The organism is Lactobacillus acidophilus (genome assembly GCF_034298135.1).
GTDB classification, from domain to species: domain Bacteria; phylum Bacillota; class Bacilli; order Lactobacillales; family Lactobacillaceae; genus Lactobacillus; species Lactobacillus acidophilus.
The window spans coordinates 1,268,772-1,326,442 of the sequence record NZ_CP139575.1 but is presented as its reverse complement, the minus strand read 5'-3'; the positions used below and the strand labels follow the sequence as shown (position 1 = coordinate 1,326,442).

Genomic DNA, 57,671 nt, shown 5'->3' with positions numbered 1-57,671 from the left:
AAGAAGAAGCTAAATATATAAAGATGCTTAAGCAAAATAAAATTGATGCGATTATCGCTATTACATATAGTGATATTGGTCAATATATTTATTCCAACATTCCTTTTGTTAGCTTAGATCGTTATTTTGAGAAAAAAGTATCGTATGTTACGTCAGACAACTACGAAGGTGGAAAATTAGCGGCAAAGGAGTTATTAGCTCATGGTGCTAAAAATATTGCATATATAGGCAGCCATAGTAAATATCCTAATGCTACTATGCTACGAAAAGATGGTTTTGATGATTATCTTAAAGAACATGACATAAACTACAAGGAAATATTCTTACATGAACCAGTGCCTGAGGCTGATTTTATTAATCATCTTTTAGAAATGTTAACTGCACATCCTGAAATTGATGGGATTTTTTGTCATACGGATTCTTTGTTATTAACGTTAAGAAAAGCTTTAATCCAACATGGTTATCGTGTGCCTGAAGATATACAATTAATTGGCTTTGATGGTATTAAAATGGATTCGGCTCATTCTTTAGGTATATCTACAATTGCACAACCTGTTGAAAAATTGGCAAATGGAGCGGTGGATTTAGTTTTAAAGAAGATAGCAGATCCTAGTGTAAAAAATGAAGCTAAAATGTATCCAGTAAAATATATAAATGGCAATACCACAAAATAACTGTTGACAAGTTGTGAAAGCGATATTATCATTTAATTGTAAATTGAAAACGTTTCCAAAGTGTTCAAATAGTTTTTTGCTAAATAATTATTTTTTTGTAGCGAAATAGAAACGTTTCAATTAATTTAAAACAATTAGATCTTAGTAGGAAACCTTTTAATTTTTGTGCAAAATTGAAACGTTTCAAAAGGAGGAAAAATGAAAAAATGGAAATTAGGAGTTGCAGCCATTGCAACTGTCGCAGCTTTGTCACTAACTGGCTGTAGTAATAATAGTCAAAGTGGCAGTAGTAACAACAAAAACGTTACTATGTGGGTTCACTTTTCTAATACTGATCCGGAAGGTAAAGCATTACAAAAGAATATCAATGACTTTAATAAAGAGAATAAGCATGGCTATAAAGCAAAAGTTCAATATATTCCTCGTTCTGGTTCAGGTGGCGGCTATGAAGATAAGATCAATGCTGCTTTAAACTCAGGAAGTTTACCAGATGTTTTAACTTTGGATGCTCCTAACACAGCAGCTTATGCACATTCAAAAATTATTCAACCAATCGATAAGTACATTACTAATAAAGACGATATTCTACCAACTATTATTAAGCAAGGTACTTATAAAGGTAAGTTATATGCTGCTGGCTATTCAGAATCAAGCATCGGCTTCTATTACAACAAGAAGATGTTCAAAGAGGCTGGGATTAAAGATTCAGAAATTGCTACTTTACAGCATCCATGGACTTGGACTCAATTTAAAGATATTTGTAAGAGACTTAAAAACCACTTCCATGAACCAGCAATTAATATGAACTTGAATGACCACTCAGAAATGGCTCTTTATTCATTAGCACCATTTGTATGGTCAGCTGGTGGTAGCATTACTAATCCTGCTGGCACAAAGGCAGTTGGCTACTTTAATTCCAAGCAAACTACTTCAGCCTTCCAATTAATTCAAGACATGGTCAAAGATGGTTACACTACTATTTCACCAAAGGATAAAGGTTTTGAAACTGGCAAATATGCCATGATGATGACTGGTACTTGGGAAGTTCAAACTTTGCAAAACCAATACAAGAATTTGCAATGGGGCGTAATGCCATATCCTGTATCTCCAGCTACTCACAAAGAGGTTTCACCAACAGGCTCATGGCAATACGCAATGTCTTCTGCAGCTAAGAACAAGAAGGCAGCTGGTGCTTTGATTAACTTCTTAATGAGTAAGAAGTGTATGTACCGCAGCGATATGGCTAACACTGTTTTGCCAGCACGTAAGAGTGTATCTAAGATGATGATGCCTAAAGTTAATGAACAAATGAGATTCTTCATTAAGCAAAACCAAACTACGGGTCATGCTCGTCCAGTTTTAGTTAACTACCCACAAGTAACTAGAACATTTGCTGATACTGTTCAAAATGTAACTTTGTACAAGAAGAATCCTAATGTACAAAAGGTAATGAACGAACAAGCTAAAGTTATTCAAAAGTACCTTGAGAAATAGAGAAGTAAAGGGGAATCTTTATGCAAGTTAAAGGTATAAAGAGACAAATTGGGTGGCTGTATGTTTTTCCAGCTATTCTAATTTTACTAACATTTTTAATCATCCCATTTTTGATGTCATTTAGTTATTCTTTTACGAACTATAATATTTTGACACCATGGGCTAAGCAATATGTAGGTTTTACAAATTACATTAATACTTTTAAAGATCCTGTCTTTTTACAAAGTTTAAAAAATATTGCACAATTCGTTATCTTTATTATGCCGATTCAGGTTGGTGCGGCTTTAGGTTTAGCTTTAATTGTTAATAAAAAGCGTCCTGGAAATACATTCTTTAAGATTTCATTCTTTGCACCACAAGTTGTATCTTTGACTGTTGTCTCAATTCTTTGGATGTATATTCTTAATCCTGACCAAGGCTTGTTAAATGGTATTTTGGGTATTTTTCACATTAAACCACAGCCATTTTTAACTTCACCTAAGCAAGCGATGTTTGCTATTATCGGTGTATCTGCTTGGCAGGGTGCTGGTTATCAGATGTTAATCTTTTTAGCAGGATTACAAAATATTCCTGATTCATTGTATGAAGCAGCTGAATTGGATGGAGCAAATAGTTGGCAAAGATTTTTACATATTACTTTGCCAATGCTTAAACCTACTTCAATTATGATCTTAACGACGACTTTCATTAGTGCTTTCAACTTGATGATTCAACCAATGATCATGACCCAAGGTGGCCCACAAAATGCTACTATGACGCCAATATACTACATTTATCGTACAGGTTTTACTGATCGTCAATTAGGATATGCAAGTGCAATGAGTGTAATCTACGGCATTATCATTATCATCTTTACCATTATTCAAAGAAAGATCACAAACGCTGGAGGCGACGAGAATGCATAAGTTTATGACACATAGAAGATTCCATACGATATGGACAACAGTGTTAATTACTATATTAGCCTTATTCTTCTTGTTCCCATTAGTTTGGATGATTGTTTCTTCGATGAAGCCAGAATCCCAAATTTATGCTAACATCAGTAATTTAAAAGCTTTCCTACCATCAAAAAATATCGGTGATTGGGGAAGCGCATATGCAAGTATTTTTCATAGATTCCCTGTAATGAGATACATTTTTAACAGTGTATTTTATGCAGCAAGTGTAACTATTGGATCTATTGTAGTAAATGCTTTAGCTGGATATGGTTTTGCAAAATTTAATTTTACAGGACGTAAATTATTATTTGGTTTATTAATTGCATTATTAGTTATTCCTGGTACTACGCTTTTAATTCAGCAATTCCAAATTGCTAAAAGTATTGGTATCTTGAACACTTCATTAGCAGTTATTTTGCCTGGTATTTCAAGTCCTTTCTATATTTACATGTTTAGAAACGCTTTTGCCGCGATTCCAGATAGTATTACAGAGGCGGCAGAACTAGATGGTGCAAGTAATTTTAGGACCTTTTGGAATATTTTGTTACCGATGACTTTACCAACTGTAGCCACTGTTGGAACACTATCATTCATTGGCAGTTGGAATGACTATGTATGGCCATTAATGGTTTTGACTAATTCTGATCAATTCCCACTTCAAGTAGCTGTTACTAATATTAACAGCACAAACCCAGTCTACATGAACCAAGTTATGGCTATTTTGACCATCTCTACAGTACCTTTGATTTTGGTTTACATCTTCTTCCAAAAGTATCTTACTCAAGGAATGGGATCTGCAGGTAACGGTGATAAATAATGAAGGCAAATACTTACTTATATAAAAAAATAAGAAAAATTGATCATGATGTTTTAAGACCAACTTTTCACTTCAATGCTCCAGTTGGTTGGATCAATGATCCTAATGGATTGATTTATTATAAAAATTATTATCAATTGTATTATCAATACAATCCATATGCTCCACACTGGGATAGCATGCATTGGGGTCACGCTCGAAGCAAAGACGGAATCCATTGGCAAGATATGCCAGTAGCAATGAAACCGGATCATGAATATGATAAATCAGGCGTATTCTCAGGATCTGCCATTGAAAAAGGTGGCAAATTATATGTCATCTATACGGGACATGTTGATGAAAATGGTAAGGCAGTTGAAACCCAATGTGTAGCTGTTTCTGATGATGGTGTAGATTTTAAAAAGTATAAAAACAACCCAGTAATGACGATAGCCGATTTACCTGGTGAAGTAGATGAAAGTAACTTTCGTGATCCTAAAGTTTTTGAACATGATGGTAAATACTATTGTGTAATAGCAGCAGCTATTAATGGTCACGGCAGTCTGATCTTGTTTGAATCAGAAGATTTACTTCATTGGTCATTTAAATCTATTTTGCTACAAGGTGAAAAATATGGATTAATGACGGAATGTCCAGATTATTTCAATATCGATGGAAAAGATTATCTTGCCTTTAGTGTGATTTTAGGTGATGACAAACATAGTATTGTTTATATCGCTGAAGGACACATGGATTGGCAAACTTTCAAATTTGAGTTGGAAAAATGTGATCGTTTAGACGATGGAGATGATTTCTACGCTTCTCAAAGTTTTATGAATGAAAAAGGCGAAAGAATTGTCATTCCATGGTTAAGAAGTGCTGATCATGTTAATTATCTAGAAGAATCTGGTCATCTTTGGAATGGAATGATGGGAATTCCAAGAAAATTAACTATTGATAATAATGAGTTGATTCAAAGTCCATTAGGTAAATTTAAACAAATTTCATTGTCAGATAGTGAGATTACTTTAGGAATTAATCAATTAGCCGAAGATATTCCGGTTAGCTATAGCTTAATCTTAAAAGGCGACAATGGAGAAATTTATATTACTCGTACAAATGAGTCACAGTACACTATAGACATTCATTCACCAGCATTTACTGAAGAACTTGTATGGCATTCAAATAAGCATAAATTGACGTTAGTAATTGATAATTCTAGTTTAGAAATTTTTAGTCAAACTAAAACGTTAAGTGTCGTTACCTTTATCGCTGGAATTAATCGAATGGAACTTAAAAAAGTGGATTTGTAAGGAGATAAATAATGACAGAAGTAGATTTGAACCATGTATACAAAAAGTATGATGGAAATGATAAATATTCAGTAAATGACTTTGATTTACACATCAAAGACAAGGAATTTATAGTTTTTGTTGGTCCATCAGGTTGTGGTAAATCAACGACCTTAAGAATGATTGCAGGTTTGGAAGATATCACAGAAGGTACGCTTGAAATCGACCACATGGTTATGAATGATGTGGCTCCGAAGAATAGAGATATAGCAATGGTCTTCCAGAACTATGCCTTGTATCCACATATGACTATTTATGACAATATGGCATTTGGATTGAAGCTAAGACATTATCCTAAAGAAAAAATTGATACAAAAGTAAAGCATGCGGCTGAGATTCTTGGTTTAACTGATTATTTAAAGAAAAAGCCTGCCGCTCTTTCAGGTGGTCAACGTCAGCGTGTTGCATTAGGTCGTTCAATTGTTAGGGATGCACCTATCTTCCTAATGGATGAGCCTTTGTCAAACTTGGATGCTAAATTGCGTGTATCCATGCGTGCGGAAATTGCTAAACTTCATCAAAGATTAGGTACTACTACAATTTATGTTACTCACGATCAAACTGAAGCTATGACTTTGGCAGATAGAGTTGTAGTTATGTCAGTAGGTAAGGTACAACAAATTGGTACACCTTTGGAAGTTTATAACAAGCCTAAAAACATATTTGTAGCTGGTTTTATTGGTTCACCACAAATGAACTTCTTTAATGTTCATTATAAGAATGGCCGTATTTCTGATGGAAAAGGCTTGAATATGGCAATTCCTAAAGGTAAAGCCGATATGTTGGATAAGAAAGGCTATGACGATAAGGATATTGTATTTGGTATCAGACCAGAAGATATTCACGCCGAAGAAGCATTCTTAGAAACTTGGCCGGATGCAGTAATTACCTCTACTGTTGTGGTTTCAGAATTACTTGGTGCAACTATTCAACTTTATCAAAAAGTTGATGGTACTGAATTCGTCGCAGATGTAAATTCACGTGATTATCACAAGCCAGGTGATCAGGTGAAAATGGGCTTTGATATTAATAAGGCTCACTTCTTCGATAAAGATACGACAATGGCAATCTACAATTAAACTTAATTTTCTCTCCCCCCTCGATTTTAAAAGAAAGATTAATAATATAATCCTCGAAGATCAAAACAATTATGGGTTCAATCTTTTAAATAAAGATTGAACCTTTTTTATAAGGAAGGTTTAAAAATGAAATTACAAAATAAGGCAATATTGATAACTTATCCAGATAGTTTAGGTCATAATTTGAAGGACTTGGATCATGTAATGGATCGCTATTTTAATAAAACGATAGGTGGTATTCATTTATTACCATTTTTCCCTTCAAACGGTGATCGCGGTTTTTCTCCTACAAGATATGATGTAGTTGAGCCTAAGTTTGGTTCATGGGAAGATGTAGAAAAGTTAAGTCAAAAGTATTATTTGATGTTTGACTTTATGATTAATCATCTTTCTAAAAAATCCTCATATTTTGAAGATTTTGAAGCCAAGCACGATAAAAGCAAATATAGCGATCTTTTCTTAAGTTGGGATAAATTTTGGCCAAAGGGCAGACCAACTAAAGAAGATATAGATTTAATTTATAAACGAAAAGATAAGGCCCCATATCAAAATATTAAATTTGAAGATGGTACTCATGAAAAGATGTGGAATACTTTCGGCCCAGATCAAATGGATTTGGATGTTAGAACCAAGACAACACAAGATTTTATAAAGCATAATTTACAAAATCTTTCTAAACATGGTGCTAGTTTGATTCGTTTAGATGCATTTGCTTATGCAATTAAAAAGTTAGATACAAATGACTTCTTTGTAGAACCGGAAATTTGGAATTTACTCGAAAAGGTAAATGATTATCTTAAAGATACTCCAACTACTATTCTGCCTGAAATTCATGAGCATTATACGATGCCATTTAAGGTGGCAGAACATGGATACTTTATTTATGATTTTGCTTTACCAATGGTATTGTTGTATTCACTTTATAGCGGTAATAGTACTCAACTTGCTGCTTGGCTAAAGAAATGTCCGATGAAGCAATTTACTACTTTAGATACCCACGATGGATTAGGCGTAGTTGACGCAAAGGATATTCTTACGGACGATCAAATTAGCTACACAACAAACGAACTTTATAAAATTGGTGCTAACGTCAAGAAGAAATATTCTAGTGCTGAATATCATAATTTGGATATTTATCAAATTAATACTACTTATTATTCTGCATTGGGTAATGATGATAAAAAATATTTTATTGCACGGTTATTACAAATCTTTGCCCCTGGTATTCCACAAATTTATTATGTTGGATTGTTAGCAGGAGAAAATGATATTCAATTATTAGAGAAGACAAAAGAAGGACGCGATATTAATCGCCACTATTATGATTTGGATGAGATTGCGGAACAAGTTCAAAGACCTGTAGTAAAATCTTTGATTAAGTTATTGGAATTTCGTAATTCTGTACCTGCATTTGATTTGGAAGGTTCAATCAAAGTTGAAACTCCAAGTGAACATGAAATTATTGTCACTAGATCAAATAAGGCAGGAACAGAAGTAGCTAGTACGTACGTAGACTTTAAGAACTTAGACTATCAAGTTAAATACAATGATCAGGTCTTTAATTTTTAGAAATTAAGATATAGTAAATAAAACCATGAAGTATATTTGTTGAATACTTCGTGGTTTTTTATTTGGTAGTTAAAAATATTAAAGTCGATAAAATAGCATGATTATAGTTATTCTAATTACGATTATTTATGATTTTTCGATTAAATTAACTTAAACGTTGTGTTTAAGGGGAAAAATATGACAGAAAAAAATTAGTAAGCATCGATTGCATATTTTGACGGCGATGTTCGTGCTGATTGCGTTCATGTTGGGATGCAATGAGTTTATGGTAGTCGGAAATTTGTCACTGATTGCGCAAACTTATCATGAATCGCTGAGTCAGATTTCTTGGTTGGTATCGGCGTTTGCATGGACTTATGCGATCGTGACACCGCTCCTGGCTTTATTTACCAATAAGATTCACAAATACTATTTGTTGATTTTTTTGACGGGAACAATTTTGAGCTCGTGTGCACCAAGTATTGGTTGGCTGCTTTTTTCAAGAATTATTACAGCATCAGTGGCAGGAATGATTGAATCACTGCTATCGGTAATCGTTTACCAGATATTGCATAATCAAAAATAGCGCTCGGTGACGATTGTCTGGATTTATACAGGCTTTAGCATCGGTTGTGGGTGTGCCGCTGGGAACGGTCATTGCTGATCACTGGCGATGGCAGGATGCTTTCACCATGTGTGTGGTAATTACAGCGGTGGCTACAATTATTGCGTTGCTAGTTTTGCCTAAAAACTTGAATGCAGGTGAGGGTAATTATAGCGATCGGATTCAGATTTTCAAGGATAAAACAATCTGGTATGGGATCGGCTTCGTTATCTGTGCGGCAGCTACCTTGTATGGCTATTACACGTATATTAGACCGCTGGTTCATGTGCAACTTAAGTTCGATTTGAATGCATTGAGTTTGATTTGGCTACTCCTTGGTGTGGTAGCTATTTTTGGCTCGACAACACAAGTATTATTTTTGAATGAAGCATCGAAAAAATATCCGGCAGCGATTAGTTTGGCATCAACGTTAAGTGCAATTTTTTATAATGTCGGTATCTTCAATGACAGCAGGACAAGTTTTGAAATACGGTGGTTTAACTAGTTTGGGCTGGAATTCATTTGTTTATTGCTTTGTTTTGGCTAGAAAACTAGATAATAGAAATTTGGGGGATAAGTAGAATTGACAATGAAGAGACATTAATATGAACAAAACTATAACTGGAAAAATGTCACAAAAGGGACAGGTTTGAAGTGGGCCGTAAAAGTTAGACACTTTTACGGCTTTTACTATGTCCAAATTAAACAAAAAACAAATTGAAAAAAATCAAATTTTCACTTGCATTTTGTCGTTCATTCCCCTATACTAATATTCGTTGAGTGATCGAGAGGTCATTCAAATAGAACCAATTCAAGTAAAAGGTTTGAAGATTGGGTTATAGCCAAGTGGTAAGGCAATGGTTTTTGGTACCATCATGCGCTGGTTCGAATCCAGCTAACCCAATAAGTGAGATCAGGCAGTGAGCTTGATCTTTTTTTGGTTTTTAATAATTCATGGAAGAGATCCACTCATATATCTAGTCTTGAATTTATGAGTAAATTTTAATGAATATTTTCTTTTAAATTAAGTATACATAGTGGGAAAATGAATAGTTATGGACACTTTTACAGATATGTAGCGAAGTTTTAATAAAATGATAGATTTTTCTTACATGGATATTAGTTCGATGCTTTCTTTAGATAATCTTAACTAGGCTATAAAATAAAAAGATAGTATACTATTTCACATGGGGAAACTAGGATGAGAAAAATATGATGGAATTATTTCCTATTATTTATTGTCCGGTTTCCAAAGCATAATTAATAAGCTTCAGTGGTGGAAATCGCTGAAGCTTTTTTGTTTTTAAAAAAATATATAGAAAAGAGTGGGTCTGAAGAAAGATGAAAGGTAACTTTAAGGAAAATATTTTAAATATTTTGAGTGGAGTAAGCTTTGGAGTAGTTATTGCACTTGTTCCTGGTGCTTTAGTTAATGAAATAATGAAGAGTATCAGTGATGTGTGGCCAGCTGCACAAAGCGTACTTGCGATGACAACATTAATGCAAGATTTATTGGCAGTTTTTGCAGGTTTATGTGTGTCATATCTATTAAAGTTTAATCTGATTCAATCAGGATCGGTCACTGCAGCTGCAATGATTGCTAGTGGAGCTTTTCAAATGAAAAACAATCAGATTATTTTGTCTGGTTCAGGGGATGTAATCAATATTGCGTTAACAATCTTTATTGCAGCTATTATGGTGAAGTATTTAACGCCAAGGCTAGGTAGTTATACAATCTTGATTTTACCGTTAGCTGTTGCTGTGTTAGCAGGTGGTATAGGTCAGCTGATGTTGCCATACACTAAGCTGATTACAGGAATGATTGGTAATGTCGTTGCAGGTATGACTGATTTCCAACCATTAATTATGGGAATGTTCATGGGGGTTGCCTTTGCGACACTTGTTATTACGCCAGTTTCATCGGTAGGCATTGCGATGGCAATTGGAGTTGAAGGAATTGCTTCAGGCAGCGCTAACTTAGGGATTACTGCTGGTGCGTTTACCTTGGCTATTATGAGTAGTAAAGTAAATGGCTTTGGTACTACAATTGCCCATTTTTTAGGAACGCCTAAGATCCAGATGGCGAATGTACTAAAAAATCCTAAATTGTTTATTCCAGTTAGTGCATCTGCGGCTATTGCAGGATTAGTTGGAGCAATTTTTCAAATTAGTGGTACACCAAATTCTGCTGGTTTTGGTTCTACTGGATTGATTGGTCCACTTACTGCATATCAAAATATGACTACAGGTGGGCCCATTACGATTATTTTCTTGATTTTACTCTTTATGGGGATGCCATTAATGCTTGGGCTTATAATGCGTTATATCTTCATCCAAAAATTATGCTTTGTTAAAGAAGAAGATTTATTGATTGAAGACCGGTAGAGTAAAAGTGACAAAAAGTCAACGGATTGTTTAATACTTCACAAAAATGTAATGATTTGAATAGAATCTGTAAAAGTGCAGTAACTACAGTTTAATATGCCTGAGTTACAGTATTTTATGCAGTTTTAGGGAGGCAATTCTTAAGATTGTATACCAAGTGTAGGTTGATGTTTTATTATAAGTTCGTCTGCATGGTATAATAGATTCACAAGCAAATAGAGTATATCGACTATTTGCTCATCAAGTTTTGATCCAAAAAGGAGATAACTATAAATGAAGAAAAATAGAAAAATGTTAGGTTTAGCCGCTGCTACCTTGTTAGCAGTCGCACCTGTTGCAACTTCAGTTGTACCAGTTCAAGCTGATACTGCCGTAAATGTTGGCTCAGCAGCAGGCACTGGCGCTAATACTACTAATACGACCACACAGGCACCTCAAAATAAACCATATTTCACTTATAACAATGAAATTATTGGTGAAGCTACTCAAAGTAATCCTTTAGGTAATGTGGTACGTACTACTATTAGCTTTAAGAGTGATGATAAGGTTTCAGATTTGATTAGTACAATTTCAAAGGCTGTACAATTCCATAAAAACAATAGTGCAAGTGGTGAAAATGTTACTATTAATGAAAATGATTTTATCAACCAATTAAAGGCTAATGGCGTAACAGTTAAGACCGTTCAGCCTTCTAATAAAAACGAAAAAGCATATGAAGCAATTGATAAAGTACCAAGTACTTCATTCAACATTACTTTAAGCGCAACTGGTGATAATAATCAAACTGCAACCATTCAAATTCCTATGGTTCCTCAAGGTGCTTCAACACCAACAGATACTACACAAAATCCACAAATTAATTGGACTAAGGGTGGTCAAGCACAAAGTTCAAGTTTGAATGGACAAGTATTCCAAGTTGCTGTTGGTTCAAACTTCAATCCATTGAACTTTACTAACAGTAACGGTGAAAACATCATTGTTTCTGCTCAACAAAGTAAGAACAACACTACTTTTGCAAGCATTGAAGCAACTTCAAACCCAGTTAATACTTCAGAAGCAGGCCGTTACTACAATGTAACTTTAACTGCAACTGGTAACACTGGCAAGAAGACTACAGCTACTTATACTGTTTTAATTACTTCAAGCCAAAAGCAAACTTTATACGGTAATGGTGAAAGTACGATTTCTACTTACAGTATTTACGGTAACAACGTTTTAAGTAACTCAACCACTTTTAAAGATGGTGATCAAGTTTATGTTTCAGATCAAACTAAGACTGTTGGTGGAGTTTCATACTCACAAGTTTCACCTAAATCAAAGAATGATGCTAACTCAAGTAACATTTGGGTAAAGACCTCAGCACTTGTGAAGCCAGCAGGTGACACCAATGTTAAGACTTACCCAGTAATGGTTGACTCAAGAGCTTACGACAAGAACGGTAACTACTTAGGTCACATGTACTATGCATATGACAACATTGACATCGTTCCAACTGTTGTAACCATCAACGGCAAGACTTACTACAAGGTTGCTAACAAGGATGAATACGTTCGTGTAACTAACATTACTGGTAACCAACGTACCTTGAAGCACAACGCTTACATTTACTGGTCATCATACCGTCGTACTCCAGGTACTGGTAAGATGTATAGAGGTCAAACTGTAACTACTTACGGTCCACAAATGAAATTCAAGAACGGTAAGAAGTACTACAGAATTGAAGGCTGCAGAAATAACAACAAGCGTTACATCAAGGCTGTAAACTTCTATTAAAAAGAAGTTCTAAATTTACGAAATCCAGAAAAGAAGATGCATTTGCGTCTTCTTTTTTGTGTTTAAAATTTTATCTTTGTTTGCGGGAATATCATATTAACAAAGATAATTAAAAAAATAGAAATTTTTTTGAATTTTCCCTTGCATTTATCCTAGATATTAGTTATTATAATTAAGTCAGCTAACGGAGGAGTAGCGAAGTGGCTAAACGCGGCGGTCTGTAAAACCGCTCTCTCTGAGTTCGGCGGTTCGAATCCACCCTCCTCCATTGTTGAGCAACAAGTAAAAAGCTCAGCTGGTACTGGGTTATAGCCAAGTGGTAAGGCAATGGTTTTTGGTACCATCATGCGCTGGTTCGAATCCAGCTAACCCAATAGTTCTAAAAGAACACCCAACCCGATTAAAGAAACGTCATTAGGCGTTTCTTTTTTTGCATTCAAAGCAAAATTGGCGCATAAGTGTGGGAAAAACAGTAAAATAGTATCTGGCTTTTTAAAATAAGTGAGGGGATTTTGAATGCCTAGAATAATTAGAGTTGGCGGTTCAAGTAGTGAGACCAGTTGGCATGAAGCTTTAAAAGATTTGCGTGCTGATGATGTTTTAATGCTGGGACCCGGATTTTATCATTTACCACAAGGACTGACTCTAACTGATATTACAATCAAGGGAACAGGGTCTGTACCAGAGGATACAACTATTGATGGCTATCTAAGCGTATCAAGAGATAGCCGCTATGTAACACTTGAGAATTTGTGCATTAATACAAGAACCGATAATAATAGTTTATTTGTTCCAGTTGAAACAGACGGTTACCTAACTTTGAGAAATTGTTACATCAAAGGAACAGGTACTGATACTGCAGCAATTGCCGTTAACGGCAAAGTGACGGTCGAGCTATATTCAACTAAAATTATTAATGGTTCAGTTTCAATGTATGAAAATGCAGACTTCAGATTAGAGATGAATGATGCAGAAATTGATTATTCATCAGACAAATATTGTGCATTAGCCCTAGAGGGACATGGTACAGCAATTATTAATAATTCGCGCATTCACGGCAGTATTAATACTTTTGCTAAGACGAATGCCGAGCTTGATCTTAATAATTCCACAGCAGACTATGTTCTACTTCATGGGCAAACTTGGATGAATATGCTTAACAGCACAATTAATTCTACAAATGATTCTTGTCTATATTTAAGTGATGATTGCTGGAGTAATATCGTAAACAGTAAGTTTAACGGTGGAATTTATATTGATAAACAGACACGGACTATTATTCAGAATTCTACAATTAATCGTATGGTTGTAGTCGATGAGGCAAAAGTAACGATGAATAATTCTGTGGTGCTTGCTCATAGTGATTTTCAAGATAAGTCAGATTGTGAAGCAACGCGAGTAACCTTTATGGGTAATATGAATTATGAGTACTTTTTAGCATTAAGCGGCACAGCTCAACTTAACGGTCACGATTTAGTATTTCATCCTAATGATGCAAATTTAGCTGTTCAAGGTGAAGCAAAACTTAAGACAAATGTTTTAGCTGATAAAAATACTAAGTTAAACGTTGAATGTGATAAGCGTCCTAATGTGTATATTCTAGGATTACAATGGACCGCTAAAGGTAAATAATGCGAAAAAATTAATTCTGTCGTATTAAATGAAATCTAGACCAATTTAGCTTATAATTATTAATAGTTGATACTAGACTTTGGGGGTGTATATATGGAAGAACCAATGTATATCAAGATCCACAATCAAATTAAACGAGATATTGAAAATCACGTTTATAAGGTGGGGGATCGAATTCCAGCAGAACGACAATTATCTGTAAAGTTTGGCGTTTCAAGAATGACTTTACGTCAAGCTATTAAGACGCTGGAAGAAGAAGGGATTCTTGAACGACGCCTTGGTAGCGGAACCTACGTTGCTAGTCAGAAGGTACAGGAAAAAATGTCAGGTATTATGTCGTTTACTGATATCACCAAAGCCAATGGTCAAGTTCCTTCAAGTAAGCTGATTTCTTATCAAATTGGTAATCCATCTTTATCTGAAAAAGAGCGTTTATCACTTAAAATCGATGAAAAAGTATTGCGGATGGAAAGAATTCGTTACGCTGATGATATACCAATTTGTTATGAAGTGGTTACTGTACCTTATTCTTTGGTTAATAATTTTTCTAAAGAAGATATATCAAGTCACTTATATGAAACGCTTGAAAAAAGTGGTGGCTTCGCAATTGGTCGTGTTACGGAACACATTTCCGCTGCAATTGCGAATGAACAAGATGCACGTTTGTTAAATGCAAAAAAAGGTGAGGCTTTGATCACTAGACGTCAGGTAACTGAACTAGCTAGTGGGCAACCATTTGAATATACGCGTGCACGTTACGTGGCTGAAAGATTTGAATTCACTTTTTCTAAGTAAATGAAAAGAGCTCCAAATTTGGGGCTCTTTTTGTCTTATTTTAGATCTTCTTTGATTTTAGTAGTTGAAATGCCAGGTGTTCTTGGTAAATAGACCACATCGCAATAAGGCTTTAAAAAATCAAACTTACCGCGCCAATCATCACCCATTACAAAAGTGTCGACATCATATTTTTTGACATCAGCGATTTTTTGATCCCAATCCTTTTCAGGGATGACCTGATCAACATAACGAATAGCTTCTAAAATATATTTTCTTTCAGGGTAAGTATTGTAGGCTTCTTTATGCTTTTTGAACTCATTGAATTCATCAGTAGAAAGCCCCACGATTAAATAGTCGCCAAGTTCTTTTGCCCTTTTAAGAAGGCGCACGTGACCATAATGAAGTAGGTCAAAAGTGCCATAAGTTATTACTTTTTTCATAATTTCTCCTTTTGTCAAAAATAATCTTATCATGTTTGAAGAAAAGTTAAAACTTGAACATCAAACGTATCCTTGCTTATTCGAATGGTAAAATAGAAACTAGATAAAAAGACGCACGAGGTGTTGGAAATGAACAAAGTTAATGTGTTAGGCGTTGATTTTGACAATAAAACTTTTAATCAATTTCAAAATGAATTTATTAATCGACTAAATAATCACGTATCTACATTTGTTGTGACTGCTAATCCAGAAATTGTGATGGCAGCTAATGAGAATCCAGAATTTATGAAAATTTTGCAAAATGATACGGATTACATTACTGCAGATGGAATTGGAATTGTAAAAGCAGCCCAAATGCTAAAAACACCACTTCCTGAAAGAGTAACCGGTTATGATCTATTCACTTGGCTCATGAGTGTCGCAAATGAGCGTGGCAGTCGAGTTTACTTGATTGGTGCTAAGCCTCAAGTGATTCATGCAGTCCAAGCTAAGATTGCCAAGGAATATTCAAATATTAACTTGGTGGGAGCAGAAGATGGCTACTTTAGAGAAGATCTGGAGTTGGTTGCCCGTAGAATTCAACGAGCACAACCGGATATGGTTTTTGCGGCATTAGGCTTTCCTAAACAGGAAAAACTCTTGTCTATTTTACGTAAAAACGAAACTCCAGCATTAATGATGGGAGTGGGCGGTAGTTTCGATGTATTCTCTGGAATAGTCAAAAGAGCACCGGAAGTGTTTCAAAAAACACATCTTGAATGGTTTTACCGCTTGGTTACCAATCCATCGCGTTTTAAGCGAATGTTAGTTTTACCACAGTTTGTTGTTAGAGTAAAACAATCGAAGAAAGGAAAATAATTAAGTAATATGAAGGTTTTGCATGTAAATGCTGGTCTTGAAAATGGTGGCGGGTTATCGCATATTGTAAATTTGCTTACTGAGGCTAAAAGAGAAAATAAAGATTTTGATTTATTAACTTTGGCTGATGGTCCAGTGGCTGCTGCAGCAAGAGAACATGGAATTAATACTTATGTACTTGGAGCAAAGAGTCGCTACAATTTGGCAAGTTTAAAAAAGTTGATCAAATTTATTAATGATGGACATTATGACATAGTGCATACACATGGTGCCCGAGCTAATCTTTTTCTTTCTTTAATTCATAAGAGAATCTCAGCTGTATGGTGCGTTACTGTGCACTCTAACCCATATCTTGATTTTGAAGGACGCGGCTTTTTAGGCAAAGTTTTCACTAAGTTTAATTTACGTGCATTAAAAAAAGCGGACTGTATATTTGCAGTCACTAAGCGTTTTGCCAATCTGTTAGTTAATCAAACACAACTAGATAAAAATAAAGTACATGTGATTTATAATGGGATCTTTTTCCACAATGATAGTGAAATCCCTGCTAAATATGAGCATACTTACTTTAATGTAATTAACGTAGCTCGTACAGAAAAAGTGAAAGGGCAAGAATTGTTACTTAAAGCAGTTAAAAAGCTCAACGATCAACATATCCGTTTACATATTGCAGGAGACGGCAGTCAACTTGAACCACTTAAAGCTCTTACTCGCCAGCTAAATATGGCACCCCAAGTAACTTTTCATGGCTTTATGACTCATCATCAGTTAAGTGGACTTTATAAAAGAATTGATCTGGCTGTTTTAACATCATATTCAGAAAGTTTTCCCCTTGTTTTATTAGAAGCAACCGATAATTTAATTCCTATCTTATCTACTGATGTTGGTGACATCCATAAGATGATTCCAGGACCTAAATATGGTTTTATTGCTAAAACTGGTGATATTGATTCAATTGCCAAGCAGCTTGAATTAGCTGTCAATAAGACTACAAAGCAGCTACGTGAAATGGCCTATACAGAAAAACGCTATGCTGAAGAACACTTTTCTGTGAAGAATCAACTAGCAGATATTGAAAAAGTTTATAGTACTTTAATCTAACTTGAGCTAATTGGTTGTAAAAATAGCAATGAGTAGTTAATGGCTGTATAATTAAAAACAAAATTATAATTTTATTACAGAAAGGGAAACAATGTTTTACCCAGAGTTAGACAAAGAAGATTCGCTAGCTTTACATACTGATTTATATGAAATCAATATGATGTATACCTACTTCAAGAAGGGGATTGCAGATCGTAATGCCGTTTTTGAAACTTTTTATAGAAAAGAACCATTTGGAAACGGTTATGCTGTTTACGCTGGTTTGGAACATATCATTCAATATTTAAAGAATTTAAAATTTAGTGAAAGTGATCTTCAATATTTAAAAGAAGAATGTAATTACGATGCTGATTTTATTGATTATTTGCGTAATTTAGAGCTTAAACTCAATATTCGTTCTATGAGAGAAGGGGAATTGGTTTTTGCGAATGAACCAATTTTACAAGTCGAAGGTCCTCTTGCACAGTGTCAATTAGTTGAAACTGCTATTTTGAACATTATTAACTTCCAAACTTTACTTGCAACTAAGGCTGCAAGAATTAAATTAGCAGTTAAAGATGATGGCTTAATGGAGTTCGGCTCTCGTCGTGCTCAAGAAACTGATGCAGCTATTTGGGGTGCTCGTGCCGCTTATATTGGTGGTTTTGACTCTACAAGTAATGTACGTGCTGGAAAATTATTTGGTATTCCAATTTCTGGTACTCATGCTCATGCATTGGTTGAAGCTTTTGGTAGTGAATATGATGCCTTCAAGGCTTATGCTGAAACTCATAGAGATTGTGTATTTTTAGTAGATACTTATGACACTGTAAGAAGTGGCGTACCTAATGCAATTAAGGTTGCTAATGAAATGGGCGACAAGATCAACTTCTTGGGTGTGAGAATTGATTCAGGTGACATGGCATATATTTCTAAGCAAGTTCGTAAGGAACTGGATGACGCAGGTTACCCGGATGCTAAAATCTTTGCATCTAATGATCTTGATGAAAATACCATCACCAACTTGAAGATGCAGGGTGCTAAGATCGACGTTTGGGGGATCGGTACTAAGTATATTACTGCTTATGATCAACCCGCCCTTGGCGCAGTATATAAGCTAGTTGCTATGGAAGATGAAGTTCATGCGATGCGTGATACTTTGAAAATTTCATCCAATGCAATTAAGGTATCTACGCCAGGTAAAAAACAAGTATGGCGAATCAGTGCTAATACCGCTAAGAAAAATGAAGGTGATTGGGTTTCACGTGATAATGAAGACCCACGTAAGTTTGATGCATTATTTATGTTCCACCCTCAATACAATTACATCAATAAAGTGGTTACTGATTACACTGCTATTCCGCTTTTACATGATATCTTTAAAGACGGCAAGCTGGTTTATAAGCAACCTAGTCTAGATGAAATTAAGCAATTTTGTGCTAATAATTTAGATGGTTTATGGGATGAATACAAGCGTAGCTTGAACCCACAAGAATATCCTGTGGACTTGTCACAAAACTTGTATGAAAGTAAAATGGACCTTATTCAGGATATTCGTCGTAAAATTAGAGAAAGAAGTATTGGTCGATGAGAGAATTACAAAAAGAAATTATTGCCTATGAGCATGTTTTACCTGAAATTGATCCTAAAAAGGAAATTAGACGTTCAATTGACTTTTTAAAGGATTACTTGAAGGCTAATCCATTTCTTAAATCCTATGTTTTAGGTATTTCTGGAGGTCAAGACTCAACTTTAACTGGTAAGTTATGTCAAATGGCCATTGAAGAAATGCGTGAAGAAACTGGCGATGATTCATATCAATTTATCGCAGTTCGTTTACCATATGGTGTTCAAGCTGATGCAGCTGATGCAGCCGATGCTGTTAAATTCCAAAATCCTGACCAAGATTTAATTGTTAATATTAAGGAACCAGTTGATGCAATGGTTAAGGTAGTAGAAGCAACTGGTCAAAAAATTACTGATTTTAACAAGGGTAATATTAAAGCTCGTCAAAGAATGGTTGTTCAATACGCTATTGCTGGTGCTAATAATGGTGCAGTTGTGGGTACTGATCATGCTGCCGAAAACTTTAGTGGCTTTTACACTAAGTATGGTGATGGTGCAGCAGACCTTACTCCGTTATTCCGTTTGGATAAACGACAAGGTAAGATGCTTTTGAAGGAGTTAGGTTGCCCTAAGCACCTTTACGAAAAGGCCCCAACAGCTGATCTTGAAGAAGAAAAGCCAGACTTACCAGATGAAGTAGCTCTGGGTGTAACTTATGAAGAAGTTGATGACTACTTAGAAGGTAAAGAAGTTTCTGAAAAAGCAGCTGACCAAATTGAAAAACTTTGGAACAAGAGTAAACACAAACGTCATTTACCCGTTACTGTTTTTGATGATTTCTACAAAAAATAAAAACTATTCGCTTTAACTTGTTAAAGCGTGAAAACTTTCTTATAATGAACTTGTCATAAGGGAGTAACGGCAATTGCTTGCGATAAATCCAACAGCCGAAGCAAAGATACTTCTGGATTTATCTTAATTTGTGAGACTTATGTGCTACAAGCATGTAAGTCTCTTTTTCTTTAGTAAGGAGGAATTGAAAAGTGGCCGAGAAATATTACACTGAGTCAGTACCCGATGTGGAAAAGGCTCTCAATACTTCTCTAGCAGATGGCTTAAGCGATAGCGAAGCCAAAGCTAGATTAGAAAAATATGGTCCTAATGCTTTAGCTTCTAAAAAGAAGCGGAGTATGTTTATGCGGTTTATTGATCAATTCAAAGATTTTATGATCATCGTTTTGATCATTGCTGCTATTTTATCTGGTGTTTTAGCACATGAATGGACTGATGCCGCAATTATTATGATCGTTGTTATTTTGAATGCGATTTTGGGTGTGTTTCAAGAAGCAAGATCAGAAGCTGCAATCGAAGCATTAAAAGAAATGGCAACGCCAGATGCTCATGTACGTAGAAATGGTGCAATTATTACTATTCCAAGTACAGAGCTGGTTCCAGGAGATATTGTCTTACTGGAAGCCGGTGACGTTGTTCCAGCTGATTTACGATTAAACTTAGCTAGAAGTTTAAAAATAGAAGAATCAGCTTTAACGGGTGAGTCTGTTCCAGTTGAAAAAGATGCTGTAACTTTATCAGGAGATAAGGATATTGCCTTAGGTGACCGAGTTAATATGGCTTATTCCAATACCAATGTTACTTATGGTCGAGGCGAGGGGATCGTTGTAGGAACTGGTATGACTACTGAAGTTGGTAAAATTGCCACGATGCTTAACGATGCCGATGAAACTGATACTCCTTTAAAGCACAACTTAAATCAGTTAGGTAAGACTTTAACAATTATGATTTTGGCAATCTGTGTAATTGTCTTTATTGTAGGTGTGCTAAAGGCTAACCCAGCTGACCGAAATTCTACTTTGATGATTAATATGTTCTTGGTTGCTATTTCACTTGCTGTAGCTGCTATTCCTGAAGGTTTACCAGCTATTGTAACGATTATTTTGGCACTGGGAACACAAGCGATGGCTAAGCATAAAGCAATTGTTAGAAAATTGCCTGCTGTTGAAACTTTGGGTGCAACAGACATTATCTGTTCAGATAAAACTGGTACTTTGACTCAAAATAGAATGACTGTTGAAAAAGTCTTTTATGATGGTGAAGTACACGATGATGCACAAAAAATTGCAGAAACAAATCCTGCATTGTTATCAATGGTTTTAGCTAATGATACTAAGATCGAAAATGGTGGGGACTTGTTAGGTGATCCTACTGAAACTGCTTTGATTCAATATGCTTTTGATCATGATATTGATGTACAAGCTATGCTTGATAAGTATAAGCGTGTGCAAGAAGTGCCATTTGATTCAGATCGTAAGTTGATGAGTACCGTTAATAAAGATGGCGATAAATTCTATGTTGCTGTTAAAGGTGCTCCAGATATGCTTTTGAAGCGAATTACTAAGATTGAACGTAATGGTAAAATCGAACCGGTTACGGATCAAGAAAAGCAAGCTATTCTTGAAACAAACAAAAATATGGCCAAGCAAGCTTTACGTGTTTTAGGTTTAGCATATAAAGAAGTAGATCATGTTTATAATGATCCAACTACGGACAATGTAGAGCAAGATTTGATCTTTGCAGGGCTTGTTGGCATGATCGACCCAGAACGAGGTGAAGCTAAGGCTGCGGTCGCTGAAGCTAAGAGCGCTGGTATTAGAACAGTGATGATTACTGGTGACCACCAAACAACCGCTCAAGCGATTGCTGAAAGATTGGGTATTATTCAAAAAGGTCAAGATAATCGCGTTTTAACTGGTGCAGAACTTGATAAGTTGAGTGATGAATACTTTATCAAGCACGTTCAAGATTACAGTGTTTATGCTCGTGTATCACCTGAACACAAGGTTAGAATTGTTAAAGCATGGCAAGCAAATGATAAGATTGTTGCCATGACTGGTGACGGTGTTAACGATGCACCAAGTTTGAAACAAGCTGATATTGGTATTGGTATGGGAATTACCGGTACTGAGGTTTCAAAAGGTGCAAGCGATATGGTCTTGGCTGATGATAACTTTGCCACAATTGTGGAAGCTGTTAAGCAAGGGCGTAAAGTATTTAGCAACATTCAGAAAGCTATCTTATACTTAATGAGTTGTAACGTCGGAGAAGTTTTAACTGTCTTTATGATGACAATGCTTGGCTGGGATATTTTAGCTCCAGTCCAACTTCTTTGGATTAACTTAGTAACTGATACTTTGCCAGCAATTGCCCTAGGTGTTGAACCAGTTGAAGAAGGAATTATGAAACGTAAACCACGTGGTAAGAAGTCTAACTTCTTTAGTGGTGGAGTTGCTAGCTCAATTATTTATCAAGGTATCTTAGAAGGCATCCTTGTATTAGGTGCTTATCAAATCGGTCTTCATGTTGGACCACACGTTGATAATCCAACTATGCAACATGGGGATGCATTGACCATGGCCTTTCTTACTTTAGGTTTAATTCAGTTATTCCATGCAATTAACTCCAAGTACATCCACCAATCAATTTTCAGTAAACATACATTTGCTAATAAATGGTTTAATGGCGCGATTATCATTGCTGCTTTAATTATGTCAGCTGTTGAATTACCATTTATGACAAAGTTCTTTGACGTTACCGAACTTGATGGTGCACAATGGCTTGTAGTTTTAATTGCTGGTATCTGCATGATCTTAATTGTAGAAATTGTTAAATTCTTCCAGAGAAAAGCCGGTAAAGAATAAAGTTTGACAAAAAATAGAGAAAAAAGCTTGAGGTTTCTCAAGCTTTTTTTGTATTCTTAAAAGTAAGATTATTTTGAGGAAGTTACTACAATGAAGAGTTTTTTATTTCGTCTTTATTTAGCCTGGATGAAATTTTTAAGTAGATTTACCACTATGGAGGACAATAACGTAGTTGTCTTAAATGGATCAGGTCGTTCAGGCTCTAATGGTTATGCTTTTTATAAATGGCTACTAATCAACCATCCAGAATTTAATGTGACCTTAGTCGAACCGTGGCCGTCATCACATCTTAAATGGGAAACTTGGCAAAAGATTGGCGCAGCGCGTTACGTGATTACAACGCACCAGCCATTTAAAGTACGTAAACATCAAATAAATGTGCAACTATGGCATGGCGTTCCATTGAAGAGAATGGGAATCATGGCTAACAATACGCGGTATAAAGACAATAAACGTAATGAAAAATTATGGCATAAGAATGCTGATATTGTTGCTTCAAGTTCAGATTTATATGAAACATTGATGAGCGCCTGCATGGCAATTGAGTCAAAGAAATATCAAAAATTAGGCTTTCCTAGATTGGATCTCTTGTCCAAACCAGTTATTTCTAAAAAAGAATTGTTAAAAGACTTATTTGATCAAGAAGATGAACAAGCAGCAATTGGTATTTATATGCCAACTTTTAGATATGAGCTTGAAGATAAATCAATTATGCAAAAGATTAAAGAGGGGAACTTTTTTGCTTTTGCTGATTTTGACGGTGAAAAGCTAAATAAAGAACTAAAAAAACGCCATCAGTATTTAATTGTTAAGTTGCATCCCTATGAAATGCGCTTGTTCGATAACTTCAAGAGTCAGTATTCCAATATTTCCTTTTTAAACAATGATTACTTGTTTGACCACAATTATGATTTATATGAATTATTAGGCGATACTGATTTCTTAATGACTGATTTTTCATCAATTTATTTCGATTACTTGCATTTAAATAAACCAATTGTATTTGTAACTAACTTTTTGAAACAATATGAAAAAACGCGTGGTCTTTTAATGGGGCCATATAGTGAAATTACGCCGGGCATTAGTGTAAATTCTGAGCAAGAATTAATTAATAATCTTGATCATTTAGATAATCAACAGATCGTTAACCGTCGTATATACTGGTTAAATTTAACTAATCAGGTTCATGGCGATTCATATTGTGAAAATGTCTTTAAATACATGACACAGGAATATAGGGGATAAAATATTGCGCAAAACATTTTTAAATATTTTGTATAATGCGGTTTATCAGATCTTTATTGTATTAGTTCCTCTGATTACCGTTCCATATCTATCCAGAGTTTTGGGACCTAAGACATATGGTATTTATAGTAGCGTTAATAACACTGTACAGTTTTTGATGATTTTTTGTATCCTTTCTGTGTCTTATGTGGGGATGCGGACGATTTCAAGAACGCGTACATACGGAACACAGGAAGAATTAACTAGAGCATTTTGGGGCTTGTGGTATTTTCAAGGTATTGCTGGCGCAATTACGATTGTAATTACTATTTTAGTAACTACTATTTTTCATATTCAATACTGGTTTTACCTTTTACTTATGGTGCCATACTTAATTTCTGCTCAGGTAGATATTTCTTGGTTTTTCCAAGGATTAGCCGACTTTGGTAGAGTTGTTTTAAAAAATACTGCTGTAAAGCTGGTTAGTGTTGTTTTAATTTTGCTATGGGTAAAATCACCAGCAGATTTGTGGAAATATTTACTGATTATGTCTGTTTCTACAATGCTAGGTTCTTTTGTCTTTTGGTTTGATATTCACCGTTATGTGGGTCGACCAGTAGCGCATTTTTATAAATTTAAGAAGAATGCTATTGCGATTGGAACTTTAATGATTCCGCAAATCGCTACCCAAATTTATACATCATTAGATAAGCCAATTTTGGGTCTTTTTTCAAGTTCTACCCAAGTTTCTTTTTATGATAATTCACAGCGAATTTCTAATATGATTTTAGGAGTAATTACTAGCATTTCCTTGGTAATCATGCCTAAAATGGCCAGTGAAGATGAAGAATCACAAAAGGTTGTGATGAAAAAGTCGCTAGAAGCTACAGTGATGCTAGGAACTTTATTTGCTGTAATTATTATGGCAAATACTAAACAATTCGTACCATTCTTTTTTGGCACTAAATATATTCCGATGACACCGTTGATGTTTTGGTTCACTTTGACTATTATCATGATTCCAACCGGTGGTGTTTTTGCCAATCAATTTGCCCTAGCCAATAGACGTGATAAGGATTATGCTTTTCCTGTAGTTATTGGTGCAATTTTAGAAATTATTTTAAGTTATGTTCTAGATCGGCCGTATGGTGCAGCAGGTGCGATGATTGCAATTTTAATTACAGAAGCCGTAGTATTAGTTCTACGTTTATGGGTTGTGCGTGACGGCTATAGTTTTACATATGTTTTTCACGATGTTCCTAAATATATTTTAATTGCATTAATCACTCTTACCATTGGGATGTTTATGCCTAACTTTATTTCATCGGCCTTTTTCAATATGGCATTTAAATCAATTGTGATGTTGCTAGTTTATATGCTTTTGATGTTTGCATTAAAGCTCGACTTTAACGAAGACATTATTAAATTATTCAAGAATTTCTTTAAAAGAGGTTAAAAATGATTCCAAAAATCATCCATTACGTTTGGGTAGGTCATAATCCAAAGTCTAAGTTGATCCAAGAGTGTATTGCCACTTGGAAGGAAAAATTACCTGATTATCAATTTATTGAGTGGAATGAAGATAATTTTGATATGCACGAAAATAAGTACATTGAGCAAGCTTATAAGGCAAAAAAGTGGGCTTTTGTTTCAGATTATATTCGTGCTAAAGCTATCTATGAACAAGGTGGGATTTATTTAGATACAGATGTGCGTGTAATTGCTAGTCTGACGCCTTTGCTTGATAACAAGGCCTTTATTGGCTTTGAAAACAACAATTATCTTTCGGCTGCAATTTTTGGCGCAGAAAAAGGGCATCCATTTATGCAGGATATCCTTGATTATTATAAAGATCGTAATTTTGAATATGATGTAAATAATCAAATGGCAGGCGTAAATAGTGTTTCCGTTACTGATATGCTGATTGATCGGTATGGTTTAAAGATTGGTAACAAGGAACAGGAATTAAAGGAAGGTATTCATGTTTATCCAGATGGCGTTTTATGTAATCCGTCTGTTAACTCACTTTCGATTCACTTATTTACGGGAACTTGGATGAACGGAAAACATTCATTTAAACATAAACTTGTCACTTTCCTTAAGCGTCATATTAATACACCTAAAGAGGCAGGGTTATATGCCAAGTGGATTCGATGAATCAAGAAGAATTACAAAGATTAACAGAGCAAATTTCTAGGGACTATTTTAAGCGTCCCTTTTTGCATGAAGTAAAAATTAATCGTCGTATGACAACGACCGGCGGACGATATCATTTAGATGATCATCATATTGAGATTAACGCCCATTTTTTAGAAGAAAAATATTATCAAGATTTGATTGGTATAATTAAACACGAATTAACGCATTATCATTTACATTTATTAGGCCGAGGTTTTAGGCATAAAGACTATGACTTTAAAATTTTACTTAAACGAGTTGGTGGTAGTCGTTATGCTCCAGATATTGGATTAAAGCGTAGAAAAAAATATCGGTATTTATATGTTTGTGAAAGCTGCAGACTAAAATATTTCCGCATTCGTCGCATTAATATCCAAAGATATCGGTGTGGAAAATGCAAGGGACGCCTACATTTAGAGCAAAGCTTTCAAAAATAAAGCAAAAAAATTAAAAATATTTCAATTTTTTCTTGCATATCTCCTTTTTTTAGTCTATTATAGTTGATGTGCCGCGGGCGTGGCGGAATGGCAGACGCGCAAGACTAAGGATCTTGTGATCGCTTTAGATCGTGGAAGTTCGAGTCTTCTCGCCCGCACCAATTAGAAGTCGCAGTAAGCGACTTCTTTTTTTTACCTAAAAATCGGTTATACTTTAATTAATGAAATTAAAGGAATAGAAATTATGGCAAAAAAGCATAAATCAAGAATACCCAAAAGTGTAAAAATTGTTGTTCGCGCATTTATTATTTTGTTTGTCTTGCTTGTAGCCTTTATTGGCTTTCGTTATTATAGAAGATATGCGATTCAATCAGAGCAGATTAGACAAGCACAGCTGCAGCGAGAACAAGAAGCAGCAAAATTATTAAAGCAGAAAAAAGATTTTATCAAAAAAGTTGGCCCGATTGCACAAGCAGTAGATAAGTCATACGATTTATTGCCGAGTATCACGATTGCTCAAGCTTGCCTTGAAAGTAATTATGGTCAAAGTGATTTGTCGCAAAAATATAACAATTTGTTTGGCGTTAAGGGGACCAATCCAAATACTTCGGCTGTGATGACGACCAAAGAATATGTTAAAGGAAAGTGGATCACTGTTAAGGCTCGTTTTCAAATATATGACTCATATGAGGCTTCAATCAGAGCCCATGCTAGATTATTCCAGAATGGGACAACGTGGAATCACGACCAATATAAGCACGTTTTAGCGTCTAAAGATTATAAGACACAGGCTAAAGCATTAGTAACAGATGGCTATGCGACGGATCCAGATTATGCAGATAAGTTGATCAATTTAATTGAACAATTTGATCTAGAAAAATATGATAAGTAATGATTAAAGCAACGAAATGATCGTTGCTTTTTTGGTATAATATTTCAGTTACTATTAAAAGAATTATTTTTTGTGAAGGGGACAATAATGAGCGAAAAATCTATCTTAGCTAACTTAAATCCGCAACAGAAAAAAGCCGTTGAAACTACTGAAGGACCGCTTTTAGTAGTTGCTGGGGCGGGTTCGGGTAAAACTTCAGTTTTAACAAGACGAATTGCTTACTTAGTTGAAGAGAATAATGTTGCACCATGGAATATTTTGGCCATTACCTTCACCAATAAAGCAGCTAGTGAAATGCGTGAGCGTGAACAAGATTTGCTAGGACCTGCTGCTGAAAATATTTGGATGTCAACTTTCCATGCTCTTTGTGTAAGAATTTTACGTAGAGACGCTGATAAGATTAATTACGATCATAACTTTTCAATTGCCGATTCAGCTGAACAATTGACGTTAGTTAAGCATATTGAAAAGGATTTAAATATTAATCCTAAGATGTATGATCCACGAGGCGTTTTGTCTGCAATTTCTAATGGTAAGAATGATTTGCTTGATCCGGATGCTTTTGAAGCAAGTGCATCTTCACCTTTTGAAAAGATGACGGCTAAAATTTATAAAGAATATCAAAGAAGACTCCGTAGAGACCAAATCATGGACTTTGACGATTTAATCATGCAAACTTTGGTTTTATTTAAAAAGAGCCCAGAAACTTTACAATACTATCAAGATAAATTCCGCTATATTTTAGTCGATGAATATCAGGATACTAACCAAGCACAATATGAATTGTGTCATTCATTAGCAGCTAAGCATAAGAATATTTGTGTGGTTGGGGATGCTGACCAGTCTATCTATGGTTGGCGTGGTGCAAATATGGAAAACATCATGAATTTTGAACAAGACTACAAAAAAGATGGTGTTAAAACTGTTAAGCTTGAACAAAATTACCGTTCAACTGGGCACATCTTGTCAGCTGCTAACTCAGTTATTAAAAATAATCAAAATCGTAAAGCTAAGAATTTGTGGACTGATCAAGGTGATGGCCAAAAGATCACATATTATCAAGCTCAAAGCGGCGATGATGAAGCACACTACATTATTTCTAAAATTAAAAAAGAAGTAGAAGATAAGAAACGTTCATATAAGGACTTCGCAATCCTTTACCGGACTAACGCTCAATCACGTACAGTCGAAGAAGCTTTTGTAAAATCCAATATTCCTTATCAAATTGTCGGTGGACATAAATTCTACGATCGAAAAGAAATTAAAGATATTATGGCCTACTTAAAGCTAGTGGCCAATCCAGCAGATACGATGAGTATGAACCGTATTATCAACACTCCTAAGCGGGGGATCGGTGCTGCAACAGTAGATAAATTGTTAACTTTTGCTGATGAAAATAACTATACTGCACTAGACGCAATGGAGCATGTGGCTGAAAGTACAATTAGTACTCGTGCTGCTAAAAAATTAAATGATTTTGGTATTAAGTTAAGAGATGCAATTGCTTATGCTCAAATTCATGGCGTAACTGGTTTAACAGAAAAAATTTTAGAAGACTTTGATTATACTGAGGCTTTAAGAAGAGAAAATACTATTGAAGCTGAAACTCGTCTTGAAAACTTGGACGAATTCTTAACAGTAACTAAACGTTTTGATGATCATTATGAACCAGAAGATGATGATTCCAATCCATTGAGTGATTTCTTAGCTGAAGTATCATTACTAAGCGATCAAGATGATATTGACGATGATGGCAATCAAGTGGCTTTGATGACTCTGCACGCAGCTAAGGGTCTAGAATTTCCAGTCGTCTTTTTAATTGGAATGGAAGATGGTTTATTCCCGCTTCAACGCGCTATGATGGATGACAATGAACTGGAAGAAGAACGGCGTTTAGCTTATGTAGGCATTACCCGTGCTAAGCAAGAGCTATTCTTAACTAATGCATATTCACGAATGATGTATGGTAGAACGCAAAATAACCCAGCTTCACGCTTTTTAGATGAAATTGAACCTAAAGATATTCAAAAAGAAGCAAATGAAAAATTACAAAATAGCTTTATTCAATCTCATTATCAAACTGCACCATTTGCCAATAGAGCGGAAAGAGCTCGCGCAGAAGTTTATACTGCTAAAAAGGCAACTGGAGCAGTTGGAGCTGAAAAGAAGGGCTGGAATGTCGGCGATCAAGTAGAGCATAAAGCTTGGGGTCACGGCGTTGTTACTAAAGTTAGCGGAAGCGGAGAAGATATGGAATTAGATATTGCTTTTAATGGCAAGGGAATCAAGAGACTTCTTGCTGCTTTTGCACCAATTAAAAAGGTATAATAAATAAGAGATATTTAAATCAGGAGGTAAAAATGGCAGATATTACTCTTGATGAGGCTAAAAAAGAAGCTAGTTTACTTAGAAATCAGCTAGATAAGTGGGCTGATGCATATTATTCAAAAGATGCACCTGAAGTTGAAGATAATGTTTATGATCAAAAATATAGCCGCTTGCTTGAATTAGAAAAACAATTCCCAGAGATTGTCACGCCTGATTCAATTACTCAACGAGTAGGTGGCGAAATCGACAGTGACTTTACTAAAGTTGAACATGCTATCCCGATGCTTTCTATGGGGGATGTTTTCTCAAAAGATGAGTTGAAAGATTTTGATCAACGCATGCAGAAATTAGTGGGTCATCCAGTCGAGTATAATGTTGAATTGAAGATTGATGGTTTATCACTGTCACTTGAATATGAAAATGGTAAATTAATGCGTGCATCAACTCGTGGTAATGGTTATGTTGGTGAAGACGTAACCGCCAATGCGCGTTATATTGCAGATATTCCGCAGACTTTACCTGAACCTTTGACTATTGAAGTTCGCGGAGAATGTTACATGGGTAAAGAAGCTTTTGCCAAGTTAAATGAAGAACGTGAAAATGAAGGATTAAGTGTTTTTGCCAATCCGCGTAATGCTGCTGCAGGTTCACTTCGTCAGCTTGATCCCAAAGTAACTAAAAAAAGACAATTAAGTACTTTTATCTATACTTGGGTAAATCCACCAGAAGATATAACTAGTCAGCACGAAGCAATTAAACGGATGCAAGAATTGGGTTTTCACACTAATGAAACTGGGCAAAAATTAGCAAGCCTTGAGGAAATTTTTGCTTTTATCGATGAATATACTGCAAGGCGTGATAGCCTAGCTTATGGTATTGATGGAATTGTTTTAAAAATTGACGATCTAAATATTGAACGAAGCTTAGGCAATACTGTTAAAGTGCCACGTTGGGAGATTGCTTATAAGTTTCCACCAGAAGAGCAGGAAACTATTGTCCGCGATATTGTCTGGACAGTCGGCAGAACTGGTGTAGTTACACCAACTGCCGTAATGGATCCGGTTCAGCTTGCGGGAACCACGGTAGCACGTGCCTCACTTCATAATCCTGATTATTTGAATGAAAAAGACGTTCGTCTTGGTGACACAGTTAAGCTCCATAAAGCTGGGGATATTATTCCAGAAATTTCTGAAGTTGTGTTATCAAAAAGACCAGTTGATTCAGTGCCTTATGTAATTCCTGAAAATTGTCCTTCATGTGGACATAAGCTAGTTCATTTACAAGATGAAGTAGCACTTCGCTGTATCAATCCGTCTTGTCCAGCTCAAGTAGAAGAAGGAATTACGCACTTTGCTTCACGACCTGCTATGAATATTGCGGGTTTGGGACCAAAAATTGTGAAGCAATTAATTGCTAATGATTTGGTTCATAATGTTGCCGATCTTTATCACTTATCTGCAGAAGATTTAGCACAGCTTGATCACTTTAAAGAAAAATCAATTAACAATTTATTAACTGCAATCGATAATTCGAAGAAAAATTCTGTAGAATTATTGATTACTGGTCTTGGAATTGACCATGTCGGTGCTAAAGCTGCTCGATTAATTGCCCAAAAGTTTAAAAATCTGGCAAAGATTATGTCTCTAGGGGTGCAAGATCTTGCGTCTATAGATACAATAGGCATGACAATTGCAGAATCAATGACAACTTATTTTGCTCAACCAGAAGCACAAGAAATGATCGCTGACTTAGAAAAGAGTGGATTAAATATGGAATATCTTGGTGAAGATGAACCTGAAGATATTCCAGATAATCCATTTAAGGACAAGACAGTTGTATTAACTGGAAAACTAGAGCATTATACTAGAAGTGAATTTACTAAGAGATTGCAAGCCTTAGGAGCTAAAGTTACAGGATCCGTTTCTAAAAAGACTAATTATGTGATTTATGGTCAAGATGCTGGCTCTAAATATAATAAGGCTGAGCAATTGGGGATTCCGCTTTTAACAGAAGAAGAAGCAATTGCACAAATCAAATAAAAGGGACAATTATTGTGAAAAAATATTTGCAAATTATGGCTTTAGCAGGGATAGCCATTACTTTAACTGGTTGTGGGAGATTGAAAGACTCTAGTTTAGCGAATAATGCAACTACTACTTCAACAACTAAGAAAAAGAGTTATCAAACAACTAATACCGGTAATAGTGGCTATTCTGTTTTATTGAAAAATGGACGCTATGTAGTTAGTCCAATTGCTGGTTTAACAGCAACCGATAATGATAATTCAGTTGATACAAGAGAATTAGAACGTGGCTTGATTCAAATTTCTAAGAATCAATTCTCAACTAATCAGTATGTTTTCCAAGAAGGACAACAACTGGATACTTCAACTGTAACTGATTGGTTAACCAGAAAATCAAAGACTAATCCTCAAGGATTAAATCCAGTCAATAATGGTAAGACTGGAACTGATACTAGAAATCCAATTTATTTAGAAGAAATTGTTGAGCAAGATTATTTAACTGGTTCAGGTTCTAAGTATCAATTAGGTGGTATGAGTCTTGGCTTAGCAATGAATTCCGTTGACTATTACCAAAAAAAGCGTGATGGTGCAGAATTTCAAACTGATATTTCCAAAGCTACCCAGCGTGCTCAAGGTGAGAAAATAGCTAATGAAATTGTGGCTCGTTTGCGTAAGCGTAAGAGCTTGAAGAATATTCCAATTACCATTGGATTATTCTCTAAAACAGGAAAAGATTCATTAGTTGGCGGAACTTACTTTGCTTACGGGACAGCGGCCGCTAATAGTAGTAAAATAACTAAATGGAAATCCATGTCGGAAAAAATGCAAGTTTTACCGACAACTGGTAATGAAAAAGCAATTAATAGCGACGACGCATCTCATTTCAATGATTTTAAGACGGCAATTCAAAATTACTTCCCTAATATTAGTGGAGTAACGGCAACTTTGCGTTATGATAATGGCAAGCTGGCTCAAGAAAATATTTCAATTACGACCCAGTTTTATGGTTATGAGCAAATTCAAAGTTTTACTCGTTTAACCTTATCAACAGCGAAGAAATATTTGCCGAACAATATTCCAATTGAAATCAAGATTGGATCAGTTGATGACGTACAAGCATTAATTGCAAAAGAAACCGGCGATAGTGATTATCAAGTCCATGTTTATGGCGGCGAATAGGAGGTATTTGCGTGGAAATCACCAAAGATACTATTAAACACGTTGCGACTCTTTCGCGACTTGCGTTTAATGAGGAAGAATTAGATAAATTTACTGATCAAATGGGATCAATCATTAATATGGCTGATCAACTTAGTGAAGTTGATACTGAAGGCGTTGAGGAAACCGTTCAAGTTGTTGATCGTGACACTGTCTTCAGAGAAGACATTCCTGAACACTGGCAAGGACAAACTAGAGAAACATTAATGGAAAACGTTCCTGAAAAGGCTAACGGTTACATTAAGGTTCCTGTAATTATTAATAAGGATGAGGATGAGTAATGAATTACTTAAACGAAAATATTGATTCATTAAACAAAAAGCTTGCCAGCGGTGAATTATCAGCAGATAAATTAGCTAAAGACACTGTGGCAAACATTAAGGAAACTGATAAGAAGTTAAATGCTTGGATCACTGTTTTGGATGATGCAAAGCCTGCAGAAAACCTTGACTACTCAAAGAGCAAGTTAGCAGGTATTCCAATTGCTATTAAGGATAACATCATCACTAATGGTGTTAAGACTACTGCTGCAAGTCATATGTTGTACAACTACATGCCAATGTACGATGCAACAGTTATTTCTAAGCTTAAGAAGGCTGGAGCAACTTTTGTAGGTAAGACCAACATGGATGAGTTTGCTATGGGTTCATCAACTGAACACTCATATTATGGTGCTACTCACAATCCATGGAACTTAGATAAGGTTCCAGGTGGTTCATCTGGTGGTTCAGCAGCAGCTGTTGCTGGTGGTCAAGTTGTTGCAGCACTTGGATCAGATACTGGTGGTTCAATTCGTCAACCTGCAGCATTTAACGGTATTTTTGGTATTAAGCCAACATATGGCCGTGTATCTCGTTGGGGTCTTATCGCATTTGGTTCTTCACTTGATCAAATCGGTGTAATGACTAAGCGCGTTAAGGATTCAGCAGAAGTATTAAACGTTATTGCTGGTGGCGATGAACATGATTCAACTGTATCAGTTCGTGAAGTTCCTGACTTTACTAAGTTCATTGGTCAAGATGTTAAGGGCCTTCGCGTAGCTGTTCCTAAAGAATACATGGATGCAGTTAGTGGTGAAATGCGTGAAGTTATTCAAAAGCAAATTGATACTTTAAAGGATGCTGGTGCAATTATCAACGAAGTATCATTACCACATACTAAGTACGCTGTTCCGGACTATTACATCATCGCTTCAAGTGAAGCTTCATCAAACTTACAAAGATACGATGGTATCCGTTATGGTTATCGTGCTAAGGACACTAAGAACTTGCTTGAGGTTTATGTTAAGTCACGTTCTGAAGGTTTTGGTACAGAAATTAAGCGTCGTATTATGCTTGGTTCATTTGCCCTTTCAGCTGGTTCATACGACAGATTCTTTAGACAAGCTGCTAAGGTTAGAACTTTAATTTGCGATGACTTTGACAAGATCTTTGCTGAAAATGATGTAATCGTTGGACCAACTACTACTGAACCTGCATTTGGTATTGGTGAAGAAGTTTCTGACCCAATCAAGATGTACAACAACGATATTTTAACTATTTCTGCTAACTTAGCAGGTATTCCTGCAGCTAGTGTTCCAGCTGGTTTAGTTGATGGTATGCCTGTCGGCTTACAAATTATGGCTAAGCGTTTTGATGAAGGTAGTATCTTCAAGACTGCTGACTTTATTGAACGTACTAACAAGTTTTATGAAAAAACACCAACTGGAATGGAGGACTAATTGAATGAATTTTAAATCGACTATCGGACTTGAAGTCCACTTCGAATTAAAGACAAAGAGCAAGATTTTCTCTCCTTCACCAGTAACCTACGGTGCTGAGCAAAACACGGAGACTAATGTTATTGACTGGGCCATGCCTGGTACCTTGCCAATGGTTAACAAGAATGTTTACCGCTTAGGTATTATGGTTGCTTTAGCAACACATTCACATATTTTGCCAACTACTCACTTTGACCGTAAGAACTACTTCTATCCTGATAACCCAAAGGCTTACCAGATTACTCAGTTCTTCCAACCACTTGCTCGTGATGGTTATATTGAAGTTGAAGTTCGTGGCAAGAAGAAGAGAATCGGTATTCATGAAATGCACATCGAAGAAGATGCCGGTAAGAACACTCACGGAACTAATGGTTACTCATACGTTGACTTAAACCGTCAGGGTGTTCCACTTCTTGAAGTTGTTTCTGAACCTGACATGGAAGATCCAGAAGAAGCTTACGCATACCTTGAAAAGTTGCGTAAGATTGTTCAATTTACTGGTGCTTCTGACGTTAAGATGGAAGAAGGTTCAATGCGTGTTGATACCAACATTTCTATCCGTCCTGCAGGTCAAAAGGAACTTGGTACTAAGGTTGAAATGAAGAACTTGAACTCATTTGACCACGTAAGACGTTCACTTGCGTACGAAGAAAAGCGTCAAGAACAAGTTCTTTTAGCTGGTGGTCATATTCAACTTTCAACTCGTCGTTTTGACGAGGCTACTGGTAAGACTGTTTTGGAACGTGTTAAGGAAGGTGCTTCCGACTACCGTTACTTCCCAGAACCAGATATTGCACCTGATCATATTAGTCAAGAATGGATTGACCAAATTGCTAAGGAACTTCCAAAGAGTCCATTCGATCGTTACGATGACTATGTAAACAAATTTGGTTTGAAGCCATATGATGCTAATGTTTTGCTTCAAACTAAGGAAAGTTCAGACTTCTTCGATGCAGCTGTAGCAGCTGGTGCAGATCCAACTCTTGCGGCTAACTGGATGAATACTCAAGTAAATGGTTATTTGAATGATAACCGTGTAAGCTTAGAAGATATCAAGCTTACGCCAGAAAACTTAGCTAAGATGATTAAGTTGATCCAAGATGGTACTATTTCATCTAAGATCGCTAAGAAGGTCTTTGCTGAAACTGTTGCTAACGGTACTGATCCTAAGAAGTACGTTGAAGACAATGGCATGGTTCAATTGTCAGATACTTCTGTCTTGGAACCAATGGTTAAGAAGGTTGTTGATGATAACCCTCAATCAGTTGAAGACTTCAAGAATGGTAAGGATCGTGCAATTGGTTTCTTAGTTGGTCAAATCATGAAGCAAACTCGTGGTAAGGCTAACCCTAAGATGGTTAATAAGTTACTTAACCAAGAATTGCAAAGTCGTTAATTTTTAGAACGTTAAGGTAGTAATTATGACTAGTAAAGCAAGATTAATTTATAATCCTGTATCCGGTCACGAGCAAATGCCCAAAAATGTGGCCGATATTTTAGATGTATTAGAGCAAGCTGGTTATGAAGCTAGTGCTTTTAGAACTACACCTGAACAAAATAGTGCTCGTAATGAAGCTACACGTGCTGCAAAAGAAGGTTTTGATCTGATTGTTGCAGCTGGTGGTGATGGTACAATCAATGAAGTAGTTAATGGAATCGCCTTTTTAGAAAACAGACCTAAGATGGCAATTATTCCAGCTGGTACGACTAATGATTATGCCCGTGCATTGGCTATCCCACGTGATAATATTCCTGATGCTGCTAAGGTTATCTTAAAGAATAAGACACGGAAAATGGATATCGGTAAAGCAATCTTTGGTAATCAAACTCAATATTTTGTAAATATTGCTGCCAGCGGTTCTTTAACAGAATTAACATATGGCGTGCCATCAGAAGTGAAGTCAGCTTTAGGTTATGCAGCATATCTTATTAAGGGAGCAGAAATGTTGCCACACTTAACTGAAAATGAGATGCGCTTAACCTATGATGATGGTGTTTATGAAGGTAAACTCTCAATGTTCTTATTGGGAATGACTAATTCAATTGGTGGTTTTGAACAAGTTATGCCTGATGCACAACTTAGTGATGGACTTTTCCAATTAATTGTAGTTAAACCTTCTGACCCTGTCAGCATGATGAAATTAATGGCATTAGCATTAAATGGTAAGCACGTTGATGATCCTAACATCATTTATACCAAGACTAGAAGCTTAAAGGCGGAACTTATTGGTAAGAGTGCAGGACAAGATTTACCAGTAAACCTTGATGGTGAAATCGGTGGATATTGTCCAGTTGATTTTCATAATTTACAGCAACATATTGAATTTTATGTTGGTGGATAAAAATTAGCTAAAATAAAAGAGCTCAGCAATTGCTGAGCTCTTTTTATATACACATATAAAAATATAGCTATTAGCTACGATCATTACCCATACCAAAGATTTGGAGTAAGAATAAGAAAATGTTTATAAAGTCAAGGTAGAGTTGCAAAGCACCAAGAACGGCAAGACCGTTAGTTGAAACTTGATCACCATAACTGTTATAAATATTTCTCATCTTTTGGGCATCATAAGCAGTTAAACCGGTAAAAATTACAACACCGATGATTGAGAAAATGAATGTTGCAACGGAGTTACGTAAAAACATATTAACAATCATAGCCACGAATAAACCGATTAAAGCTGCTCTCATGTATGAACCTAAGTTGTTTAAGTTCTTCTTAGTAAATGTACCAAAGATAGCCATGGAACCGAATACTGCGGCTGACGAAAGGAATGCCGTACCAATTTGTGCTTGGGTGTAGTAACCAGCAAGCAAAGCAAATTCAAAACCATAAATTACAGCTAAAATCATCAACATGATAAAACCAGCAACGGGATTTCTTGTAGCCTTAAAACTGATCCCCAATGATAAACCAATAGGAACAAACAAAATAACCCACATAAGTGCAGTTGGCATTTGCATAACAGCTGATCTAAATACTGTCATGGTTAAAAATGCAGCAATAGCTGAAACTAAAACAGCTAAGCCCATGTAACCATACATCTTTGATAGAAAACCGTTAACTTCTGAAACGTCATGTACTTGACGACGCTCAGGACTTGAAAAGTTGTCCATATTATTGTCACTCTTTCTATTTATATGCTCTATATATTTTACCGTATTTATTACGAAAATATAAATTTTTAAATTCAATAAGTCAATATTTAACACTTTAATTGGTTATCTTGTTATTGTATAAGTAAGGAAGTGATTTCTATGGATAAACAATATTCTGATGATGATGTTCGAGGTCAGCGTAGTATTCTGACAGACAATGATAAAAATGCAGTAAAAGAACTAATTTTTACGGAAAATGCTAAGAAGCATTATGAAGTTTTGACAGGCTCACAAAAAACATTTATTAATCGGGAATTAGATGATTTAAAATTAGGAAAAGATAGTTTTAAAAGTCGAGAAGTAAATTCTGAATTAAATCAAAGAATTATCTATAAAGAAGAAGGAAATCAAATAATTATTACTGATTTTTTATTTGATGCCTATCGAGATACCGAGCAATATAAAAAAGCTCAAATTAGGATGAATAATATGAATAATTAAAAATGACCGTCGTGTAATGAGACGGTCATTTTTAATTATTTTTCTTTTTTAGCCCATTTTAATCCGATGCCTGTAACACCACTCAAGATAGAGAAAATAGGTGAGAGCAAGCTGAAGAAGACAAAAGGTAAGAATTGGAGGACGGGCACACCCAATGCAGAAGCGGCAAATGAACCTGCAACACCCCAAGGAATCAAGTAGTTAATTACACTACCACCATCTTCAAGTACACGGCTAAGTGCTAAAGGTGAAAGCTTGATTTTATCAAAAGCTGGTTTGAATGCACGGCCAGGTAAAATTACTGATAAGTATTGTTCACCAACAAAAAGATTAATACAGATACCTGAAAGAATGGTAATAGTAATTAAGCGTCCTGGCTTTTTAAGATGTTTAACAAGAGGCTCCATTGCACTTTGCATCACGTTGAACTTCATAAGCATCCCGCCTAATGACAGGGTGGAAATAATTAATGCAACCGTAGACATCATACTAGAAATACCACCACGAGTAAGTAATGCATTAACTGAGGCGTCACTAGTCTTAGCTACAAAGCCATTCATGATCAAAGTGTCTAGTGCTTGAATAGATTCGTGAGGACTTTGAATAAAAATCATAATTACAGTAACTGCAATATTGATAAACAGGGTAGGAATGGCAGGAATCTTACGCCAAGCACAAATTAACATTAAAATAATTGGTACAATAGCCCACCAAGTAATTGAAAAGTTATTTTGTAAAATTCTGGAAGTGTGTTCAATCTTGGTTGGATCCATATGGCCACTGTTACCAAGAATCCAGAATAAAATAAGTGATACTACAAATGAAGGAATAGTTGACCACATCATATTTTTAATATGAGCAAAAAGTTCACTTTCGGCAACGGCAGCGGATAAGTTAGTTGAATCAGATAAAGGAGACATTTTATCGCCGAAAACAGCACCAGATATGATTGCACCGGCAACTAAAGCTGGGTTAGCGCCCATACTGGAACCAATACCGAATAAGGCAATTCCGACAGTTGAAATGGTAGTAAACCCACTACCAATTGCAACACCAATGATGGAACAGACAATGAATACAGATGGTACAAAGAAACTACCACTGATTAAGTGGAAACCAAGTACCATAATGGAAGGGATAATCCCTGCTTTGATCCAAATACCAATTAAGGCACCAATCAACATGAAAATAAAAATAGGAATAATCGCAACGCTGATTCCTTCTTTAATCCCATTTTGGATATCTTGCCAGCTAAAGCCGCGTAATTTTGCCCAAAAGGTTAGTAAAAGTACAGTGAATAAAACTGGTACTTCTGGTGATAAACCAAATTTAATTACTGATAATCCTAAAATGACTAATAAAACTATTAGGATAATTATTGATTCTGAAAAGGGGACTTTCTTTTTTTCCATTTTTATTCCTCCAAATAAAAAAATCCCGTTGACTTAAGTCAACGGGACGACGATTGCCGTGGTACCACCCACTATTTCAAGCATCATAGCTTGAATCTCTATCAGATGGTAACGGATCTGAACATTTCCGAGCAATAATAATTACGAAGTAATTCGTCTAACTCCGCCTGTCTGGTTTGCACCTACCACCAGTTCTCTGAACGCTGAGCGAAGCAGCTACTGTTTCGTTAATTGTTGAAAAATATGATAGCAATATTAAAAAAAACTGTCAACACTTTTCATGAAAAATAATTTGCAAGACACAAATCTAGTCAAGGATTATAATAATAAAGAATTGTTTTATTAAATAAAAAAGGCTGGTATTTATGAAGAAAAACCAAATTGTTGACTTAGAGATTACTGACCTTTCATATGAGGCAATGGGGGTTGCTCATTATGAAGGATTAACAATCTTTGTTACTAACGCTCTTCCGGGAGAAGTGGTTAGTGCTAAAATTTTAAAAGTTAAAAAGAATTTTGCCTTTGCCAAAATTGAAAAAATTAAAAAAGAAAGTCCGGATCGAGTAAAAATCAAGCTCAATCAATGGGTTCAAACTGGTTTGGCATCTCTGGCTCATATTAAGTATGATAAGCAACTTGAGTTCAAGCGAAATCAAGTAGTTAACCTGCTTAAAAAGGCACACATGGATAACATTGAAGTGGGCGAAACTATGGCTAGTCCTGAACAAACAGGTTATCGTAATAAAGCCCAAGTTCCCGTACGTGAAGTTAATGGGCAACTTGAAATCGGCTTTTTTAGACGTCACTCACATGACTTAGTGCCACTTACTAACTTTTTTACCACTGATCCGGAAATTGATCGTGTGCTTATAGCTGTGCGTGATATTTTACGTAAAAATAATGTACCCGCCTATGATGAAATTAATCATAAGGGGGAAGTACGTTATCTTGACGTGCGCAGAAGTAAAGCAACGGGAGAGATCATGGTAATTTTGATCTGCCTTCACAAAGATTTTGCCCAATTACCACGTATTGCTGCTGAAGTTAGTCAAATTCCTGGTGTTACCGGTTTGATTTTGAATCATAATCCTAAAAAGACTAATGTGATTTTGGGTAAAAAAGATTACCTTGTCTTTGGTAATGATCAAATAACTGATAAGATTGGTGATTTGAAGTTTAGAATCTCACCGCAAAGTTTCTTCCAAATTAACTCACTGCAAACGCCGCGTTTGTATGACTTGGCTATCAAAAAGGCAGCTTTAAAGCCAAGTGATGTAGTAATTGATGCCTATTCAGGAATTGGAACAATTGGACTGAGTGTAGCTAAGCATGTAAAAGCAGTTCGCGGAATTGAAGTTGTTCGCGATGCTATTAAAGACGCTAAGGACAATGCTGAATTAAATGGTATTGATAATGCTGAATATTATTTGGGCAAGGCTGAAGAAATTATGCCTCGTTGGGCTAAGCAAGGCCTTAAGACCGATGTAGTATTTGTTGATCCACCACGAAAAGGATTAACTCCTGAATTTATTGATGCCACTGTTAAGACAGGACCTAAGAAGATTGTTTATATTTCATGCAATCCAGCTACAATGATTCGTGATTTGCAATTATTCCAAGAGCAAGGTTATGAATTTGATCGCATTGATCCTGTCGATATGTTTCCACAGACTCCACATGTTGAGAGCGTTACGGTCCTTGAACGTACAGAAAAATAGGCGATAATCACCGGTATGACGGTATTCTTGATAGATGAAAAGTGTACTAATTCCTGTTTTGATGATTGGGATTAGTACACTTTTTGTTTGTTGAGCTAGAGGGTCGAGTGAATAGCGTGCTGGATTTTCGGGTTGTGTATGCAAGTGTTCGTTTTAGAGAGTTGCGTTGGTTAAGGTGATGGAAAGAACTGTAATGGTTGACATGACGATAAGATAATGGATGTTAATTATTAAAGATATTTATAATCAAAGATTTAATTTATTGATTCTAATCAATTTTTGTAAAATGCTTTTATGCTAGATCTATATCGCAATAATCAAATGGAAGGATGAGAAATATGGTTAACTATATTGCAAAAATTAAACCAATAAATGCGGATAAAATTGAAACACAGGCGCATGGAATAGCAACATTCAGTGAAAATGGTAATAGCCTTCATATTCATGTGGAAATGTTTGATACGCCTGCCAATATTGAACATTGGGAACATTTCCAGATGGGAAACAAGCTCATGTTCCGACGCTAATGCAGGACGTGAATCATGATGGCTTTATTGATTTACCTGAAACAGAGGCAGTATCTGGGACAACGATGGTTCCTTTTGATGATGCACCACAAGAAATGAGCATTCCCCATGATAGCTACCCGGTTGCAGATAAATACGGTCATTATGAATATGATAAGGATGTCTCATTAAAAGATTTACAAATAAAATTTAAGCAAGCATTTGGTAGTGACGATCTTCAATTAGACAAACGAGTAGTTTATATTCACGGCGTACCAGCGGATCTTAAATTGCCATCTAGCGTTGCCGGTAATGTTATGAGTTATGATGCACATACAACTTTGCCAATTGCTGCTGGAGAGATTAAATTGGCACATTAATTTTTATAGAACTGAAATTTGAAAGCCAGAGTCTATGCTTTTTGCATGGTTTCTAGTCTTTTTTGTATATTCTCTCTTTTATTAAACGAAATTTACACGATAAAACTGTGATTTTTTGCTTAAAAGATAAATATAAAAAGACACTAGTATCTTGATAACAGTCAAGTCACCTAAATTGTTTTTTACCTATAATGTGTAGTGTCAAGAAAGGGAGAGGTGAAAAATGATTAAGTTACAACAATTTTTTATGAGGTACAAAAAGCAGCTTTTGCTTGTTAATACTATTTTGCTGTTGCTTGCTGAAGGATCTAAATGGCTATTACACATGAATTTACCATACCAGGCTTTAATGCTTATCGTGGGGATTGTCGGAGTGCTTCCAATTGCTTTGACGGCTATTTCATCTTTAAGGGTTAAATTAATTTCTATTGATGTTTTAGTATCGCTGGCGGTAATCGGTGCCTTCATTATTGGTAAATTTAATGAAGCAGCCATTGTTACTTGGCTATTCATGTTAGGAGATGTACTGGAAGAATTAACCCTAAAGAAAACGCGGTCAGCCGTTGCTGATTTAACCAAAATGGCACCACAGACTGCGTTAGTTGTTCAAGATGATGGCTCAACTGAGAAAGAAGATGTCGATTTCATTGATCCTGGTGAGAAGATTCTAGTTAAAACTGGTGATCAAGTTCCAGTCGATGGCAAGGTTATTTCAGGTTCTGGTTATCTTAATGAAGCCAGTGTTAACGGTGAATCTAAATTAGTTAATAAAAAAGCCGGTAATGAAGTATATGCAGGAACTATCCTTGAAAACGGTATATTGACTGTCGAAACTACCGCAGTCGGTGAAGATACGACTTTCGGTAAAATTATTGAAATGGTTGAAGAAGCACAAGATACAAAGTCATATACAGAAAAGTTAATTAACCGGTTTTCCAAATATTACACTCCTGCCGTACTTGTAATTGCGATTGCTGTGGGTCTAATTACTAAAGATCTTAAGTTAGCCATTACGGTCATGGTGCTGGGCTGCCCAGGTGCTCTAGTTATTGGTGTACCAGTATCTACAGTTGCTGGTATCGGTAATGGTGCTAAAAGCGGCATTATGTTTAAAGGGTCGCAAGTAATGGATCAAACTCACCGGATTGATGAAATTGCTTTTGATAAAACCGGCACTTTGACTGTTGGATATCCAGAAGTTAGTGCAATTGAGGTATTAAATGGGCCCAAAGATGAAATTATTAAATTAGCTGCTCAAATTGAGCGTCAAAGTAACCACCCCTTAGCTCAGGCAATTGCCAAATTAAATAAACAAAAGCCAGCTTCAATTAAAGTGGAAACTGTTAAGGGTAAGGGAATCATCGCCACCTTAAATAATCAAAAATATTATTTAGGTAACCAAGACTTAATCGTTGAAAATACCCGTACCAATGCAAAATTGGATAAGACAATTAATCATTTGAGTCAATTAGGTAATTCAATTGTCGCTTTTGCTAATGAAGACCAAAGTCAATTAGCTGTTTTTGGCATTAAAGATCAATTGCGCCCAGAAGCTAATGATGCTTTAACCCGCTTAAAAGAATTAGGGGTTAAAAAGTTAGTTATGCTTTCTAGAGACAATCAAGAAACTGCTGAACGAATTGCGGCGAAGTTATCAATCGATGAAGTTCATGGTCAAATGTTGCCACAAGACAAGGCTGCTTTTGTTAAAAAAGAAAGAGCTAAGGGACACCATATTGCTTTTATTGGTGATGGGATCAATGATAGTCCGGCCCTAGCTAATGCTAATGTTGCAATTGCCGTTGGTAGTGGAACGGATGTTGCCATTGAAGTTTCAGATATAGTTTTAGTTAAAAATGACTTGCGGAAGATCGCTTATGCCCTTGGCTTATCCAAGAAGACAATTTTGAACATGAATGAAAATATCGTGATGGCTTTACTGACAGTCTTATTGTTGTTCATCGGTTTGTTTGCGGGTTATGTTGAAATGGCAAGTGGGATGTTTATTCATGAATTTAGTATCTTAATTGTTATCTTGAACGGGATGAGATTAATCAAATTTCAACAAAAAATTGACGATCATCAAGTTTATAATCAACAAAACAAAGTAGCATTAGATATGTAAATTAATAAGGAAGGGGAATTTAATCATGGAAAAAGTAATGATGAAATTATCTGGCATGACCTGTCCTTCATGCTTAAGCAAAATTGAAAAGGCGGTTGGTAGTTTGGATGGAACCGACCAAATAAAAGTTTTATTCAATGCAGGAAAGCTAAAATTTACGCTGGATCCTGATAAGACTAAAACTGTTGACGTCAAGACAGCTATTGAAAAAATGGGTTATGAAGTACAAGAAATTAAGGAAAAGGAGCTTAACTGATGAATGCAGAAGAAAAATACCAGGCGGAATTGAAGCAAAGCGACCTTGATCACCATCAGCCAACTGCAGCTGCCATGACTGGTCACATTATTTCTAACTTGTTAATCCATTCTTTAAAGATTAACCAAGCTAACTTATTTGCTAAAGGATCTGCTAGTCTTTTTTTAGCCGAAAAAGCTGCTGGTTGGATTGCTTATGAACGTCAGGAATTTGACCAATTGAATCACTTATTGGTTAATAATGGTGAAAGTATTCCAACAATTACAGCTCAATTTAAGGAATATACTATGCTAGAAGAAGATGGCAGTAGTAAATATTTAGCAGGTGATAAGCAATTGTTTGCCTTGGTAAAAGATTTTGATACGCAAACGCTCTTCATTACTAAGGCAATTGCTTTAGCTAACAATGAAAGTTGGCTAGAATTATCTGCTAATTTAACTAATTTAATGGCTTGGATTAAGGAGCAAATTCGGGTAACTCAAGACTTCTTAGGTCATGAACTAAAAGAAGGATTGTATGTCGAAGACGATGATGACTTTTAATTAAAGGACGATGAATTTAATGGCTGATTTATGTGTTAACTTAGTACCACTATTTGATGCTTTACCTCAGGATGAGAAGATGCAAATCGAAAAATTAGTTCAGCATAAAAACTATCAAAAGGGTGAAGTGATAATTGATCCAACGATAAATGATAATTTAGTAATTGTAGCTGATGGTAACGCTAAGCAGTACACCTTAGATGAAGACGGCTATGAGAATGTTTTGCAAATCTTGCATACAGGTGATTATATTGGTGAGGATTGGCTTTTTGGTCAAAAAAATATCAATAATTACGTCGAGGCTACGGAACACAGTGAAATTTGTTTATTAAAGCGGCAGGATCTACTGAAGCTGATGCATAAACAGCCAGAATTAAGTATTCGATTATTGGAACTAAGTATTGTTAAAGTTTCGGAAATGCAAAAACAAATTCACTTGATGGCTTTGCCGAAGGTTGAAGACCGGTTATTAAAGTATTTACAAACATATGCAGATGAAATTGGTAAAAATAATTTTACCTTACCCTTAAAAATGAAGGACTTAGCCTTATACCTTGGAACAACACCTGAGACCCTGTCTCGTAAATTTGCTTTATTAGAAAAGCAAGGTCAACTGAAACGTCAATTACGTCGAATTGAATTATTCGAAAATTAGTTTAATTAGGCAATTATTGCTTAGTTGATAATATACACGTTATATCAGTTTAGAAAATAAGAGAAAGGCGGGTCATATTATATGCAAAGTGAATTTCAAAAAATTTTTCAAGAAATTCAAGCAGATCCTGATAATGAATCTTTTACAAAGCAAGGGATCAAGCCACTTTACTATGCTTCTTCATCTGCCAGAATAAATATCATTGGTCAAGCACCAGGACGAATTGCCCAAGAAAAAATGAAATTCTGGGATGATCCTAGTGGTGATCGTCTTCGGACCTGGTTAGGGGTTTCGAGAGACGTTTTCTATAATTCTGGAATGATTGCAATTTTACCAATGGATTTTTATTATCCCGGGAAAGGCAAGTCTGGTGATCTCCCACCGCGTAAAGGATTTGCTCAAAATTGGCATCCACAGCTATTGAAATTAATGCCTGATATTCAGTTAACCATTTTAGTGGGCGCTTATGCGACGAGAAGCTACCTTCACCTAGGATATAAAGATCGGTTGACTGATATTGTCAGGAATTATCAGCAATACCTGCCAGACTATTTTCCAATCGTCCATCCGTCACCACGAAATAAAATTTGGGAGGCAAAAAATCCATGGTTCGAGGAGCAGGTAATTCCAGACCTGCAAAGAAGAATTCAAATAATTCTAAATAATTAGCGGATGATCCAGATGCAGAAACTAGGCATTATCGGTGGTATAGGCCCAGAAGCAACAATGAATTATTATTCGGCAATCATTAAGCGGTATCAGGAGCGGATCGGGACTGATAAAGAGCTGCCTCGTATCACTATCGAATCCATTAATATGTATCACATGTTCCGTCTGCTTGATGCTCAACAGTATGATAAAGTCGCCGGTTATGTAGGAGCTACGGCCAATAATTTATTGAAAGCCGGGTGCGATTTTGGATTGATGTATGGCAATACGCCCTATCTATTATTTGATCAGATTCAAGCGTGCACTGATTTGCCATTGTTAAACATTGGCGAGACAGCGCTAGCGGCTGCTCAGCAGTTGCACCTTCAACAATGGCTTTACTAGGCACCAAATTTACAATGCAAAATAACTTTTTCATCAAGCCATTTCGAGAGGCCGGAATTGAAGTTTGCCGTCCCAGTGAAAATAATCAATCCATAATTCATCAAAAAATTGTAGACGAACTCGAAAACGGGATTGTTAAGAAAGAGACTAAGCAGCAGTTAATGACAATTATCAATAAGATGGTTCAAAAAGATCACCTTGATGGTGCAGTCTTGGGATGTACCGAATTGTCGTTAATCTTAGGACAGGAAGATTTCAAGAACATTCAAGTGTTTGATATTGCTCAGGTTCAAATCAAGGCTGCTGTTGATCAACTTCTAAAAAAGCTAAAATAACTGAGTGCCGCAGATCCTGAATATTTACATCTTAACTTTAACCACTTCACTATCTTTGAACGTGAACTCCATGTAACGTTGAAAGATGGTGATTTTTTCGATTAGGCGGCGGACAAGTTGCGGATCGAATTCTTGGATGCCGTGCTGGTGCTCATCTACGAAATCGCTGACCTGGTTGATATTGTGTAGTTTAACTTGATTTTCTGTTTCTATGCTCTGCACTTTTTCCTTTTGTTTCCGTAGAGCCATGACCTCTTGAGTGAGATCGTCACAGTTTTGGTGCTGGTTAGCAGCTTGAATTAGTTTTAACTGTGCATCTTTCAGTTGCTTATCAAGTTCTTCAATTGTTGGCCCTTTGGAATTCTTCACGATCTTCATGATGTTAGCCTTAATTTGTTTATCGGCTAGCTCATGGCTTTCGATTAGCTGATTGATGGCATCAAGGGTTGCCACTTTTAATAATGGTTCCTTAATATTACGGATCATACAACGTCGACCTTTCTTGCTGCGTCTAATTCGGCTGGCACAACGCCAAACAGCAACTTTGGTTGGCCGATACCACATGTTTCTCTGGAAGATGTCACCGCATTTTCCGCAAAAAACCCGTTGCAAAAAGCAGTATTTGCCGTTAACTCTACGGTGACGACCATTTTTGGTAGTAATGCCGTTACGCCATTGACGGATTAGATTCTGTACTTGCATGAAGACCGATTTAGGAATAATCGCTGGATGGTCATTTTCAACGTAGTATTGGGGCATGATCCCTTTATTCTTAACTCGTTTCTTGGTTAAAAAGTCAACGGTATAAGTTTTCTGGAGGGGTGCATCACCCATACATTTCTCATTTTTGAGGATCCGATTAACGCCACTAGATCCCCACTTGGTTCCCTTGCTACCGGTTAAGACACCATCTACCTTGAGTGATTCGGCAATTTGTTTCATCTTCATGCCTTGCAGGTAGCTATAGAAGATTCGTTTAACCGTTTTAGCTTCTTCTGGTTCAATCACTAAATTGCCATCTTTATCCTTGGTATAGCCCAAAAAGTGATTATGGTTAATCAGAACCTGCCTTGCTGGTAACGATATTGCAAACCAAGTTTAACATTTTGCGATAAAGATTCACTTTCTTGCTGGGTGAGGGAAGCCATGATAGTAATCAACACTTCTCCTTTGGCATCCATCGTGTTGATGTTTTCTTTTTCAAAGAAAATTGCCACGTTGATAGCTTTTAGGTCACGAATGTATTTTAGGCAATCAATTGTATTTCGGGCAAAACGACTAATTGATTTAGTAACGATTAAGTCAATTTTACCGGCTTTACAAGCGGCAATCATTTTATTGAACTGTTCTCGCTTCTTGGTGCTGGTTCCAGAGATTCCATCATCGGCGAATATGCCAGCCATTTCCCAGCTGGGATCTTTTTGAATCAGCTCTTTATAGTGACTAACTTGTGTTTCATATGAGTTAGCTAGTTCAGTTGAAACCCGACAGTAGGCCGCAATTCGTAGTTTTTCTGATTGTGGTTCATTTGGTAAACGGTGGACACTATTACCACGTTGCTGATGAGTAGGAATGATATGTACTTTACCCAATTAGGTCCACCTCACTTTTAATGGTACTGTATAGATATTCAGCCTGTTTAATAGGTTCATTGAACCGTTGATGAATAACATCTCGATAGAAGCGCTCACTGACAGGCTGTTTATTGACAAGATGTTCGATCAAACTCGACCTGCATTTAAGCTGGAAACTAATTTCGTGCTGATTAAGGATCTTAATTGATTGGACATAGGTTTGAAACAGTGCCAGATCAAATGTATTTAGAAATTGATCTTGCTGGCACCAGCGGAGAAGTTCGCGAAAGTTCTCCAGATTATTGGCATCGTCAGTGTGATTACTGTTAATTTGTTTAATTCGCTGTTGAATCTGATAGTTGCTTTGTTCCAGTTCAGCGGTTTGATTGATATACAATGACTGATCAATTAAACCTGTCTGTAACAGCTTATTTAATGTTTCCGCCTTGTCATCATTTTCTTTAATCTGCTTGACAAATTGACTTAGCTTCCCGGCAGGATCATTGATAAAGTTGTCCCTTAATTGTTGCGCTAAAGTCAACATTAAGAACTTTTTACTGAAGGTCAGTTTATTCATCATGTTGCAAAAGGCGTTTTGAATCCATTCCTCGGGAATTGCTCTCACTGGGCATAGTTTTGCCGAATGCAAATGCTTCTGACAAGCCCAGCAGATTTTATTTGGCCGCGTCTGTCGTTTGAACGCAGAACCGCAATAATCACAAATGAGTTTCCCGGTGAATAGGTAGTGTTGCTGGTATTTGTGATTTCCGGACTCAATGTGCCGTTCTTGTGCGACTTGTTTCAATCGATCTAGGACTTGATTAAAGTCATGATGGTTGATTATTCCTTTATGATGGTCCTCAATTAAATGCTGTGCTAGTTCGCCTTGATTAAAATGCCGGTGGTATTGATCATCGCGGTAGGTTTTCTGGCATAGCATATCACGGGTATAGTTAATATTACGCAGGATATCAATGATGGTACTGCTCCACCAATGATGACCACGCTGGGTTTGAATTTGCTGAGTATTTAACTGCTTGGCAATATGTCCAGTTGATTGACCTTGTAAGAAGCTGGTGAAAAGTCATGCCTTCTTCTAGAACCGCAATACTATGGTTGTTAGAACCCGAGAACTGGGCTTGCCAGCTTTTACGTAGGCGTTCCGGATCCTTGACCACGTTAGGGTGTTCAAGTACGCCACCGGGTGTGGCATCGTTTTTAAAGAAAGTTGACCCATATTGTTCAGCGGCCATTGATAAGCCAATTGCATTTTTAGCCATCGCAATCGGACTATAGCCAATCAAACCATCAAAACCTAGTCCGGCAATATGAAGAACTTCATCAGATAAGAGAATGACTTGCTTGGGTTTATTCTTGGCTTGGTAATCATCATAGTTTTGGGTATAAGTGTAGTAGAGGTCACCGTTGGCAGTTATAAATAATAAATTTTCCTTCGTTTTCTGTAATTTGTTAAAAATAAATCAAGGCGGTATTTTGATTCTTGGGTAATGTGTTAGAATAACTAAGTAAAAATTGGATTGTTTTCATTAGTAATATTTGTAAAAAAGAAGTAGATAGAAGTAAATAAATGATAATTAAACCGTTAATTTCTGAAGACGAAGCAAAACAAACTAGTAAACTTTTTCAAAAATCTTGGCAAGATGCATATAAGGGACTTTTGCCTAATGTGTTTTTAGATAATATTCCTCAAGATGCTTGGGTGAAGCAACTTAACGAAAGTGGTCGCCATAATTTAATCTTTGAAGATGATAATAATGTTGTTCAAGCTGCTGTTAGCTATGGCCGTCCGCGAGACACCAGAATGCTTGGCTGTGGTGAATTGATGGCATTATACGTCAGTCCAGAGTATAAAGGCTACAATGTTGGCAAGACTTTATTGAATGCCGCCGAAAATGAATTGAAAAAGATGGGCTATGGTAAGATCTATTTATGGTGCATTGATGGTGATGAAAATGCTCAAAAATTCTTTGAGCATTTTGGCTGGCGTAATATTGCTACCGAAAGATTTGTTGAAATTGCAGATAAAGAATATAAATATTTACTGTACCAAAAGAATTTACATGATTAAACAAACAGATATTGCCATGATTTTGCAATATCTGTATTTTTTTACAAAAAGTACTTGCTTATTTATCTCACTCTAGTATAATAGTATCTGTTCGGCTATGGAGGATTACCCAAGTGGCTTAAGGGGACGGTTTTGAAAACCGTTAGGCGGTTCTGTCGCGCGTGGGTTCAAATCCCACATCCTCCTTTGTTTGGTCCATTGGAGCAGTGGTTTATCTCGCCTCCCTGTCACGGAGGAGATCGTGGGTTCAAATCCCACATGGACCGTATATGGCGGAATTGGTGAAGGGGTTAACACACTGGTTTGTGGATCCAGCATGCATGGGTTCGAATCCCATATTCCGCCCCATAATGGAGGATTAGCTCAGCTGGGAGAGCATCTGCCTTACAAGCAGGAGGTCACAGGTTCGAGCCCTGTATCCTCCATATTTTTTTGTTTAAAAGTCTGAGATGAATTTCTCAGACTTTTTATGTTGAAACAGGGGATAAGAATGAATAAAAAGCAAATTATGATGGTTACGATTGCGCTAATGCTAGGAAATGTTATGTCGGGTCTTGATGGAACGATTATTAATACAGCTATTCCAGCGATTGTTGCTGCATTACATGGAATTCAATTTATGGGCTGGATTGTAGCGATCTTTTTGTTAGGAATGTCAATTTCTATCCCCATTTGGACTAAAGTAGGAGAAAAGATTACTAACAAGCGTGCATTTGAAATTTCGTTGGTCTTATTTGTAGTTGGATCAACTTTGCAAGGTATAGCTCCTAACATTATTTTCTTCTTATGTTCTCGATTTATCATGGGTATTGGTGCCGGCGGTATGGGGTCTCTACCTTACATAATTGCTGGTTATGTTTTTAAAAATATTAAGACTAGAACTAAGGTGTTAGGATATTTAACTGCTAGTTGGAATGGGGCTGCTATTTTAGGACCACTTATTGGTGGGTGGTTAATTGATGCTTTTTCATGGCACTGGGTATTTTATATTAATATTCCAATTGGATTATTAGCAATTATTATCTGCTTGGTTTACTACAAACCTGTTACACCAGAAAAGACACCAGTTTTCGATATCCCTGGTGCAAGCTTGTTAGTTGTCAGTTTGTTACTTTTCTTAATGGGTGTCCAACTCGTTGGGTTAACCGCTAACTGGATTGTGATTAGTCTAATCATTGTCAGCGTGGTATTTATTATTTTATTCTTTATTCGGGAAACTCATGCTGAAAATCCGATTATTCCGATATCTTTGTTTAAAAACAAAAATCTTGATGGTGATTTTCTTTTATTTGCCTTTACTTGGGGAGCATTTATTGCTGTTAACACTTACTTACCTATGTGGGCACAGGCCCTTCTTGGCTTATCAGCCCTTCTTGGCGGAATGACTTTAATTCCTAATTCAATTGTGGAGATTATTGCTTCTCAAAGTGTAGCGGCTATTCAAGAGAAAATGACAACTTTTATGTTGGCTCTTATTGGTATTATTGCTATGCTTATTTCTTCCGGCGGCTTATACTTAGCAGATTTGCATACACCAATTCAATTTTTAACTTTTATTGGTGCTTTTTCAGGAATCGGAGTTGGCTTTATCTTCGTTGCTTTGCAATTAAAGGTGCAGCTTGATGCTGGTCTTAAGAATATGGCAACGGCTACTTCAACTTCATATTTGATTAGAATTTTAGCTCAAACGGTAATGGCCGCAGTATATGGCGTAATTATGAACTTGAATTTAGCAAGCGGCGTTCATACTCATCCTGGCATTACAATGGCAATGATGAATAAGTTGAGTGATGCCAAAAGTGCTAGATTGTTGCCACAGAGTTTGGTGCCAACAATGAGAAGTATTTTCCATTCTGGGATTAAAGAAATTATGCTAGTTTCTGTGGTCTTGTTGGTGATTGCTTTGGTGTTGAACTGCTACTTTAACTTCGGTAAGAAACAAAAGAAATTACAGTAAATAAAAAGTTGATTTCCAATCTAGGAATCAACTTTTTTTATTAGGCTTTAGTTTCATTGTACAATCTGTTGAAGCTCCAAATGAACAATAAATAGATAACGGTAAGAATACCAAAAATTATGTAAACTAGTGATAATCCTTGAGCGTTGATTGCAAATACCGCATTTTTAGGTACGATTGTAAAATCAAAGGCAGCATGAGCCAAGATAGCTGGCCAAAGATGGTTAGACATTAAACGCAGGTATGCAAACATTAATCCGCTGGCAAAAGCGTAAAAAACTTGTGTACCTACAGAGGGTAGTGGCTCACTGGAAAGCAAATTGACTGAGTGCATTAGTCCAAAAAGAATTGAAGTAACTAAAGCTGTTTCAAGCCAAATATACCGATGTTTTTTCAAATAATTAGCGCAGATATTAAACAACATTCCTCTAAACAAGGCTTCTTCACAAAATCCTGCACAAACTGCAATCAGTAAAGAATTGATTAATCCGCTTCTTTGAGTAGTAAATAATTCAATCCAAATTGGCAGGCGAAAAAATAAATAGAAGATAGCAACAATAATAATAAAAATAGTGTTATAAATTTTAATGTGTCGCAAATTAAGCTCGTTAGAATAAAGCTTGCTGCCATGCATAAAATAAAAACAGAATCCTGTAATAACTAGAGCAATAAAACAACGGATCGCTAAGCGTAAGGTTAAATTATTGATTGGTCGCAGTACTAGACCAGCCAATGTATACACTAATAATAAACAGATCCAGATAGCAATTGATTTCTTGAAATTTCGTTTTTCAATCATCTTATTTCTCCTATAACATAATGTGTTTTTGCGCATAATCGATTAACACAGCTAAGTCCGTCTGATAATCCTGCTTAAACCACCAGACTAAGAGCATATAAATGCCACCGGATTGATAGGCGATAGCATAATCTTCCAAATGCAAGTCTGGATGATAAATCTTTAATAATTTATTTAAGTAGCGAGTTTGGAAATTAAGTAGGATTCCCTCGAGACCGGCCGCAAGAAGTGATTTCATCAATTGCGGATTTTTCTTAAAAAAATCTAGGTAGGTTTTCAGTTGATCTTTTAAAGTCTTAATTTGATGACTATTAATATCATCAATAAATTTTTGGTATTGCTTAGCTAAAAATTGTACCAAAACGGCATCTTTATTTTCATAATTACGGTAAAAAGAGGTTCGTGAAACTTCTGCCTTACGGGTTATCTCTGTAATAGAGATATCTATGTAAGGCTTTTTTTGTAGTAATGAAAATAAAGTTTTTTCGATTTGTTGCTGAGTTCGCATGCTTTTCATGTTCATAGTGTATTATCCCTTATATTTGTATTAGTTGACATATGAAAGCACTTACACTATCATTATAGTTGTAAATAGTTGCAGATGTGACGATTTTTGAAAGAAGTGTAAATTATGCATTATAGTAGTGGTAATTATGAAGCTTTTGTAAACGCAAGTAAACCTAAGGATGTCGATCAGAAGTCCGCATATCTTGTTGGTTCAGGTTTGGCATCGCTTGCTAGTGCTGTATTTTTAATTCGTGATGGTCACATGAAGGGTGATAGAATTCATATCCTTGAAGAATTGAGCCTTCCAGGTGGTTCAATGGATGGGATCTATAATAAGCAAAAAGAAAGCTACATCATTCGTGGTGGTCGTGAAATGGAAGCCCATTTTGAATGCTTGTGGGACTTGTTTAGATCGATTCCATCAGCTGAAAATAAAGATGAATCGGTCCTGGATGAATTTTACCGTTTAAATAGAAAAGATCCAAGTTTCGCAAAGACTCGTGTCATTGTTAACCGCGGACATGAACTTCCAACTGACGGTCAATTACTTCTTACTCCCAAGGCTGTTAAAGAAATTATTGATCTTTGCTTAACTCCTGAAAAAGATTTACAAAATAAAAAAATTAATGAAGTCTTTAGTAAAGAATTTTTTGAATCAAACTTCTGGCTTTACTGGTCAACGATGTTTGCCTTTGAGCCATGGGCAAGTGCGATGGAAATGCGTCGTTACTTAATGCGTTTTGTTCAACACGTTTCTACACTTAAGAATTTATCATCACTACGCTTTACTAAGTATAACCAATATGAATCATTAATTTTACCAATGGTTAAATACTTGAAAGATCGCGGCGTGCAATTCCATTACAACACCGTTGTTGATAATATCTTTGTTAACCGTTCAAATGGTGAAAAGATTGCTAAGCAAATTCTTTTAACTGAAAACGGTGAAAAAAAGAGCATCGATTTAACAGAAAATGACCTCGTCTTCGTTACTAACGGTTCAATTACTGAAAGTACAACTTATGGTGATAACTTGCACCCAGCTTCTGAGGAACATAAATTAGGTGCTACTTGGAAATTATGGCAAAACTTGGCAGCGCAAGATGATGACTTCGGTCACCCAGATGTCTTCTGCAAGGATATTCCAAAGGCTAACTGGGTAATGTCTGCTACAATTACTTTTAAGAATAATGATATTGTGCCATTCATTGAAGCAGTTAATAAGAAGGATCCACACAGCGGCTCAATTGTAACTAGTGGGCCTACTACGATTAAGGATTCTAACTGGCTACTTGGTTATTCAATCAGTCGTCAGCCTCACTTTGAAGCACAAAAGCCTAACGAATTGATTGTATGGCTTTATGGTTTGTTCTCAGACACCAAAGGTAACTATGTTGAAAAGACTATGCCTGACTGTAACGGTATTGAATTATGTGAAGAATGGCTTTACCACATGGGTGTTCCTGAAGAAAGAATCCCAGAAATGGCTTCAGCTGCTACGACTATTCCAGCACACATGCCATATATTACTTCATACTTCATGCCAAGAGCATTAGGCGACAGACCCAAGGTTGTGCCAGACCACTCAAAGAACTTGGCCTTCATTGGTAACTTTGCTGAAACGCCAAGAGACACTGTCTTTACCACTGAATACTCTGTCAGAACTGCGATGGAAGCTGTATACACCTTGCTTAACATTGATCGTGGTGTGCCAGAAGTATTTGCATCTGCCTTCGATGTCAGAATGCTCATGAACGCAATGTACTACTTGAATGATCAAAAGAAGCTTGAAGATCTTGATTTGCCTATTGCTGAAAAGTTGGCAATTAAGGGGATGCTCAAGAAAGTTAAGGGCACTTATATAGAGGAATTGCTTAAGAAGTATAAGTTGGTTTAGCCTTTATAATTGATCAAATGATGTAAATAGGTTAGAATACATTATGTAAGTAAGTATTATACACGACGTATTCACCGAACTAAATAAGCATATGAAAAAACGTCACCCTAAATTGGACAATGGGTGACGTTTTTATTTTAAAGCCAAGTTAACTAACTTGACAGGCTAACGGCGTCTGTGTCGTCGCTTGGATTTTGCCAATCTTTTTCGACTGTGGATACGATTTTTTAGCCAATTATCGTAAGCTTTGTTAAGCATATGTGATACAAAGCTAGCCAAGATCGTTCCAACGAATGTAAGTAAAACATTAAACACGACAATTCACCTCCTTCCTAGATATTTAGGAAGTACAGGCGCCGTTAATCATTATATTAAAGGTTAAATGATAATTTTACGAAAATATAAGTTAAAAGATTGAGTTGAAAAGAACAGATCATTAGACCTGTTCTTTTTGCTTGCTATTACATTTTTCTGATAAAATATGTGTGTAAAAATATTATATTTTTAGTCAAATAGAAAAGAAGGATACTATTTTAGATTCTAAGCCCGCCCGATGGGGCACAAAAGCATATGGTGACGCTAAGCAACTGTACATGAAGGCATTTCCTGCATGGGAAAGATTCTCAATGTTTTCACTCTTAGCAATGTCACTTCACCGTAATGTTAAGTTTCACGCAATCTATGATGATGATCAATTTTGCGGCATTACCTATTATGCCGAAAATGACAACACTGTCTACCTGACTTATTTAGCAGTCAGCGAGAAGTTGCGTGGACAAGGATATGGCTCGAAGATTTTAACTATGCTGGAAGATAATTTTCCAGATAAGCAAATCGTGATTGATATTGAACCTGTGACTAAGAAGGCGAAAAATTACAAACAACGTGTTAGTCGGTTGAAATTCTATGAAAGAAATGGCTTCCATAGAACTGATCAGAAGTTGAAAGATCCAGATGGAGAATTTGAAGCTTTGACGACTGGTGAAAGATTAGATAAAAATAGTTTCATTAAAACTTTACGTCAAATGAGTTTTGGCTTTTATCAAGCTAAGGTCGAAAAATAAAAAGGAAAGCACTGCTGTCGCTTATGCAAGCAGTGTTTTCTTGTTAGATTCATATTGTTTTGTAAAAATTAACTTGTGAGGTGAAAGAGATGGAATTTAGTGATCAACTTAAACAACTGAGAAGGGAAAATAATTTATCGCAAACACAGTTTGCAGAGAAATTGCATATCACAAGGCAGGCAGTATCAAAGAGGAAAACAATATGGAGAAATTCGTCACACTAAACAATGGAATCAAAATGCCACGCCTTGGCTTCGGTGTTTACCAAATCGATGATCTAGCACAAGCTCAACAAGTTGTCGAAGATGGTCTGGAGGTCGGCTATCGTTTAGTCGATACCGCACAAATCTACGGCAATGAACAAGCCGTTGGGGATGCAATCAAACATAGCAATGTCCCACGTGAAGATATCTTCATCACTTCAAAAATCT

The 57,671-nt window shown here is 36.1% G+C and carries 53 protein-coding genes, 8 tRNA genes and 2 pseudogenes (2 of these 63 cut by a window edge); 54 read left to right on the top strand and 9 right to left on the bottom strand.

Annotation, left to right across the window (positions count from 1 at the left end; genetic code table 11):
- The 16 genes from SO785_RS06140 to SO785_RS06065 all read left to right on the top strand — a co-directional run.
- On the top strand, positions 1–674 hold the 3' portion of the coding sequence (locus SO785_RS06140) for a LacI family DNA-binding transcriptional regulator (RefSeq protein WP_015613318.1). 304 nt of this gene lie to the left of the window's left edge; 674 of the gene's 978 nt are visible here — the last part of the coding sequence; its start codon lies beyond the left edge, outside the window; it ends in the stop codon at positions 672–674.
- A 198-nt stretch (positions 675–872) separates the two neighbouring features.
- A complete protein-coding gene (locus SO785_RS06135) occupies positions 873–2,168 on the top strand; it encodes an ABC transporter substrate-binding protein (protein ID WP_011254171.1) in 1,296 nt (431 codons plus the stop codon).
- A gap of 20 nt (positions 2,169–2,188) precedes the next feature.
- Positions 2,189–3,073, top strand: coding sequence for a carbohydrate ABC transporter permease (locus tag SO785_RS06130; protein WP_003546228.1), 885 nt, complete (start codon positions 2,189–2,191; stop codon positions 3,071–3,073).
- Positions 3,066–3,923: a carbohydrate ABC transporter permease gene (locus SO785_RS06125; protein ID WP_003546230.1), complete on the top strand. Its 858-nt coding sequence runs from the start codon at positions 3,066–3,068 to the stop codon at positions 3,921–3,923. The genes SO785_RS06130 and SO785_RS06125 overlap by 8 nt, the downstream gene beginning before the upstream one ends.
- Positions 3,923–5,215 (top strand): glycoside hydrolase family 32 protein, encoded by a 1,293-nt coding sequence (locus tag SO785_RS06120; RefSeq protein ID WP_003546232.1) that lies wholly within the window; start codon positions 3,923–3,925, stop codon positions 5,213–5,215. The genes SO785_RS06125 and SO785_RS06120 overlap by 1 nt, the downstream gene beginning before the upstream one ends.
- 11 nt (positions 5,216–5,226) lie before the next feature.
- The gene (locus SO785_RS06115; RefSeq protein WP_003546234.1) at positions 5,227–6,333 is read left to right on the top strand and encodes an ABC transporter ATP-binding protein; all 1,107 of its coding nucleotides are present in this window, start codon (positions 5,227–5,229) and stop codon (positions 6,331–6,333) included.
- Positions 6,334–6,459: 126 nt separating this feature from the next.
- Complete coding sequence (gene gtfA / locus SO785_RS06110) at positions 6,460–7,902, top strand: sucrose phosphorylase (protein ID WP_003546237.1); 1,443 nt, start codon at positions 6,460–6,462, stop codon at positions 7,900–7,902.
- 223 nt (positions 7,903–8,125) lie between these two features.
- A complete protein-coding gene (locus tag SO785_RS06105; protein ID WP_003546239.1) occupies positions 8,126–8,467 on the top strand; it encodes an MFS transporter in 342 nt (113 codons plus the stop codon).
- Between the two features lie 46 nt (positions 8,468–8,513).
- Positions 8,514–8,990, top strand: coding sequence for an MFS transporter (locus SO785_RS06100; RefSeq protein ID WP_255788757.1), 477 nt, complete (start codon positions 8,514–8,516; stop codon positions 8,988–8,990).
- Positions 8,991–9,317: 327 nt separating this feature from the next.
- Positions 9,318–9,389 (top strand) — tRNA-Gln (locus tag SO785_RS06095).
- A gap of 437 nt (positions 9,390–9,826) precedes the next feature.
- Positions 9,827–10,870: a PTS transporter subunit IIC gene (locus tag SO785_RS06090; RefSeq protein WP_021874037.1), complete on the top strand. Its 1,044-nt coding sequence runs from the start codon at positions 9,827–9,829 to the stop codon at positions 10,868–10,870.
- A 273-nt stretch (positions 10,871–11,143) separates the two neighbouring features.
- Complete coding sequence (locus tag SO785_RS06085; protein WP_003546245.1) at positions 11,144–12,643, top strand: SLAP domain-containing protein; 1,500 nt, start codon at positions 11,144–11,146, stop codon at positions 12,641–12,643.
- A 186-nt stretch (positions 12,644–12,829) separates the two neighbouring features.
- Positions 12,830–12,911: transfer RNA gene (locus SO785_RS06080), tRNA-Tyr, on the top strand.
- Between the two features lie 34 nt (positions 12,912–12,945).
- Positions 12,946–13,017 (top strand) — tRNA-Gln (locus tag SO785_RS06075).
- 142 nt (positions 13,018–13,159) lie between these two features.
- The gene (locus tag SO785_RS06070; RefSeq protein WP_003546248.1) at positions 13,160–14,275 is read left to right on the top strand and encodes a hypothetical protein; all 1,116 of its coding nucleotides are present in this window, start codon (positions 13,160–13,162) and stop codon (positions 14,273–14,275) included.
- Positions 14,276–14,368: 93 nt separating this feature from the next.
- A complete protein-coding gene (locus SO785_RS06065) occupies positions 14,369–15,070 on the top strand; it encodes a GntR family transcriptional regulator (protein WP_003546250.1) in 702 nt (233 codons plus the stop codon).
- Between the two features lie 35 nt (positions 15,071–15,105).
- Here the strand turns inward: SO785_RS06065 and tagD are convergent, their stop codons facing one another.
- A complete protein-coding gene (tagD, locus tag SO785_RS06060) occupies positions 15,106–15,492 on the bottom strand; it encodes a glycerol-3-phosphate cytidylyltransferase (RefSeq protein ID WP_011254173.1) in 387 nt (128 codons plus the stop codon).
- Between the two features lie 129 nt (positions 15,493–15,621).
- Here tagD and SO785_RS06055 point away from each other — a divergent pair, with 129 nt between their 5' ends.
- The 18 genes from SO785_RS06055 (at position 15,622) to SO785_RS05970 (ending at position 37,113) form a co-directional block, all read left to right on the top strand.
- Positions 15,622–16,350: a WecB/TagA/CpsF family glycosyltransferase gene (locus SO785_RS06055; protein ID WP_003546254.1), complete on the top strand. Its 729-nt coding sequence runs from the start codon at positions 15,622–15,624 to the stop codon at positions 16,348–16,350.
- Between the two features lie 9 nt (positions 16,351–16,359).
- Positions 16,360–17,451, top strand: coding sequence for a glycosyltransferase family 4 protein (locus SO785_RS06050; protein WP_003546257.1), 1,092 nt, complete (start codon positions 16,360–16,362; stop codon positions 17,449–17,451).
- Positions 17,452–17,542: 91 nt separating this feature from the next.
- Positions 17,543–19,021, top strand: coding sequence for a nicotinate phosphoribosyltransferase (locus SO785_RS06045; RefSeq protein ID WP_011254174.1), 1,479 nt, complete (start codon positions 17,543–17,545; stop codon positions 19,019–19,021).
- Complete coding sequence (gene nadE, locus SO785_RS06040; RefSeq protein ID WP_003546262.1) at positions 19,018–19,848, top strand: ammonia-dependent NAD(+) synthetase; 831 nt, start codon at positions 19,018–19,020, stop codon at positions 19,846–19,848. The genes SO785_RS06045 and nadE overlap by 4 nt, the downstream gene beginning before the upstream one ends.
- A 191-nt stretch (positions 19,849–20,039) precedes the next feature.
- Positions 20,040–22,712 carry a calcium-translocating P-type ATPase, PMCA-type gene (locus SO785_RS06035; RefSeq protein WP_003546265.1) on the top strand — a complete coding sequence of 891 codons (2,673 nt, stop codon included), beginning with the start codon at positions 20,040–20,042 and terminating at the stop codon, positions 22,710–22,712.
- Between the two features lie 90 nt (positions 22,713–22,802).
- Positions 22,803–23,957 (top strand): CDP-glycerol--glycerophosphate glycerophosphotransferase, encoded by a 1,155-nt coding sequence (locus SO785_RS06030; RefSeq protein ID WP_003546266.1) that lies wholly within the window; start codon positions 22,803–22,805, stop codon positions 23,955–23,957.
- Between the two features lie 4 nt (positions 23,958–23,961).
- Positions 23,962–25,392, top strand: a complete 1,431-nt coding sequence (locus SO785_RS06025; protein WP_011254175.1) for an oligosaccharide flippase family protein — start codon at positions 23,962–23,964, stop codon at positions 25,390–25,392.
- Positions 25,393–25,394: 2 nt separating this feature from the next.
- Entirely contained in the window at positions 25,395–26,093 is a 699-nt protein-coding gene (locus SO785_RS06020) for a glycosyltransferase family 32 protein (protein WP_003546270.1), read from the top strand.
- Positions 26,090–26,551, top strand: coding sequence for a SprT family protein (locus SO785_RS06015; RefSeq protein WP_003546271.1), 462 nt, complete (start codon positions 26,090–26,092; stop codon positions 26,549–26,551). The genes SO785_RS06020 and SO785_RS06015 overlap by 4 nt, the downstream gene beginning before the upstream one ends.
- Before the next feature lie 73 nt (positions 26,552–26,624).
- Positions 26,625–26,712 (top strand) — tRNA-Leu (locus tag SO785_RS06010).
- A gap of 83 nt (positions 26,713–26,795) precedes the next feature.
- Positions 26,796–27,443: a glycoside hydrolase family 73 protein gene (locus SO785_RS06005; protein WP_003546273.1), complete on the top strand. Its 648-nt coding sequence runs from the start codon at positions 26,796–26,798 to the stop codon at positions 27,441–27,443.
- 87 nt (positions 27,444–27,530) lie between these two features.
- Positions 27,531–29,771 carry a DNA helicase PcrA gene (gene pcrA / locus SO785_RS06000; RefSeq protein WP_003546275.1) on the top strand — a complete coding sequence of 747 codons (2,241 nt, stop codon included), beginning with the start codon at positions 27,531–27,533 and terminating at the stop codon, positions 29,769–29,771.
- A gap of 32 nt (positions 29,772–29,803) precedes the next feature.
- The gene (gene ligA / locus SO785_RS05995) at positions 29,804–31,810 is read left to right on the top strand and encodes an NAD-dependent DNA ligase LigA (protein ID WP_003546277.1); all 2,007 of its coding nucleotides are present in this window, start codon (positions 29,804–29,806) and stop codon (positions 31,808–31,810) included.
- Between the two features lie 14 nt (positions 31,811–31,824).
- The gene (locus SO785_RS05990) at positions 31,825–32,973 is read left to right on the top strand and encodes a CamS family sex pheromone protein (protein ID WP_003546280.1); all 1,149 of its coding nucleotides are present in this window, start codon (positions 31,825–31,827) and stop codon (positions 32,971–32,973) included.
- An 11-nt stretch (positions 32,974–32,984) separates the two neighbouring features.
- The gene (gene gatC / locus SO785_RS05985; RefSeq protein WP_003546283.1) at positions 32,985–33,293 is read left to right on the top strand and encodes an Asp-tRNA(Asn)/Glu-tRNA(Gln) amidotransferase subunit GatC; all 309 of its coding nucleotides are present in this window, start codon (positions 32,985–32,987) and stop codon (positions 33,291–33,293) included.
- A complete protein-coding gene (gatA, locus tag SO785_RS05980; RefSeq protein ID WP_021874038.1) occupies positions 33,293–34,732 on the top strand; it encodes an Asp-tRNA(Asn)/Glu-tRNA(Gln) amidotransferase subunit GatA in 1,440 nt (479 codons plus the stop codon). The genes gatC and gatA overlap by 1 nt, the downstream gene beginning before the upstream one ends.
- 4 nt (positions 34,733–34,736) lie before the next feature.
- Entirely contained in the window at positions 34,737–36,167 is a 1,431-nt protein-coding gene (gatB, locus tag SO785_RS05975; RefSeq protein WP_011254176.1) for an Asp-tRNA(Asn)/Glu-tRNA(Gln) amidotransferase subunit GatB, read from the top strand.
- A 25-nt stretch (positions 36,168–36,192) separates the two neighbouring features.
- A complete protein-coding gene (locus SO785_RS05970; RefSeq protein WP_003546288.1) occupies positions 36,193–37,113 on the top strand; it encodes a diacylglycerol kinase family lipid kinase in 921 nt (306 codons plus the stop codon).
- 70 nt (positions 37,114–37,183) lie between these two features.
- Here the strand turns inward: SO785_RS05970 and SO785_RS05965 are convergent, their stop codons facing one another.
- Positions 37,184–37,888 carry a Bax inhibitor-1/YccA family protein gene (locus tag SO785_RS05965; RefSeq protein WP_015613322.1) on the bottom strand — a complete coding sequence of 235 codons (705 nt, stop codon included), beginning with the start codon at positions 37,886–37,888 and terminating at the stop codon, positions 37,184–37,186.
- Between the two features lie 141 nt (positions 37,889–38,029).
- On the opposite strand from SO785_RS05965, the gene SO785_RS05960 reads away from it, so the two are divergent.
- Entirely contained in the window at positions 38,030–38,371 is a 342-nt protein-coding gene (locus SO785_RS05960; protein ID WP_003546292.1) for a hypothetical protein, read from the top strand.
- 35 nt (positions 38,372–38,406) lie between these two features.
- On the opposite strand, the gene nhaC is transcribed toward SO785_RS05960, so the two are convergent.
- Entirely contained in the window at positions 38,407–39,783 is a 1,377-nt protein-coding gene (gene nhaC, locus SO785_RS05955) for a Na+/H+ antiporter NhaC (protein WP_003546295.1), read from the bottom strand.
- Positions 39,784–40,148: 365 nt separating this feature from the next.
- On the opposite strand from nhaC, the gene rlmD reads away from it, so the two are divergent.
- The 9 genes and pseudogenes from rlmD to SO785_RS05910 all read left to right on the top strand — a co-directional run bounded on the left by rlmD (position 40,149) and on the right by SO785_RS05910 (position 47,353).
- Positions 40,149–41,501, top strand: coding sequence for a 23S rRNA (uracil(1939)-C(5))-methyltransferase RlmD (gene rlmD / locus SO785_RS05950; protein WP_003546298.1), 1,353 nt, complete (start codon positions 40,149–40,151; stop codon positions 41,499–41,501).
- 338 nt (positions 41,502–41,839) lie between these two features.
- Positions 41,840–42,387, top strand: a pseudogene (locus SO785_RS05945) (hypothetical protein).
- Positions 42,388–42,610: 223 nt separating this feature from the next.
- Positions 42,611–44,512 carry a heavy metal translocating P-type ATPase gene (locus tag SO785_RS05940; RefSeq protein ID WP_021874039.1) on the top strand — a complete coding sequence of 634 codons (1,902 nt, stop codon included), beginning with the start codon at positions 42,611–42,613 and terminating at the stop codon, positions 44,510–44,512.
- A gap of 25 nt (positions 44,513–44,537) precedes the next feature.
- Positions 44,538–44,768, top strand: a complete 231-nt coding sequence (locus SO785_RS05935) for a heavy-metal-associated domain-containing protein (RefSeq protein ID WP_003546307.1) — start codon at positions 44,538–44,540, stop codon at positions 44,766–44,768.
- On the top strand, positions 44,768–45,310 hold the full coding sequence (locus SO785_RS05930; RefSeq protein WP_003546308.1) for a hypothetical protein: 543 nt from the start codon (positions 44,768–44,770) through the stop codon (positions 45,308–45,310). Before SO785_RS05935 ends, SO785_RS05930 begins: the two co-directional genes overlap by 1 nt.
- A 19-nt stretch (positions 45,311–45,329) precedes the next feature.
- Positions 45,330–45,965 carry a Crp/Fnr family transcriptional regulator gene (locus SO785_RS05925; protein ID WP_011254180.1) on the top strand — a complete coding sequence of 212 codons (636 nt, stop codon included), beginning with the start codon at positions 45,330–45,332 and terminating at the stop codon, positions 45,963–45,965.
- Between the two features lie 81 nt (positions 45,966–46,046).
- Positions 46,047–46,634 (top strand): uracil-DNA glycosylase family protein, encoded by a 588-nt coding sequence (locus tag SO785_RS05920; RefSeq protein WP_003546311.1) that lies wholly within the window; start codon positions 46,047–46,049, stop codon positions 46,632–46,634.
- Between the two features lie 12 nt (positions 46,635–46,646).
- On the top strand, positions 46,647–47,018 hold the full coding sequence (locus tag SO785_RS05915; protein WP_015613323.1) for an aspartate/glutamate racemase family protein: 372 nt from the start codon (positions 46,647–46,649) through the stop codon (positions 47,016–47,018).
- The gene (locus SO785_RS05910; protein ID WP_003546315.1) at positions 47,006–47,353 is read left to right on the top strand and encodes an aspartate/glutamate racemase family protein; all 348 of its coding nucleotides are present in this window, start codon (positions 47,006–47,008) and stop codon (positions 47,351–47,353) included. Before SO785_RS05915 ends, SO785_RS05910 begins: the two co-directional genes overlap by 13 nt.
- Before the next feature lie 24 nt (positions 47,354–47,377).
- Here SO785_RS05910 and SO785_RS05905 read toward each other — a convergent pair.
- From SO785_RS05905 to SO785_RS05895, 3 genes and pseudogenes are all read right to left on the bottom strand, one after another.
- Positions 47,378–48,945: pseudogene (locus tag SO785_RS05905) on the bottom strand (recombinase family protein).
- Positions 48,938–49,972 (bottom strand): recombinase zinc beta ribbon domain-containing protein, encoded by a 1,035-nt coding sequence (locus SO785_RS05900; protein WP_225852598.1) that lies wholly within the window; start codon positions 49,970–49,972, stop codon positions 48,938–48,940. The pseudogene SO785_RS05905 and the gene SO785_RS05900 overlap by 8 nt, the downstream one beginning before the upstream one ends.
- The gene (locus tag SO785_RS05895; protein WP_075917297.1) at positions 49,899–50,363 is read right to left on the bottom strand and encodes a phage portal protein; all 465 of its coding nucleotides are present in this window, start codon (positions 50,361–50,363) and stop codon (positions 49,899–49,901) included. The genes SO785_RS05900 and SO785_RS05895 overlap by 74 nt, the downstream gene beginning before the upstream one ends.
- A 152-nt stretch (positions 50,364–50,515) precedes the next feature.
- Between SO785_RS05895 and SO785_RS05890 the strand changes: the two genes are divergently transcribed.
- The 6 genes from SO785_RS05890 to SO785_RS05865 all read left to right on the top strand — a co-directional run bounded on the left by SO785_RS05890 (position 50,516) and on the right by SO785_RS05865 (position 52,973).
- Positions 50,516–51,016, top strand: coding sequence for a GNAT family N-acetyltransferase (locus SO785_RS05890; protein ID WP_003546324.1), 501 nt, complete (start codon positions 50,516–50,518; stop codon positions 51,014–51,016).
- A gap of 99 nt (positions 51,017–51,115) precedes the next feature.
- Positions 51,116–51,202: transfer RNA gene (locus tag SO785_RS05885), tRNA-Ser, on the top strand.
- A 6-nt stretch (positions 51,203–51,208) separates the two neighbouring features.
- Positions 51,209–51,282: transfer RNA gene (locus SO785_RS05880), tRNA-Asp, on the top strand.
- 6 nt (positions 51,283–51,288) lie between these two features.
- A tRNA-His gene (locus tag SO785_RS05875) sits at positions 51,289–51,364 on the top strand.
- A 4-nt stretch (positions 51,365–51,368) separates the two neighbouring features.
- A tRNA-Val gene (locus SO785_RS05870) sits at positions 51,369–51,441 on the top strand.
- 65 nt (positions 51,442–51,506) lie between these two features.
- Positions 51,507–52,973 (top strand): MFS transporter, encoded by a 1,467-nt coding sequence (locus tag SO785_RS05865; protein ID WP_011254182.1) that lies wholly within the window; start codon positions 51,507–51,509, stop codon positions 52,971–52,973.
- A 40-nt stretch (positions 52,974–53,013) separates the two neighbouring features.
- Here the strand turns inward: SO785_RS05865 and SO785_RS05860 are convergent, their stop codons facing one another.
- A complete protein-coding gene (locus SO785_RS05860; protein ID WP_011254183.1) occupies positions 53,014–53,772 on the bottom strand; it encodes a CPBP family intramembrane glutamic endopeptidase in 759 nt (252 codons plus the stop codon).
- A 10-nt stretch (positions 53,773–53,782) separates the two neighbouring features.
- Positions 53,783–54,295 (bottom strand): TetR/AcrR family transcriptional regulator, encoded by a 513-nt coding sequence (locus tag SO785_RS05855; protein WP_003546330.1) that lies wholly within the window; start codon positions 54,293–54,295, stop codon positions 53,783–53,785.
- A gap of 108 nt (positions 54,296–54,403) precedes the next feature.
- Here SO785_RS05855 and SO785_RS05850 point away from each other — a divergent pair, with 108 nt between their 5' ends.
- Positions 54,404–56,176, top strand: a complete 1,773-nt coding sequence (locus SO785_RS05850) for an oleate hydratase (RefSeq protein ID WP_003546333.1) — start codon at positions 54,404–54,406, stop codon at positions 56,174–56,176.
- Positions 56,177–56,341: 165 nt separating this feature from the next.
- Here the strand turns inward: SO785_RS05850 and SO785_RS05845 are convergent, their stop codons facing one another.
- Positions 56,342–56,491 carry a hypothetical protein gene (locus tag SO785_RS05845; protein ID WP_021721431.1) on the bottom strand — a complete coding sequence of 50 codons (150 nt, stop codon included), beginning with the start codon at positions 56,489–56,491 and terminating at the stop codon, positions 56,342–56,344.
- Positions 56,492–56,769: 278 nt separating this feature from the next.
- Here SO785_RS05845 and SO785_RS05840 point away from each other — a divergent pair, with 278 nt between their 5' ends.
- From SO785_RS05840 to SO785_RS05830, 3 genes are all read left to right on the top strand, one after another.
- Positions 56,770–57,240 carry a GNAT family N-acetyltransferase gene (locus SO785_RS05840; RefSeq protein ID WP_003546335.1) on the top strand — a complete coding sequence of 157 codons (471 nt, stop codon included), beginning with the start codon at positions 56,770–56,772 and terminating at the stop codon, positions 57,238–57,240.
- An 89-nt stretch (positions 57,241–57,329) separates the two neighbouring features.
- Complete coding sequence (locus SO785_RS05835; protein ID WP_021721432.1) at positions 57,330–57,464, top strand: helix-turn-helix transcriptional regulator; 135 nt, start codon at positions 57,330–57,332, stop codon at positions 57,462–57,464.
- A protein-coding gene (locus tag SO785_RS05830; RefSeq protein WP_021874041.1) for an aldo/keto reductase crosses the window boundary here: on the top strand, positions 57,443–57,671 show its 5' portion. The gene runs 608 nt beyond the window's last position; the window shows 229 of its 837 coding nt (coding positions 1–229); its start codon is at positions 57,443–57,445; the stop codon falls past the right edge of the window. Before SO785_RS05835 ends, SO785_RS05830 begins: the two co-directional genes overlap by 22 nt.

Excerpts from the sequence above, each read along its gene's own strand:
- SO785_RS06135 (WP_011254171.1), top strand. The coding sequence starts at position 873 with ATGAAAAAATGGAAATTAGGAGTTGCAGCCATTGCAACTGTCGCAGCT.
- SO785_RS06130 (WP_003546228.1), top strand. The coding sequence starts at position 2,189 with ATGCAAGTTAAAGGTATAAAGAGACAAATTGGGTGGCTGTATGTTTTT.
- SO785_RS06125 (WP_003546230.1), top strand. The coding sequence starts at position 3,066 with ATGCATAAGTTTATGACACATAGAAGATTCCATACGATATGGACAACA.
- SO785_RS06120 (WP_003546232.1), top strand. The coding sequence starts at position 3,923 with ATGAAGGCAAATACTTACTTATATAAAAAAATAAGAAAAATTGATCAT.
- SO785_RS06115 (WP_003546234.1), top strand. The coding sequence starts at position 5,227 with ATGACAGAAGTAGATTTGAACCATGTATACAAAAAGTATGATGGAAAT.
- gtfA (WP_003546237.1), top strand. The coding sequence starts at position 6,460 with ATGAAATTACAAAATAAGGCAATATTGATAACTTATCCAGATAGTTTA.
- SO785_RS06105 (WP_003546239.1), top strand. The coding sequence starts at position 8,126 with ATGTTCGTGCTGATTGCGTTCATGTTGGGATGCAATGAGTTTATGGTA.
- SO785_RS06090 (WP_021874037.1), top strand. The coding sequence starts at position 9,827 with ATGAAAGGTAACTTTAAGGAAAATATTTTAAATATTTTGAGTGGAGTA.
- SO785_RS06085 (WP_003546245.1), top strand. The coding sequence starts at position 11,144 with ATGAAGAAAAATAGAAAAATGTTAGGTTTAGCCGCTGCTACCTTGTTA.
- SO785_RS06070 (WP_003546248.1), top strand. The coding sequence starts at position 13,160 with ATGCCTAGAATAATTAGAGTTGGCGGTTCAAGTAGTGAGACCAGTTGG.
- SO785_RS06065 (WP_003546250.1), top strand. The coding sequence starts at position 14,369 with ATGGAAGAACCAATGTATATCAAGATCCACAATCAAATTAAACGAGAT.
- tagD (WP_011254173.1), bottom strand. The coding sequence starts at position 15,492 with ATGAAAAAAGTAATAACTTATGGCACTTTTGACCTACTTCATTATGGT.
- SO785_RS06055 (WP_003546254.1), top strand. The coding sequence starts at position 15,622 with ATGAACAAAGTTAATGTGTTAGGCGTTGATTTTGACAATAAAACTTTT.
- SO785_RS06050 (WP_003546257.1), top strand. The coding sequence starts at position 16,360 with ATGAAGGTTTTGCATGTAAATGCTGGTCTTGAAAATGGTGGCGGGTTA.
- SO785_RS06045 (WP_011254174.1), top strand. The coding sequence starts at position 17,543 with ATGTTTTACCCAGAGTTAGACAAAGAAGATTCGCTAGCTTTACATACT.
- nadE (WP_003546262.1), top strand. The coding sequence starts at position 19,018 with ATGAGAGAATTACAAAAAGAAATTATTGCCTATGAGCATGTTTTACCT.
- SO785_RS06030 (WP_003546266.1), top strand. The coding sequence starts at position 22,803 with ATGAAGAGTTTTTTATTTCGTCTTTATTTAGCCTGGATGAAATTTTTA.
- SO785_RS06020 (WP_003546270.1), top strand. The coding sequence starts at position 25,395 with ATGATTCCAAAAATCATCCATTACGTTTGGGTAGGTCATAATCCAAAG.
- SO785_RS06015 (WP_003546271.1), top strand. The coding sequence starts at position 26,090 with ATGAATCAAGAAGAATTACAAAGATTAACAGAGCAAATTTCTAGGGAC.
- SO785_RS06005 (WP_003546273.1), top strand. The coding sequence starts at position 26,796 with ATGGCAAAAAAGCATAAATCAAGAATACCCAAAAGTGTAAAAATTGTT.
- pcrA (WP_003546275.1), top strand. The coding sequence starts at position 27,531 with ATGAGCGAAAAATCTATCTTAGCTAACTTAAATCCGCAACAGAAAAAA.
- ligA (WP_003546277.1), top strand. The coding sequence starts at position 29,804 with ATGGCAGATATTACTCTTGATGAGGCTAAAAAAGAAGCTAGTTTACTT.
- gatA (WP_021874038.1), top strand. The coding sequence starts at position 33,293 with ATGAATTACTTAAACGAAAATATTGATTCATTAAACAAAAAGCTTGCC.
- gatB (WP_011254176.1), top strand. The coding sequence starts at position 34,737 with ATGAATTTTAAATCGACTATCGGACTTGAAGTCCACTTCGAATTAAAG.
- SO785_RS05970 (WP_003546288.1), top strand. The coding sequence starts at position 36,193 with ATGACTAGTAAAGCAAGATTAATTTATAATCCTGTATCCGGTCACGAG.
- SO785_RS05965 (WP_015613322.1), bottom strand. The coding sequence starts at position 37,888 with ATGGACAACTTTTCAAGTCCTGAGCGTCGTCAAGTACATGACGTTTCA.
- SO785_RS05960 (WP_003546292.1), top strand. The coding sequence starts at position 38,030 with ATGGATAAACAATATTCTGATGATGATGTTCGAGGTCAGCGTAGTATT.
- nhaC (WP_003546295.1), bottom strand. The coding sequence starts at position 39,783 with ATGGAAAAAAAGAAAGTCCCCTTTTCAGAATCAATAATTATCCTAATA.
- rlmD (WP_003546298.1), top strand. The coding sequence starts at position 40,149 with ATGAAGAAAAACCAAATTGTTGACTTAGAGATTACTGACCTTTCATAT.
- SO785_RS05940 (WP_021874039.1), top strand. The coding sequence starts at position 42,611 with ATGATTAAGTTACAACAATTTTTTATGAGGTACAAAAAGCAGCTTTTG.
- SO785_RS05935 (WP_003546307.1), top strand. The coding sequence starts at position 44,538 with ATGGAAAAAGTAATGATGAAATTATCTGGCATGACCTGTCCTTCATGC.
- SO785_RS05930 (WP_003546308.1), top strand. The coding sequence starts at position 44,768 with ATGAATGCAGAAGAAAAATACCAGGCGGAATTGAAGCAAAGCGACCTT.
- SO785_RS05925 (WP_011254180.1), top strand. The coding sequence starts at position 45,330 with ATGGCTGATTTATGTGTTAACTTAGTACCACTATTTGATGCTTTACCT.
- SO785_RS05920 (WP_003546311.1), top strand. The coding sequence starts at position 46,047 with ATGCAAAGTGAATTTCAAAAAATTTTTCAAGAAATTCAAGCAGATCCT.
- SO785_RS05915 (WP_015613323.1), top strand. The coding sequence starts at position 46,647 with ATGCAGAAACTAGGCATTATCGGTGGTATAGGCCCAGAAGCAACAATG.
- SO785_RS05910 (WP_003546315.1), top strand. The coding sequence starts at position 47,006 with ATGGCTTTACTAGGCACCAAATTTACAATGCAAAATAACTTTTTCATC.
- SO785_RS05890 (WP_003546324.1), top strand. The coding sequence starts at position 50,516 with ATGATAATTAAACCGTTAATTTCTGAAGACGAAGCAAAACAAACTAGT.
- SO785_RS05865 (WP_011254182.1), top strand. The coding sequence starts at position 51,507 with ATGAATAAAAAGCAAATTATGATGGTTACGATTGCGCTAATGCTAGGA.
- SO785_RS05860 (WP_011254183.1), bottom strand. The coding sequence starts at position 53,772 with ATGATTGAAAAACGAAATTTCAAGAAATCAATTGCTATCTGGATCTGT.
- SO785_RS05855 (WP_003546330.1), bottom strand. The coding sequence starts at position 54,295 with ATGAACATGAAAAGCATGCGAACTCAGCAACAAATCGAAAAAACTTTA.
- SO785_RS05850 (WP_003546333.1), top strand. The coding sequence starts at position 54,404 with ATGCATTATAGTAGTGGTAATTATGAAGCTTTTGTAAACGCAAGTAAA.
- SO785_RS05840 (WP_003546335.1), top strand. The coding sequence starts at position 56,770 with ATGAAGGCATTTCCTGCATGGGAAAGATTCTCAATGTTTTCACTCTTA.
- SO785_RS05835 (WP_021721432.1), top strand. The coding sequence starts at position 57,330 with ATGGAATTTAGTGATCAACTTAAACAACTGAGAAGGGAAAATAATTTA.